Origin of the sequence: Actinophytocola xinjiangensis (genome assembly GCF_001921215.1) — a bacterium.
Classification (GTDB): Bacteria; Actinomycetota; Actinomycetes; order Mycobacteriales; family Pseudonocardiaceae; genus Actinophytocola; species Actinophytocola xinjiangensis.
In genome coordinates, this window is the sequence record NZ_MSIF01000003.1 from 115,343 (window position 1) to 172,722 (window position 57,380).

48 protein-coding genes and 1 pseudogene (2 of these 49 running past the window's edge) are annotated in these 57,380 nt (G+C 71.6%); 21 read left to right on the top strand and 28 right to left on the bottom strand.

From position 1 onward, the window contains the following. Both BLA60_RS08355 and BLA60_RS08360 read right to left on the bottom strand, forming a co-directional pair. Window positions 1-370: the 5' portion of a response regulator gene (locus BLA60_RS08355; RefSeq protein ID WP_075132218.1), read on the bottom strand. Its footprint begins 290 nt before the window's first position; 370 of the gene's 660 nt are visible here — the first part of the coding sequence; its start codon is at window positions 368-370; the stop codon falls past the left edge of the window. After that, window positions 367-1,653, bottom strand: a complete 1,287-nt coding sequence (locus BLA60_RS08360; RefSeq protein ID WP_075132219.1) for a sensor histidine kinase — start codon at window positions 1,651-1,653, stop codon at window positions 367-369. The genes BLA60_RS08355 and BLA60_RS08360 overlap by 4 nt, the downstream gene beginning before the upstream one ends. A 140-nt stretch (window positions 1,654-1,793) precedes the next feature. Between BLA60_RS08360 and BLA60_RS08365 the strand changes: the two genes are divergently transcribed. Further along, the gene (locus BLA60_RS08365; RefSeq protein WP_162292922.1) at window positions 1,794-2,192 is read left to right on the top strand and encodes an STAS domain-containing protein; all 399 of its coding nucleotides are present in this window, start codon (window positions 1,794-1,796) and stop codon (window positions 2,190-2,192) included. Here BLA60_RS08365 and BLA60_RS08370 read toward each other — a convergent pair. After that, window positions 2,189-2,458, bottom strand: a complete 270-nt coding sequence (locus BLA60_RS08370) for a hypothetical protein (protein ID WP_075132221.1) — start codon at window positions 2,456-2,458, stop codon at window positions 2,189-2,191. The two genes, BLA60_RS08365 and BLA60_RS08370, sit on opposite strands and share 4 nt — an antisense overlap. A gap of 132 nt (window positions 2,459-2,590) precedes the next feature. On the opposite strand from BLA60_RS08370, the gene BLA60_RS08375 reads away from it, so the two are divergent. Next, a complete protein-coding gene (locus BLA60_RS08375; protein ID WP_075132222.1) occupies window positions 2,591-3,265 on the top strand; it encodes a GntR family transcriptional regulator in 675 nt (224 codons plus the stop codon). A 38-nt stretch (window positions 3,266-3,303) separates the two neighbouring features. Here the strand turns inward: BLA60_RS08375 and BLA60_RS08380 are convergent, their stop codons facing one another. Continuing rightward, complete coding sequence (locus tag BLA60_RS08380; RefSeq protein WP_211288648.1) at window positions 3,304-4,311, bottom strand: hypothetical protein; 1,008 nt, start codon at window positions 4,309-4,311, stop codon at window positions 3,304-3,306. A 78-nt stretch (window positions 4,312-4,389) separates the two neighbouring features. On the opposite strand from BLA60_RS08380, the gene BLA60_RS08385 reads away from it, so the two are divergent. The 3 genes from BLA60_RS08385 to BLA60_RS08395 are packed head-to-tail and all read left to right on the top strand — an operon-like array spanning window position 4,390 to window position 7,365. Beyond that, a complete protein-coding gene (locus tag BLA60_RS08385) occupies window positions 4,390-4,860 on the top strand; it encodes a (2Fe-2S)-binding protein (RefSeq protein ID WP_075132224.1) in 471 nt (156 codons plus the stop codon). Then, the gene (locus BLA60_RS08390) at window positions 4,857-6,896 is read left to right on the top strand and encodes a xanthine dehydrogenase family protein molybdopterin-binding subunit (RefSeq protein WP_075132225.1); all 2,040 of its coding nucleotides are present in this window, start codon (window positions 4,857-4,859) and stop codon (window positions 6,894-6,896) included. Before BLA60_RS08385 ends, BLA60_RS08390 begins: the two co-directional genes overlap by 4 nt. A 25-nt stretch (window positions 6,897-6,921) precedes the next feature. After that, a complete protein-coding gene (locus BLA60_RS08395; protein WP_245811887.1) occupies window positions 6,922-7,365 on the top strand; it encodes a MarR family winged helix-turn-helix transcriptional regulator in 444 nt (147 codons plus the stop codon). Window positions 7,366-7,371: 6 nt separating this feature from the next. Here BLA60_RS08395 and BLA60_RS08400 read toward each other — a convergent pair whose 3' ends face one another. After that, a complete protein-coding gene (locus tag BLA60_RS08400; protein WP_075132227.1) occupies window positions 7,372-8,373 on the bottom strand; it encodes a hypothetical protein in 1,002 nt (333 codons plus the stop codon). Window positions 8,374-8,521: 148 nt separating this feature from the next. Here BLA60_RS08400 and BLA60_RS08405 point away from each other — a divergent pair, with 148 nt between their 5' ends. After that, window positions 8,522-12,448 carry a S8 family peptidase gene (locus tag BLA60_RS08405; RefSeq protein WP_162292923.1) on the top strand — a complete coding sequence of 1,309 codons (3,927 nt, stop codon included), beginning with the start codon at window positions 8,522-8,524 and terminating at the stop codon, window positions 12,446-12,448. Between the two features lie 198 nt (window positions 12,449-12,646). Continuing rightward, window positions 12,647-16,570: a S8 family peptidase gene (locus tag BLA60_RS08410; RefSeq protein WP_162292924.1), complete on the top strand. Its 3,924-nt coding sequence runs from the start codon at window positions 12,647-12,649 to the stop codon at window positions 16,568-16,570. A 46-nt stretch (window positions 16,571-16,616) separates the two neighbouring features. Here BLA60_RS08410 and BLA60_RS08415 read toward each other — a convergent pair whose 3' ends face one another. Further along, a complete protein-coding gene (locus BLA60_RS08415; RefSeq protein ID WP_211288649.1) occupies window positions 16,617-17,525 on the bottom strand; it encodes a DUF4349 domain-containing protein in 909 nt (302 codons plus the stop codon). A 185-nt stretch (window positions 17,526-17,710) separates the two neighbouring features. On the opposite strand from BLA60_RS08415, the gene BLA60_RS45365 reads away from it, so the two are divergent. Beyond that, on the top strand, window positions 17,711-18,946 hold the full coding sequence (locus BLA60_RS45365; RefSeq protein ID WP_075132230.1) for a pectate lyase: 1,236 nt from the start codon (window positions 17,711-17,713) through the stop codon (window positions 18,944-18,946). 161 nt (window positions 18,947-19,107) lie between these two features. Further along, entirely contained in the window at window positions 19,108-19,959 is an 852-nt protein-coding gene (locus BLA60_RS08425; RefSeq protein ID WP_075132231.1) for an SGNH/GDSL hydrolase family protein, read from the top strand. Window positions 19,960-19,965: 6 nt separating this feature from the next. On the opposite strand, the gene BLA60_RS08430 is transcribed toward BLA60_RS08425, so the two are convergent. Continuing rightward, window positions 19,966-21,555 (bottom strand): Na+/H+ antiporter, encoded by a 1,590-nt coding sequence (locus BLA60_RS08430; protein WP_075132232.1) that lies wholly within the window; start codon window positions 21,553-21,555, stop codon window positions 19,966-19,968. A 139-nt stretch (window positions 21,556-21,694) separates the two neighbouring features. On the opposite strand from BLA60_RS08430, the gene BLA60_RS08435 reads away from it, so the two are divergent. Continuing rightward, window positions 21,695-22,240, top strand: coding sequence for a DUF6069 family protein (locus BLA60_RS08435; protein WP_075132233.1), 546 nt, complete (start codon window positions 21,695-21,697; stop codon window positions 22,238-22,240). 5 nt (window positions 22,241-22,245) lie between these two features. Here the strand turns inward: BLA60_RS08435 and BLA60_RS08440 are convergent, their stop codons facing one another. Then, window positions 22,246-22,548 (bottom strand): DUF1540 domain-containing protein, encoded by a 303-nt coding sequence (locus tag BLA60_RS08440; protein ID WP_075132234.1) that lies wholly within the window; start codon window positions 22,546-22,548, stop codon window positions 22,246-22,248. 320 nt (window positions 22,549-22,868) lie between these two features. Between BLA60_RS08440 and BLA60_RS43070 the strand changes: the two genes are divergently transcribed. Next, entirely contained in the window at window positions 22,869-23,030 is a 162-nt protein-coding gene (locus BLA60_RS43070) for a hypothetical protein (RefSeq protein ID WP_154814218.1), read from the top strand. 8 nt (window positions 23,031-23,038) lie between these two features. Here the strand turns inward: BLA60_RS43070 and BLA60_RS08445 are convergent, their stop codons facing one another. The 5 genes and pseudogenes from BLA60_RS08445 to BLA60_RS08465 all read right to left on the bottom strand — a co-directional run bounded on the left by BLA60_RS08445 (window position 23,039) and on the right by BLA60_RS08465 (window position 29,515). Beyond that, window positions 23,039-24,442, bottom strand: a complete 1,404-nt coding sequence (locus BLA60_RS08445) for an NAD(P)(+) transhydrogenase (Re/Si-specific) subunit beta (RefSeq protein WP_075132235.1) — start codon at window positions 24,440-24,442, stop codon at window positions 23,039-23,041. Beyond that, window positions 24,439-24,768 (bottom strand): NAD(P) transhydrogenase subunit alpha part 2, encoded by a 330-nt coding sequence (locus tag BLA60_RS08450; protein WP_075132236.1) that lies wholly within the window; start codon window positions 24,766-24,768, stop codon window positions 24,439-24,441. Before BLA60_RS08450 ends, BLA60_RS08445 begins: the two co-directional genes overlap by 4 nt. A gap of 149 nt (window positions 24,769-24,917) precedes the next feature. Continuing rightward, the gene (locus BLA60_RS08455; protein WP_084734756.1) at window positions 24,918-25,268 is read right to left on the bottom strand and encodes a VOC family protein; all 351 of its coding nucleotides are present in this window, start codon (window positions 25,266-25,268) and stop codon (window positions 24,918-24,920) included. Window positions 25,269-27,277: 2,009 nt separating this feature from the next. After that, window positions 27,278-28,636 (bottom strand): annotated as a pseudogene (locus BLA60_RS46515) (S8 family serine peptidase); the annotation flags it as partial. 201 nt (window positions 28,637-28,837) lie between these two features. Further along, window positions 28,838-29,515: a TetR/AcrR family transcriptional regulator gene (locus tag BLA60_RS08465; protein WP_075132574.1), complete on the bottom strand. Its 678-nt coding sequence runs from the start codon at window positions 29,513-29,515 to the stop codon at window positions 28,838-28,840. 158 nt (window positions 29,516-29,673) lie between these two features. Here BLA60_RS08465 and BLA60_RS08470 point away from each other — a divergent pair, with 158 nt between their 5' ends. Genes BLA60_RS08470 through BLA60_RS08485 form a run of 4 tightly spaced genes read left to right on the top strand, consistent with a single transcriptional unit; the run spans window position 29,674 to window position 34,928 of the window. Then, window positions 29,674-30,879 carry an oxygenase MpaB family protein gene (locus tag BLA60_RS08470; RefSeq protein WP_075132238.1) on the top strand — a complete coding sequence of 402 codons (1,206 nt, stop codon included), beginning with the start codon at window positions 29,674-29,676 and terminating at the stop codon, window positions 30,877-30,879. A 34-nt stretch (window positions 30,880-30,913) separates the two neighbouring features. Beyond that, entirely contained in the window at window positions 30,914-32,131 is a 1,218-nt protein-coding gene (locus tag BLA60_RS08475) for an oxygenase MpaB family protein (RefSeq protein WP_075132239.1), read from the top strand. A 2-nt stretch (window positions 32,132-32,133) separates the two neighbouring features. Continuing rightward, window positions 32,134-34,437: a molybdopterin cofactor-binding domain-containing protein gene (locus BLA60_RS08480; protein WP_075132240.1), complete on the top strand. Its 2,304-nt coding sequence runs from the start codon at window positions 32,134-32,136 to the stop codon at window positions 34,435-34,437. Window positions 34,438-34,451: 14 nt separating this feature from the next. Beyond that, window positions 34,452-34,928, top strand: a complete 477-nt coding sequence (locus tag BLA60_RS08485; protein ID WP_075132241.1) for a (2Fe-2S)-binding protein — start codon at window positions 34,452-34,454, stop codon at window positions 34,926-34,928. A 2-nt stretch (window positions 34,929-34,930) separates the two neighbouring features. Here BLA60_RS08485 and BLA60_RS08490 read toward each other — a convergent pair whose 3' ends face one another. Beyond that, a complete protein-coding gene (locus BLA60_RS08490; RefSeq protein WP_162292925.1) occupies window positions 34,931-35,911 on the bottom strand; it encodes an AMP-binding protein in 981 nt (326 codons plus the stop codon). 118 nt (window positions 35,912-36,029) lie between these two features. Here BLA60_RS08490 and BLA60_RS08495 point away from each other — a divergent pair, with 118 nt between their 5' ends. Beyond that, a complete protein-coding gene (locus BLA60_RS08495) occupies window positions 36,030-37,190 on the top strand; it encodes a TetR/AcrR family transcriptional regulator (RefSeq protein WP_075132243.1) in 1,161 nt (386 codons plus the stop codon). On the opposite strand, the gene BLA60_RS08500 is transcribed toward BLA60_RS08495, so the two are convergent. The 3 genes from BLA60_RS08500 to BLA60_RS08510 are packed head-to-tail and all read right to left on the bottom strand — an operon-like array spanning window position 37,169 to window position 39,978. Then, a complete protein-coding gene (locus BLA60_RS08500) occupies window positions 37,169-37,870 on the bottom strand; it encodes a hypothetical protein (RefSeq protein ID WP_075132244.1) in 702 nt (233 codons plus the stop codon). The two genes, BLA60_RS08495 and BLA60_RS08500, sit on opposite strands and share 22 nt — an antisense overlap. Before the next feature lie 12 nt (window positions 37,871-37,882). Continuing rightward, entirely contained in the window at window positions 37,883-38,725 is an 843-nt protein-coding gene (locus tag BLA60_RS08505) for a hypothetical protein (protein ID WP_245811888.1), read from the bottom strand. Further along, window positions 38,722-39,978: an Nramp family divalent metal transporter gene (locus BLA60_RS08510; protein WP_075132245.1), complete on the bottom strand. Its 1,257-nt coding sequence runs from the start codon at window positions 39,976-39,978 to the stop codon at window positions 38,722-38,724. Before BLA60_RS08510 ends, BLA60_RS08505 begins: the two co-directional genes overlap by 4 nt. 71 nt (window positions 39,979-40,049) lie before the next feature. Between BLA60_RS08510 and BLA60_RS08515 the strand changes: the two genes are divergently transcribed. From BLA60_RS08515 to BLA60_RS08525, 3 genes are read left to right on the top strand one after another with little or no spacing between them, the layout of a single operon-like run. Next, the gene (locus BLA60_RS08515) at window positions 40,050-40,706 is read left to right on the top strand and encodes a response regulator transcription factor (RefSeq protein ID WP_075132246.1); all 657 of its coding nucleotides are present in this window, start codon (window positions 40,050-40,052) and stop codon (window positions 40,704-40,706) included. Between the two features lies 1 nt (window position 40,707). After that, a complete protein-coding gene (locus tag BLA60_RS08520; protein ID WP_075132247.1) occupies window positions 40,708-42,057 on the top strand; it encodes a HAMP domain-containing sensor histidine kinase in 1,350 nt (449 codons plus the stop codon). Then, window positions 42,054-43,016 carry a TAXI family TRAP transporter solute-binding subunit gene (locus tag BLA60_RS08525; RefSeq protein ID WP_075132248.1) on the top strand — a complete coding sequence of 321 codons (963 nt, stop codon included), beginning with the start codon at window positions 42,054-42,056 and terminating at the stop codon, window positions 43,014-43,016. The genes BLA60_RS08520 and BLA60_RS08525 overlap by 4 nt, the downstream gene beginning before the upstream one ends. Before the next feature lies 1 nt (window position 43,017). Here BLA60_RS08525 and BLA60_RS08530 read toward each other — a convergent pair whose 3' ends face one another. The 4 genes from BLA60_RS08530 to BLA60_RS08545 all read right to left on the bottom strand — a co-directional run bounded on the left by BLA60_RS08530 (window position 43,018) and on the right by BLA60_RS08545 (window position 47,448). Continuing rightward, complete coding sequence (locus BLA60_RS08530; protein WP_075132249.1) at window positions 43,018-43,785, bottom strand: 2-keto-4-pentenoate hydratase; 768 nt, start codon at window positions 43,783-43,785, stop codon at window positions 43,018-43,020. Between the two features lie 17 nt (window positions 43,786-43,802). Then, window positions 43,803-44,462: a LuxR C-terminal-related transcriptional regulator gene (locus BLA60_RS08535; protein WP_075132250.1), complete on the bottom strand. Its 660-nt coding sequence runs from the start codon at window positions 44,460-44,462 to the stop codon at window positions 43,803-43,805. 101 nt (window positions 44,463-44,563) lie between these two features. Next, window positions 44,564-45,205 (bottom strand): response regulator, encoded by a 642-nt coding sequence (locus BLA60_RS08540; RefSeq protein ID WP_075132251.1) that lies wholly within the window; start codon window positions 45,203-45,205, stop codon window positions 44,564-44,566. Further along, window positions 45,202-47,448 carry an ATP-binding protein gene (locus tag BLA60_RS08545; RefSeq protein WP_075132252.1) on the bottom strand — a complete coding sequence of 749 codons (2,247 nt, stop codon included), beginning with the start codon at window positions 47,446-47,448 and terminating at the stop codon, window positions 45,202-45,204. The genes BLA60_RS08540 and BLA60_RS08545 overlap by 4 nt, the downstream gene beginning before the upstream one ends. A 141-nt stretch (window positions 47,449-47,589) precedes the next feature. Between BLA60_RS08545 and BLA60_RS08550 the strand changes: the two genes are divergently transcribed. Next, window positions 47,590-48,852, top strand: coding sequence for a hypothetical protein (locus BLA60_RS08550; protein WP_154814220.1), 1,263 nt, complete (start codon window positions 47,590-47,592; stop codon window positions 48,850-48,852). 11 nt (window positions 48,853-48,863) lie between these two features. Here the strand turns inward: BLA60_RS08550 and BLA60_RS08555 are convergent, their stop codons facing one another. Together BLA60_RS08555 and BLA60_RS08560 are read right to left on the bottom strand one after the other, a co-directional pair. Next, window positions 48,864-49,859 (bottom strand): polysaccharide deacetylase family protein, encoded by a 996-nt coding sequence (locus BLA60_RS08555; protein ID WP_075132253.1) that lies wholly within the window; start codon window positions 49,857-49,859, stop codon window positions 48,864-48,866. A 135-nt stretch (window positions 49,860-49,994) separates the two neighbouring features. Further along, the gene (locus BLA60_RS08560; protein ID WP_075132254.1) at window positions 49,995-51,926 is read right to left on the bottom strand and encodes a glycosyl hydrolase family 18 protein; all 1,932 of its coding nucleotides are present in this window, start codon (window positions 51,924-51,926) and stop codon (window positions 49,995-49,997) included. A 248-nt stretch (window positions 51,927-52,174) separates the two neighbouring features. Here BLA60_RS08560 and BLA60_RS08565 point away from each other — a divergent pair, with 248 nt between their 5' ends. Beyond that, window positions 52,175-52,510 carry a helix-turn-helix domain-containing protein gene (locus BLA60_RS08565; RefSeq protein ID WP_075132255.1) on the top strand — a complete coding sequence of 112 codons (336 nt, stop codon included), beginning with the start codon at window positions 52,175-52,177 and terminating at the stop codon, window positions 52,508-52,510. Here BLA60_RS08565 and BLA60_RS08570 read toward each other — a convergent pair. The 5 genes from BLA60_RS08570 to BLA60_RS08590 form a co-directional block, all read right to left on the bottom strand. After that, the gene (locus BLA60_RS08570) at window positions 52,507-53,097 is read right to left on the bottom strand and encodes a ClpP family protease (protein ID WP_075132256.1); all 591 of its coding nucleotides are present in this window, start codon (window positions 53,095-53,097) and stop codon (window positions 52,507-52,509) included. The two genes, BLA60_RS08565 and BLA60_RS08570, sit on opposite strands and share 4 nt — an antisense overlap. Beyond that, complete coding sequence (locus BLA60_RS08575; RefSeq protein ID WP_075132257.1) at window positions 53,094-53,705, bottom strand: ClpP family protease; 612 nt, start codon at window positions 53,703-53,705, stop codon at window positions 53,094-53,096. The genes BLA60_RS08570 and BLA60_RS08575 overlap by 4 nt, the downstream gene beginning before the upstream one ends. A 72-nt stretch (window positions 53,706-53,777) precedes the next feature. Further along, complete coding sequence (locus BLA60_RS08580; protein ID WP_075132258.1) at window positions 53,778-54,875, bottom strand: zinc-dependent alcohol dehydrogenase; 1,098 nt, start codon at window positions 54,873-54,875, stop codon at window positions 53,778-53,780. Then, window positions 54,872-56,107, bottom strand: coding sequence for an alpha-hydroxy acid oxidase (locus tag BLA60_RS08585; protein WP_281257423.1), 1,236 nt, complete (start codon window positions 56,105-56,107; stop codon window positions 54,872-54,874). Before BLA60_RS08585 ends, BLA60_RS08580 begins: the two co-directional genes overlap by 4 nt. Next, window positions 56,089-57,380 carry the 3' portion of a thiamine pyrophosphate-binding protein gene (locus BLA60_RS08590; protein WP_075132260.1) on the bottom strand. It continues 379 nt past the right edge of the window, so 1,292 of the gene's 1,671 nt are visible here — the last part of the coding sequence; its start codon lies off the right edge, out of view — the gene reads right to left on this strand; it ends in the stop codon at window positions 56,089-56,091. The genes BLA60_RS08585 and BLA60_RS08590 overlap by 19 nt, the downstream gene beginning before the upstream one ends.

Here is a 57,380-nt window from a genome sequence, read left to right on the forward strand (position 1 = left end):
CGCCGCGCGCCACGATCCGCACCGACTCGACCAGGTCCTCCGGCGAGGCGTTCTTCAGCAGGAACCCGCTGGCCCCCGACCGCAGCGCCTCGAACAGGTAGTCCTCGCGGTCGAAGGTGGTCAGGATCACCACCCTGACCTCGGGGTGCTCACCGAGGATCCGCCGGGTCGCCTCCAGCCCGTCGACGCCCGGCATCTGCACGTCCATCAGCACCACGTCCGGGAGCAGCCGCACCGCCAGCTCCACCGCGGCGAGCCCGTCGCCGGCCTCGCCGACGACCTCGATGTCCCGCTCCGTCCCGAGGATGACCCGGAACCCGGCCCGAACCAGGTCCTGGTCGTCCGCCAGGACGACCCGCAGCGCGGTCACGACCCCACCTCCGCCGTCGCGGCGGCCGGGAAGCTCGCCCGCACCCGGTAACCCGAGCCCTGCCGGGGCCCGGTCTCCAGCTCGCCGCCGTGCACCGAGATCCGCTCCCGCATGCCGAGCAGCCCGAACCCGCCGGAGGACCGTCCGGTCTCGGCCGCGCCCCGCCCGTCGTCGGTGACCTCGACCTCCAGCGTGCTGTCGAGATAGCGCACCCGGACCTCGGCCCGGCGCGCGCGGGCGTGCTTCACCACGTTCGTCAACGCCTCCTGCACCACCCGGTAGGCCGAGAGCGCGACCCCGTCGGGCACCGGTCTCGGCTGTCCGTACACGCCGTGCTCCACCTCCAGCCCGGCCGAGCGGGCGGCCGTCACCAGGTCCGGCAGCTGGTCGAGTCCGGCCAGGTTCTCCCGGCCCGACTCGGTGTCCCCGGCGCGCAGCACGCCCAGCAGCCCGTGCAGCTCGCCGATGGCGGTGCGCGCGGTGTCCTCGACCGTGCGCAGCGCGCTGCTGGCCAGCTCGGGGTCCGAGGCCAGCACCCGCCGGGCCGCGCCGGCCTGCACCCCCATCACCGACACGTGGTGGGCGACGACGTCGTGCAGGTCACGGGCGATCCGCACCCGCTCGGCGACGATCGCGCCCCGGGTGTTCTCCTCCTGCGAGTGGCGCAGTTCCTCGGCGCGGCGTTCCAGCTCGGCCTGCCGCCTGGCCGACACCCAGGCCAGCTCACCGAAGAAGTAGGCGGACAGGAAGTACACGACGTTGAACGCGATGCCGTGCAGCACCGAGGCGAGGACCGGGTCCAGCGGCCCCATCGCGCCGGGCAGCGGTTCGGGGGACGGCTGGGACAGGAAGACCACCAGGCTCAGCCCCAGCCAGCCGAACATCACCGCGATCACGCCGATCCGTGACCAGCGGGCCACCGTGCGGTTGCGTTCCCACGCGCCGCTGGTGTAGATGGCGAGGAACAGCGCCACCGACGGCACCAGGTTGTCCCCGGTCTGCCGCAGCTGCACCACGATCAGCAACGCCCCGACCACCAACAGTACGACCAGTGGGTAGCTGCGCCGCACGACCAGCGGCGCGGTGATCGCCGCCGCCCACATCAGCTGTTCGGCCAGCGCCGGGCCCGTGCCCCAGACCTGCATGCCCATGCTGTTGACCAGGACGGTCATCAGCAGCCCGCCGGCCAGCACACCGAGCCCGCTGAAGACGTCCCCGCGTCGCTGGGCAGCCGTCGGCCGGGGTCGCTGCCACTGGCTCCAGCTCTCGGTCCCACTGTCCATGAGCCTGTCCCTGGGCCTGTCCATGGCCGAGAACGGTAGCCGAGGCGTTCACCGACCCGAAGCATCCTCGGCCGGTACTGCCGCGTCCTTGGCTACGACGGCGAGTAGCGTGGATGCCGAACGAGCCGAGGTGGGCTGTGATGTCCGAACGACCGGGTCACGACGACGTTCCCGGAAGGCCCCAGCAGCTCATGGTGCGGCGGATCCCCTACCGCGCCGACCTGCTCGTGGTGACCGTGGCCGGCGAGGTCGACCTGCGCACCGCCCCCGTGCTGGCCGAGGCGTTCGACTCCGACACGATCCCGGTCACCGTCGTGGACCTGACCCGGGTCACGTTCCTGTCCGCCGCCGGCCTCGGGGTACTGGTCGAACAGGCCGAACGCGCCCAGACCGAGCACCGCCACCTCGGCCTGGTGGCCCAGGACCGGGTCGCCATCCGCGTCCTGCGCTCCAGCGGCGTCGCCGCCGCCATCCCGACCTTCGACTCCCTGTCCGACGCGATGCGGGAGCTGGGCGCGCGGGCCTCCGACCAGCCCTAGGCACCGCGTGCCGTGCCGCTCCCGCCCCGGCACGGCGGCCGAACACCGACCCGGCGGTCAGCCAGGACCCAGCCGGGGTAGGTGAAGCAGAACAGTCCGACTCCCGTCTCGCCGCAGGCGCAGAGGCCCGGGATCGGCTCGCCGGTCTCGTCGACGACCTGGTGGGTGGAGTACTGCTCGCGGGCGGTTTCGCTCCGCCCGGAGACGACGGTGCGGGTTTCCAGGTCCCTTTCTCCGTGAGGTTGTTCGGCATGCCCGACGCCCACATTGCCGGTATACGTTTCTACACAGCGGGATCCGAACGCTCGTCACCCTGATGGGTGGAGTTGGTTCACCGGCTCTGGGCAGCGAGTATCCTGCTGCATACCTGTGTTCGCCCCTGGTAGACAAGGAACGACGTGGACAGAGCATCACCCGAGTTCTCCGACTCGGGGCCCGCGGCCCGGCCCCTACCGGATCCTTACGAGCAGCTCAAGGAAGCCATCTACGTCGGCGACCTGAAGCCGGGCCAGCACATGGTGGAAACCGCTCTCGCCCAGTCGTTCCAGGTCAGCCGCACGCCCATCCGCGAGGCGCTCACCCGCCTGGAGCAGGACGGGCTCGTGGTGCGCACCGGCACCGGCCTGACCGTGCGGGAACGCAGCCCCGGCGAGGTGCTCGACATCTGCGAGGTCCGCATCCTGCTGGAGGGCGCGGCCGGCCGCACCGCCGCCGAACGCCGCACCAACAACGACATCTTCGAGCTGCGCAAGGCGCACCGGCGCTACGTCGCCGCCAGCGAGAAGGACCAGCGGGCCAGGGTCGCGGCGAACCGTGCTTTCCACAAGGCGGTGTGGAACGCCGCGCACCAGCCGGCGCTCGCGGACCTGTTGCAGCGCATCGAACTCCAGCTCGGCCGGTTCCCGATCACCACGCTGTCCTACCCGGGCCGCTGGGAGCAGAGCCTCGAACAGCACGAGGCACTGGTCGCCGCCATCGAGGCCCGCGACGGCGACCAGGCGGCCACCATCGCCAGCCAGCACTTCGCCGACGCCCGCGACATCCGCCTCACCCTGTGGGAGAACGAGGTCTAGCTCCAAGGCCGGGTAGTCCATCCTGACACGCACGACCGTCAGGGTCGAGGCTCCTTCACCGGCCGGAGCCGACGGGCCACCAGCACGCCCAGGTGGATCAGCAGGGCGACCACGGCCAGCAGCAGGTACTCGATCGCCGGAATGCGCACCACCTCGTCCAGGTCACCGAAGCCGCGCCAGGAGTAGACCCCCACCACCGCCGCGACGAACCCGGCGAACAGCCACCACCGGGTCCGCGCACCCAGGCCGAGACCGTGCATCTGGGTCAGCACGAACACGCCGAGGAAGCCGAACAGGAACATCGGCCACATCCCGTCCGGGCCGGAGTTCATCACCGCCACCAGCGTGCCGTGCACCGCGACCAGCAGCTCCAGGCTCAGCGTCCACCAACGGTTCGTGTGCGCGGTGGTGAACACCAGACCGCTCTGCAGCAACAACAGGAACACGTAGAAGAAGCCGATCAGGTGGCCGCTGGTGCCCTCCATCGGGTGGTACCAGAAGGTGTAGATGACCGCCCAGCTGAACAGGTAGCCGTGGTAGCGGCGCAGGACGTCGGTGACCGTCGCCGGGATCGGCGCCCGCCGGCCGGCGAACAGGCCGCGCCGGCGGTTCTCCATCAGCAGCACCACCACGAGCAGCAGTACCACCGAGCCCTGCGAGCTGAAGATCGACACGTCCTGGGCGAGGCCGTCGTAGAACAGCTGGGTCTGCGCCAGGTGCAGCAGGACGAACCCCAGGTTCGCGGCCAGCGAGATCAGGTTGTACCGCTTGAGGCCGCCGGTATAGCGGCGGATCCGCGTCTGCGCGTAGTGGATCAGGCCCCAGGAGACGAGTTGGTGGGCGGCGTAGCCGAGCCAGGCCGACAGCCGCGTCCACACCGTGGGCTCGGGCAGCTTCCAGTAGTACCAGGACGCCCCCTGGTCCGGCAGCAGCACCACGTCACGTAAGGCCTGGCCCTGCCACCAGACCACCCCGGTCAGCACCACGACGGCGAACACACCCAGCACCAGCGCGCGGTCCGCGCGGAACGACCCATCCTTCAGCATGCTGAGCATTATGTCCGTTCTTCAGTAGGCTGAACAATCACGCGGGCCGACACGGCGCGCCTGACGGAGGGCGATACGGTGGACCGGTATCGATTGCACGTCAACGGCCGGCAGCGGGAGGTACGGGTCCCCGGGGACACCCCGCTGCTGTGGGCACTGCGCGAGGAACTCGGCCTGACCGGGCCGAAGTACGGCTGCGGGGTCGGCGCCTGCGGGGCGTGCGTCTCCCTGGTCGACGGGCAGGCCGCGCGCCCGTGCGTACGGACGGTCGAGGAGTCCGAGCACACCAGGATCACCACCATCGAGGGCCTGTCCGCGCGCGGCGACCACGCCGTGCAGCGCGCGTGGCTCGAACTGGACGTCGCCCAGTGCGGCTACTGCCAGCCAGGACAGATCATGGCGGCCGTCGCCTTGCTCGCCAGGACACCCGACCCCGACGACGAGCAGATCGCCGAGGCGTTGCGGGACAACGTGTGCCGGTGCGGCACCTACCCCAGGATCCGGGCCGCCGTGCGCCGGGCCGCCGAACTCGCGCGAGGTGACCGATGATCACCCGACGCTCCTTCCTCGGCACCGCCGGCGCGCTGGTGGTCGCCGTGTCCGCGCCGGTCCCGGCCGGCGCCACCACCGGCGGCGGCGGACCGCTCGCGCCGACCGTGTTCGTCCGGGTCGACCGCCGGGGCACGATCGTGGCCACCGTGCCCAAGCCGGACACCGGCCAGGGCGTGCGGACCCTCGCGGCGGTGCTGGTGGCCGAGGAACTCGCGGTCGGCGTCGCCGACGTGACCCTGGAGCAGGCGCCGGGCGACACCGCGACCTACGGCCCCCAGGGCATCGCCAACTCCACCTCCGCCCGCCAGCTCGCGCAACCGCTGCGCACGGCCTCGGCCACCGCCCGCTGCCTGCTGGTCGCCGCCGCGGCCGCGCACTGGGACGTGCCGGCTGAGGAGTGCGCCGCCCGGGACGGGCGGGTCACCCACCCGCGCCACCGGCCACTGCCCTACCGCGACCTGGTCGCCGACGCCGCCGCGCTCGACCCGGCCACCGTCCCGGTCACCCTGACCCCGCCGCAGGACTGGCGGCTCATCGGGCGCACCCGCGCCGGGCGGGCCGACGCGCGCGACATCGTCACCGGCCGCGCCCACTACGGCATCGACACCCGGCCCGAGGGCGGCCTGGTCGCCGTCGTCGCGCGGCCGCCGTGGATCGGCGCGCTGGTCGAGTCGGTCGAGGACACCGGGGCGCTGGCGGTGCCCGGCGTGGTCGCGGTCGTCCGCCTGGACCCGCCGGGCGCCGGCCAGGGCGGGGTCGCGGTGGTCGCCGGGTCGACCGCCGCCGCGCTGCGCGGCCGGGAGACGCTGCGGGTCACCTGGCGGGGCGGCACCCCGGACGCGGACAGCCGCGAATGGCTCGCGGACCTGGCCGCCGCGCTGCCGGCGGCACCGCCCGGCGACCTCCAGCGGGTCTACCGGCTGCCGCTGCTCGCGCACGCGCCGATGGAGCCGATGAACGCGACCGCGCACGTCACGGCCGACGGTCTTCGGGTGTGGGCGCCGCACCAGGACCCCGGCGGGCTGGCCACCCAACTGGCCCGCCAGCTCGGCCTGCCGGAGGCGTCCGTGCTGGTGAACGCCACGCTCGCCGGCGGCGCGTTCGGCCGGCGCATCGAGCCGGACCCGGTGGCCGAGGCCATCGCCTGCTCGCGCGCGACCGGTCGGCCGGTGACCGTGCGCTGGACCCGCGTCGACGACACCCGCCACGACTCCTACCGCCCGATGTCGGTACACCGGCTCAGCGCCACGCTCGACGCCGAGGGCGTCCCGGTCGGCCGCCACCACGAGGTGGTGACCTGGCCGCTGACCGTGCTGCCGGTGTTCAACAACCCGGCGATCGTGCGCGCCAGCGGCGACCACTTCCCGTACACCGTGCCCGGCGAGGTGTCGGTACTGCTGCGGGAGTCGCCGCTGCGAACCGGGTTCTGGCGTTCGGTGTACGCCGGCCAGTTCGGCTACGCCGAGGAGTGTTTCCTGTCCGAGATCGCCGGCCGGGGCGGGCACGACCAGGTGGACCTGCGGCGGCGGCTGCTGCCGGCCGACTCCCGGCTGCGCCGGGTGCTCGACGTCGCCGCCGCGCGGGCCAACTGGACCCGTGGGGTCGACGCGCCGCTGACCAGGGGCGTGGCCTGCCACCTGGACTACGGCTCGGCGATCGCGGTCGTCGTGACCGCCGACCCGACGCGGCGTCGGGTGGTCGGCGTGCACGCCGCGGTCGACGTCGGGGTGGCCGTGCACCCCTCCGGTGTGCGGGCCCAGGTCGAGGGCGGGATCATGGACGCGGTGTCCACTGTGCTCGGAGCGCAGGTCACGGTGCGCGCCGGCGCGGTCGTCGAGTCCACGTTCGGTGACTACGCGTGGGCCAGGATCACCGACTGCCCGGACATCGACGTGGCGATCGTGCCGTCCACCGCGCCGATCGGCGGGCTCGGTGAGCTGGCCTACCCGCCGGCCGCCGCCGCGATCGCCTCGGCGCTGGCCGCCGGCGGCGACCCGGTCACCGGCATGCCGTACGGGACCCCCGTCGGCTGAGCCGGGGCGGTGAGAGGATGGCCGGGTGGCTGTTGACGCCGAGGACATGCGCTCCGATGTGGACACCTGGCCGACCGGGCGGCTGCTGTCGGTGGCCGCCCGGATGGTCGAGGCGCGGTTCGACCACTACCTCGCCGGGCTCGACCTGACCCACGCCGGGCTCATCGCGCTGCACCACCTGGCCGACGGCGAGCTGTCCCAACGACAGCTCGCCAAGCTGTGCCGGGTGACCGACCAGACCATGAGCCGCACGATCGAACGGCTCGGGCGCACCGGCCACGTCGTGCGCGAACTGGATCCCGACGACCGCCGGCGCACGATCGTCGGGATCACCGGACTGGGCGCGACGGCGCTGGCCGCCGCGCGCACGGCCGAACGCGAGTCCGAGCGGCTGCTCGGTTCGGTCGAGGACTACGACCATTTCCGCCACCAGCTGATCAGCCTGATCGCCATCGCCGACGGCCGGTGAGCGCGCTCAGTCCGGCAGGTCCGGCGGCTGTACCCAGCCGTGGAACGCGGCCCGCAACCCGGCCTGGAACCGGGTCCGCGCGCCGAGCCGGTCCATCATCTGCCGCACCCGCCGCTGCAACGTCCGGTACGACAGACCGGTCTGCCGGCTGATCGCCTCGTCACCGAGCCCGGCGGTGAGCAGGGCGACGAGCGTCGCCTCGAACGCGGTCGGCACCAGGTGGCCGGCCACCGTCGGCGGTGTGCCGTTGTCCGAGGAAATCGGCACGGCCTGGCGCCACAACGCCTCGAACAGCGAGCACAGCGCGTCGAGCAACTCCGAGGGGTGCACGATGACGCAGGCCTCGATGGTGTCCCCGTCGGCCTGCATCGCCACCAGCGCCAGCCTGCGGTCGGCGACGAACATCTTCACCGGCACGCCCGACATCACCCTGGCCTGTTCCCCGGCGGCCGCGACCGACTCGTAGTGGCCCGTCCACCAGCCGGGGATCTCGACCGTGGCCTGGTCGTAGATCACCCGGTAGGTCACCCCCCTGGCGAGAGTGACGAGTTCGGTCTGGTTGGTCCGGATCGGGTCGCCGACGTGCGGTGGCCGGTCGGTGCCGCACAACTCCGTCTGGACGCCGTGCATCAGCTGGACGGCCCGCTGCTCCACCGCCTCCCGCCCAGTGATGATCTCGACCAGTTCGGCTGGGTGGCGGGTTGACGCCGCACGGCGGTAGGTCTCGGAGATCTGCGCGGCGGCCACCCGCGCCCGCCGCAGTTCCGACTCCTTCTGCTCGATCAGGGTTTCCAGGGCGACCTCCGGCGGCGCCGGGGTGAACCGCGCCAGCAGTCCCGGCATCCGGCTGGCGAGACCCAGGGTTTCCAACGAATCGAGCGAATCCTGGATCTGTTGCGGACTGAGCCTGGTCATGGTCGCCAGCGACTCGACGGACGTGCCCGGCTGGCGGATGAGCGACTGGTAGACCAGCTGACCGGTGGGGTCGAGCCCGAGTACGTCCAACATGTACCGATCTTGCACCGGCGCACGCCGCCAGTCACGGCGTGTTCACGTCGGTGACGACAACGCGCCACAGCGAGATCTTCCGCTCCCTGACGTCATTGGACATCTTCGTCCGGTCATCTCCAGACGTCATGCCAGCGAAGGAGCACCCATGAGACGTCGACAATGGCGGTTACGCGGCGCGGTCGTGACAACGACCATCGCCGCGCTCGGCCTGTCGGGCGCGGTCGCGGGTTCAGCCGATCCACCCACCGATCCCCCGACGGTTCCAGCCCCCGCCGCACCCGCCTCCGGGGCGAGCACGACGGTCACCCTGCTCACCGGGGACGTCGTCGAGTACACAGTGGATCGAAACGGCCAGCGCCGGGTCGCGCTGTCACCGGTCTCGAACCCCGACCGCCTCGGCGTCGGCTTCATGTCGGTGCCCGAGGGCGACGCGTACTACGTCTACCCCACCGACGCCCTGCCCCTGATCAACTCGGGCCGGCTCGACCCGACCCTGTTCGACGTGGCCTACCTCGCGGAGAACGGCTTCGGTGACGACGCGACCGACGCCCTGCCGGTCATCGCCCAGTACGGCGCGTCCGTCCGCTCCGCCGGCGCCCTGTCGGCCAGGGCCGACGCCCTGCCGGCCAGCGACGACGTCATCCCGCTGGCCAGCGTGCGCGGCGCCGGCATCGACATCGCCAAGGACGAGGCCGGCGAGTTCTGGTCGGCGATCACCGGCTCCGCCAAGAACAGCCGGGCCGGCGCGACCACGCTCGACGCCGGGCTGAGCAAGGTGTGGATGGACCGCCGGGTCACCCCCACGCTCGACCGCAGCACCGCCCAGATCGGCGCACCGCAAGCCTGGAAGAGCGGCTACGACGGCACCGGCGTCAAGGTCGCCGTCCTGGACACCGGGCTCGACTTCGACCACCCCGACTTCGAGGGCCGGGTCATCGCCTCGGAGAACTTCACGGTCGACGCGTCGATCCACGACGGTTTCGGCCACGGCACCCACGTCGCGTCCATCGTCGCCGGCAGCGGCAAGGCCTCCGACGGCCGCTACCGTGGCGTCGCCCCCGGCGCCTCGCTGATGATCGGCAAGGTCCTCGGCGACCTCGGCACCGGCTCCAGCAGCGCCGTGATCGCGGGCATGGAGTGGGCGGCCGCCAACGGCGCCGACGTCGTCAACATGAGCCTGGGCGGCGGCCGAACCGACGGCACCGATCCGCAGAGCCAGGCGGTCAACAACCTCACCGCCCAGTACGGCTCACTGTTCGTCGTCGCCGCCGGCAACAGCGGCCCCGGGCCGCAGACGCTCGGTGCGCCGGGCGTCGCCGACGCGGCACTGAGTGTCGCCGCCGTCGACCGGAACGACTCGATGGCCTCGTTCTCCAGCAGGGGCCCGCGGATCGGCGACTTCGGCCTCAAGCCCGACATCGCGGCCCCCGGTGTGGGGATCACCGCGGCCCGGTCCGAACCCAGCATCATGGGCGGCGACCCGGGCGCCCGCTATATGAGCGCGAACGGCACGTCGATGGCCTCCCCGCACGTCGCCGGCGCGGCCGCGATCCTCGCCCAGAAGAACCCGGAGTGGACCGCCGGCAAGCTGAAGCCCGTGCTGGTCAGCACCGCCAAGGACGCCGGCCACCGCAGCTACGAGCAGGGCGCCGGGCGAGTCGACATCCCCCGCGCCCTCAGCCAGCAGGTGTACGCCACCGGCAACCTCGACTTCGGTCAGCTCGCCCACCCGCAGACCGAGAAGGTCGACCAGACCGTCGGCTTCGTCAACGACTCCGACGAGCCGGTGACCCTGGACCTGTCGGCGTCGCTGTCCACCGAGGCCGGCCCGGCGCCGGACGGCATGCTGGCGATTGATCAGGACCAGGTCACGGTCCCCGCCAACGGCTCCGCGAAGGTCACCGTCACCGTCGATCCCACCATCGGTGAGCCGACCTGGTACGAGGGTGCGCTGCGCGCCAGTGCCCAGGGCATCGAGGTCGGCGCGGCCATCGGCTTCTACAAGGAGCCGGAGTCCTTCGAGGTCACCGGAAAGGTGATCCTGCCGGACGGCGTGCCGGTGGACTCGGTCCAGGCCTTCTTCTTCACCCGCGACGACGGTCGGCTCGACCGGACCATGTCCGTGCGCGCCGCGCCGGCGGTCGAGACGACGGCCCGACTGCACGGCGGCAGGCACACCGCCTCCGTCCTGATCGGCTGGGTCGACGAGAACGGCTACAACAACGCCGTCGGCATGAAGCCGGAGTTCGACGTCACGGGCGACACCACGGTGACCATCGACCTGCGCCGGATACAGCGGATCGAGGTCGACACACCCAAGGACGCCGTGGACTACACGTCGATCTTCGGGATCCTGCGACTGGGTGCCGGCAATGTCGGTGGCGTGCAGGCCACCGCGAGTGCCGCCCCCGCCGAAGGCATGGAGGGCTGGATGCTGCCGACCGACACGGTCGACATCGGCATTCTGCAGTCGTTCAGCCAGCACGTGCTCGGCGCGCAGCCGATCGAGATGACGGTGGCCGGCAAGCGCGGGCCCCGGCTGCACGGGCGGTACACCAGCCCCGACTCGCCCAGCACACCGCGGCTGGACGGACGGCGCACCCTGCCGCTGGTCGACGGCGGCACCGGCACGGCGGCCGACCTGGCCGGGGTGAACGCACGCGGCGCGCTCGTACTGGTCGACCTGTCCGAGTTCTGCCAGCAGACACTCTGCGCACGCGAGACGGCCGACCGGGTCGCCGAGGTCGCGAAGACCGGGGCCGCGGCGGTGCTCGCCTACGGTCCTCGTGGTCATGTCATGCTCGGGACCGGAGGGTATCCGATCTTCAGCCTCCCGGCGATGAGCATCCCGACCGACGAGGCCCGGATGCTGCTCGACCGGCTGGCACAGGGTCAGGTGCGGATCGACACCCGTGGCACGGCGACCTCGCCGTACCGGTACCACCTCGCGTTCTCCGACCCCACCCGAGTTCCCGCAGACCTGCGGCACGAGGTGGCCGAACGTGACCTGTACCGGATCGACCACCGGTTCCACTCCGACGCTCCGTCGACGTACTCCCAGACCTACTCCGGGATGAACGTCCGGATGAGCGTGGCCGGGAACATCGGGACCGCACCGCGCAGGGCACAGAGCACCCTCACCGACTACGTCGGCCCGGTGTCGAAGGACCTGCTCTGGGCGCGGTCGGTGAGCTACACCTACGACGAGCTGGTCGGCGGTCTGAACTACGGCCCCGGCTACGGCAGCCTGGACGTGTTCGCCACGAAGGGCAGCAGGACCGAGACGTGGAACTCCCGTCCGCTGACCACCGCGCCGCCCTCCACGCCCCGGGAGCTGCTCGGCAACCCGTGGGTGACGAGCACCTGCTACACCTGCCGGGCGGGCGACATGTTCGTCTTCGGCCCCAACACGCTCGACCCCGCCGGCCACAGCGGTGGCAACACTCGCAAGGAGGAGTACCGGCTGACCATGGACGGTGAGGAGATCGAGCTGAAGGAGCGGGGCTTCCTGGTCAACGCCCTGTTCTTCCTCCTCCGTGTCAAGGTCGTCACGTTCGACGTTCCGGCGGAGCGCAACACCTACCAGCTCCATCACCGGACGATCGACAAGCCCTTCCCCCAGATGCGCTACAGCGGGACCGAGAACTCGACCTACACCTTCTCGTCCGAGCGGGCCAGCGAGTCGCGGTTCGCGTCCTGCATCGGGCAGACCGTGCTCGGCCGGGCGGAACCCTGTGTCGCGGACACGATGCTGCGACTGGGCTACGACACCCAGCTCGCCCTGGACAACACCGCCAGGGCCGGCTCGTCGCAGCGGATCACCGTTCGCGGCCTCTACGGAAACGGTCTGGCCGCGCCGAAGCTGCGTTCGCTCGAACTGTGGGCGAGCGCGGACGACGGCAGGACCTGGCAGAAGATCCGTACGCACCAACGCGACGGCGAGTTCACCGGCACCATCGAACACCCGTCGCTGCGCGATTCCACCGGCGCGATCACCTTGCGCGCCAAGGCGGTCGACGTCAACGGCAACACCGTTGACCAGACCATCGACCGGGCCTACGGCCTGAGGTAAGGGGTCCACCGGGAGGTGGGGCCGGGTCTCCCGGCCCCACCTCTCGCGGCTGATGCCGGTCGCACCGACCGCGGCCCTGGTGACGGCGTATTCACGTCGGTGACGACAACGCGCCACTGCGAGAGCTTCCGATCACTGACGTTCATTGGCCATGTTCGAACAGTCATGTCCAGACGTCCTGCCAGCAAAGGAGCTCTCATGAGACGTCGACAATGGCGGTTACGCGGCGCGGTCGTCACCACGACCATCGCCGCGCTCAGCCTGTCGGGAGCGGTCGCGGGTGCAGCCGATCCATCAGCCACGGTCCCGACAGTTCCGGTTCCCGCCGCACCCGCCGGTGGTGCGACGACGACGGTCACCCTGCTCACCGGCGACGTTGTCGAGTACACAGTGGACCGGGACGGGAAGACCCGGGTGGCGATGTCGCCGGCCGCCGGTCCCGACCGTCACGGCGTCGGGTTCCTGTCGGTGCCCGACGGCGACGCGTACTACGTCTACCCCTCCGACGCCCTGCCCCTGATCAATTCCGGCAAGCTCGACCGCACCCTGTTCGACGTGGCCTACCTGGCGGAGAACGGCTTCGGTGACGATGCCACCGACGCCCTGCCGGTCATCGCCCAGTACGGCGCGTCCGTCCGCTCCGCCGGCGCCCTGTCGGCCAGGGCCGACGCCCTGCCGGCCAGCAGCGACGTCACCCCGCTCGCGAGCGTGCGCGGCGCGGGCCTGGACATCGACAAGGACAGGGCCGGCGAGTTCTGGTCGGCGATCACCGGTCCGGCCACGGCCAACCGGGGCGCCACCACCCTGGACGCCGGGTTGGCCAAGGTCTGGATGGACCGGCGGGTCACCCCGACACTGGACCGCAGCACCGCCCAGATCGGCGCACCGGAGGCCTGGCGCGGCGGCTACGACGGCAAGGGCGTCAAGGTCGCTGTCCTGGACACCGGGCTCGACTTCGACCACCCCGACTTCGAGGGCCGGGTCATCGCCTCGGAGAACTTCACGGTCGACGCGTCGATCCACGACGGTTTCGGCCACGGCACCCACGTGGCGTCCATCGTCGCCGGCAGCGGCAAGGCCTCCGACGGCAGGTACCGTGGTGTCGCCCCCGGCGCCTCGCTGATGATCGGCAAGGTCCTGCGTGACGGCGGCACCGGCACCAGCCGCGACGTGCTCGCCGGCATGGAGTGGGCCGCCGCCAACGGCGCCGACGTGATCAACATGAGCCTGGGCAGCGGCCCCACCGACGGCACCGACCCGCAGAGCCAGGCGGTCAACAACCTCACCGCCCAGTACGGCTCACTGTTCGTCGTCGCCGCCGGCAACAGCGGCCCCGGCCCGCAGACGGTCGGCGCGCCCAGCGTCGCCGACGCGGCACTGAGCGTCGCCGCCGTCAACCGGGACGACTCGATGGCCTCGTTCTCCAGCAGGGGTCCGCGTCGCGGCGACTTCGGCCTCAAGCCGGACATCGCCGCGCCGGGCGTGGCGATCACGGCCGCTCGGTCCGAGCCCAGCATCCTGGGCGGCGACCCCGGCGCCCGCTACATGAGCGCCAGCGGAACGTCGATGGCCTCCCCGCACGTCGCCGGCGCGGCCGCGATCCTCGCCCAGAAGAACCCGGAGTGGACCGCCGCCGAGCTCAAGCCGGTGCTGGTCAGCACAGCCAAGGACGCCGGCCACCGCAGCTACGAGCAGGGCGCCGGGCGGGTGGACGTCCCCCGGGCGCTCACCCAGCAGGTGTACGCCACCGGCAACCTCGACTTCGGTCAGCTCGCCCACCCGCAGACCGGGCCGATCTCCAGGACCGTCGGCCTGGTCAACACCTCCGACGAGCCGGTGACGCTTTCCCTGTCGGCGTCGCTGTCCGCCGAGTCCGGCCCCGCGCCGGAAGGCATGGTCCGGCTCGGTCAGGACGAGATCACCATCCCGGCCAACGACTCGGCGAAGGTCGAGGTCACCGTCGACCCCACACTGGGCGACCCCACCTGGTACGAGGGCGCGCTGCGCGCCAGCGGCGACGGGGTCGAGGTCGGTGCGGCGATCGGCTTCTACACGGAGCCGGAGTCGTTCACGGTCACCGGCAAGATCCTGCTGCCCGAGGGCGCCCCGGCGAACGCGGTCCAGTTCGTCGCCTACACCCGTGACGACGGCCGGCGCGACCGCACCATGACGGTCCAGGCGGACGGCGCCATCGAGACGACGGCGCGACTGCACGCCGGCAAGCACACCATGTCGACCCTGATCGGCTGGTACGACGAGAACGGCTACAACACCGCCGCCGGTCTGCGGCCCGAGTTCGACGTCACAGGCGACACCACGGTGACCCTCGACCTGCGCGGGATCCAGCGGATCGAGGTCACGACCCCGAAGGCCAGCGAGGACTACGCGTCGATCTTCGGGATGCTCCGCCTTGGCGCCGGCAACGTCGGTGGTGTCCAGGTCACCGGCAACGCCAACCCGTCCGAGGGCAGCTACGGCTGGATGCTGCCGACCGACCGGGTCCGCCTCGGCTCGTTGCAGTCGTTCAGCCAGCACCTGCTCGGCGCGCCACCGATCCGTATGTCGGTGGCCGGCAAACGCGGGCCGGTCGTGCACGCCCGGTACCAGAGCGGCAACGCCACCAACGTGACCCGGCTCGACGGGCGGCGCACCCTGCCGCTGGTCGACGGCGGCACCGGCACGGCGGCCGACCTGGCCGGGGTGAACGCACACGGCGCGCTGGTCCTGGTCGACCTGTCGGAGTTCTGCCAGGAGACGCTGTGCGCGCCGGAGGCGGTCGACCGGGTCGCCGAGGTCGCGAAGACCGGGGCGGCCGGTGTGCTCGCCTACGGTCCGCGCGGGCACGTGATGGTCGGGTACGCCTACGCCAACACCCCCTTCGCCGTCCCGACGATGGGTATCCCGACCGTCGAGGCGCGGATGCTGCTCGACCGGTTGGGGCGCGGCGAGGTGCGGCTGGACACCGACGGTGTGGCGACATCGCCGTACCAGTACCAGCTCGCCTTCTCCGACACCGCCAGGGTTCCCCGGGACCTGCGCCACGAGGTCGGCGCGCGGGAGGTTTACCAGCGTGAGCACCGCTTCCACGCCGACGCGCCGGGAACCGTCTCCCAGCGCACCTCCGGCAAGAACGTCGACATGCTGGTCGCGGGGATCATCACCACCCCGGCCCAGCGGTCGCAGAGCACGCTCACCGAGTACGTCGGCCCGGTGTCGGAGGACCTGATCTGGGATCAGACGGTCACCTACACCTTCGACGAGTTGGCGCCCTACAACTACGGTCCGACCTACACACAACTGGAGGTGTTCGACAAGGCGGGCAGCCGCACCGAGACGTGGAACTCGCGGCCACTGTCCACCGGGCCGATCTCGCTGAAGCCGAACGTGTCCGACAACCCGTGGGTGTCCACGTCGTGCTACACGTGCCGCGCGGGCGACACGCTGGTCGTCGGCACCAACACGCCCGACCCCGCCGGCCACAACAGTGGGCAGCTCCGCACGGAGGAGTACCGGCTGACCAGCGGCGACCAGGAGTTCGTTCGCAAAACCCGAGGCTACCTGATCTCGGTGATCTTCTTCCTGCTGCGGATCCCGGTCGACACGTTCGACGTCCCGGCCGAGGTCGGTACCTACCGGCTGGAGCACCGGGCCGCCACCAAGCCGTTCCCGCAGGCGCGCTACAGCGCGACCACGAACTCGACCTACACGTTCCGCTCACAGCGGCCGAGTGAGTCGCAGTTCGCGTCCTGCACCGGACAGCTGGCGCTGGGCAGGGCCGAACCGTGTGGCGCCGACAAGATCCTGCGACTGCGCTACGACCTCGACCTCGACCTGGCCAACACGGTCAAGGCCGGTTCGTCGGAGCGGATCACGGTCGACGGGTTCTACGGAAACGGCCTGGCAGCGCCGAAACTGCGTTCGCTGGAGCTGTGGACCAGCGCGGACGACGGCAGGACCTGGCAGAAGATCCAGATGCGGCACCGGGGCGGCGCGTTCAGTGGCGTCATCGAGCACCCGGGGCTGAGTGACTCCACCGGCGCGATCACCCTGCGCGCCAAGGCGGTCGACGTCAACGGCAACACCGTTGACCAGACCATCGACCGGGCCTACGGCCTGAGCTAGGCACGACCGGGGGAGGTGGGGCCGGGCAACCCCCGGCCCCACCATCTCACGGCTGCGGCACCGCCGGCGCCACCGCCGCGTTCGCCACCGCCGCGCGGCGACGGCGCCACCAGCGCACCAGCGGCACCCCGGGAATCGCCAGCACCAGCACGAACGGCAGCACCGCGCCCAGCACCCGCAGCAACACGCCGCCGGCGCCGAGGAAGGCGTCCCAGCCGTCGGACAGGCCGGCGACGAACCCGCTCGACTCCTCCTCCGTCTCCACCGGCGGCGGTGCGGTGTCGTCCCGGCTCACCGCGATGGTGACGGTGGACATCGCGACCTGCCCACCCAGTGCCTGCCGGCGCTGGGTCAGCGACTCCAGTTCCGCCTCCCGCGCGGTCACCTCCTGCTCGATCCGCACGATCTCCTCGACCGTGCCCGCCCTGGCCAGCAGCGCCCGCACCCGGTCGACGCTGGCCCGCTGGGTGGCGACCCGGCTGTCCAGGTCGACGACCTGCTCGGTGACGTCCTCGGCCGTCTGGTCGCGGGACACCACCTCACCCAGCTCCGACAACTCCCCCAACGCCGCGTCGAAGCGGTCGGACGGGATGTGCAGGGTGAGCGTGGCGGACTCCTCCCTGACCTCCTCGCGACCGGCGTAGCCGCCCTCGGTGGCGGCGATGCCCCGCGCGCCGTCGACGACCTCGGCGACCGACGGCGCCGACAACGCGAGGTTGGCCGTGCGCACCAGTTTCCGGTCCACACCGGGCTGTTCGACCTTCTTCACCGGTGCCACCTCCCCCGACTGGTCAGCCTCCGCCCCCGGCTTCGCGGCCTCCGCCGGCGCCATCTGGGCCTCGCCCCCGCTGGCGGAGTCGCTGCTCATCGCCGGGCCGCCGCTGCTGCCGGTACAGGCCGCCAGCCCGGCGGCGACCCCCAGCACCAGCGCGACGCCCACCAGTCCGCGCTTCATGTGTCCTCCCAGTGTCATGCGGGATAGACGCAAGACCGTACGGATCGCGTTGCCAGCGACCGGTCACGAGTCGGAGTCGATCGGGCCACGCCACCGGCCGGCAAAGTCCACGCGCGGCGCGCGATTGTCCACCTCCTCGTCCTTAGCCTGATCACACGTGTGTCCACCCAGCCGAGGAGGCCTCAATGAGCCTGCGCAACCGTGGTCCATCCGTGCGGGCGGCGGTCATCGCCGGTGTGACCGCACTCGGGGCCGGCCTGCTCGGGGTGACCGGCGCGGCGCCGGCCGCGGCCGCCAGCGTCGACACCGGGGCCACCTACGTGTTCGTCTCCCGCCACAGCGGCAAGGCGATGGACGTGTACAACTGGGCGACCAACGACGGCGCGCCGATCGTCCAGTTCGCCCGCAACGACCTCGCCGTGCAGCAGTGGCGGTTCGTGGATGCGGGATCCGGGTACTACAAGATCAGATCCGTGCACAGCGGGAAACTGCTGGAGATGCCCAACGCCACCGACGGCACCGGTCTGGTCCAGGCCAGCGACAACGGCAGTACCCGCCAGCACTTCCGGCTCGCCGACTCCGACAGCGGGTACGTGCGGTTCATCAACCGGCACAGCAACAAGGCGCTGGACGTGTGGGAGTGGTCGACCGCCGACGGTGGCCCGATCGCCCAGTTCGCCGACCTGGACGGCTGGAACCAGCAGTGGCAGCTGGCGACGGTCGGCGGCGGGAACCCCCCACCGGGCACCTGGCCGACGCCGACCGGGCAGGTCGCGGTGAACGGCACGATCCAGGTGTCCGGCACGCTCGACGGCGGGCTGCGGCGCTACTGCTGCATCGGCGACGGCGGCCAGGAGGAGGACCAGGACCCGATGTTCCAGCTGGCCTCGGGGGCCACGCTGCAGAACGTCATCATCGGCGCGCCGGCCGGCGACGGCGTGCACTGCTCGGGTCCCTGCACGCTGCGCAACGTCTGGTGGGAGGACGTCGGCGAGGACGCGGCGACCTTCCGGGGCAGCGGCTCGCCGAACTTCCTGGTCGACGGCGGCGGCGCGCGGGCGGCGTCGGACAAGGTGTTCCAGCACAACGGTCCCGGCACGGTGACGATCCAGAACTTCCAGGCCAGCAACTTCGGCTCGTTCTACCGGTCGTGCGGCAACTGTTCGTCGCAGAGCCAGCGCAACGTGGTGCTGCGCAACGTCACCCTGACCCGGCCGGGTAACACCGTGGCCGGCATCAACACCAACTACGGTGACACGGCGCGGTTCTCGGGCATCACGGTGGTCAACGACCCCAACCGGTCGATGGTGATCTGCCGCAAGTACGTCGGCAACGACGACGGCGACGAGCCGGACCAGATCGGCACCGGTCCGGACGGGACCAACTGTCTCTACAGCGCCTCGGACATCACCTACCGCTGAGGTCCGTGTCGTGTGGATCCGGCCGCGCGTCCTCCTCCCCGCGCGCGGCCGGGTCCCGCCTCCGAGAAACGGGGCGTTGACGCACGGCGACGAATCGTTGACTATGGGCAGGCAGTTGTCTACTCATGAGTAGCTTTCAACTTCCCCCGGGAGAGGGTGCCATGTCCCGTCGCCTGCTCGTGGTCGCCAGCGCACTGCTCACCGCGCTCGCCACCGTCACCGTCCCCGCGTCGGCCGCCGAGCCGTTGGACTACGTCGCGCTCGGCGACTCCTACAGTGCCGCGTCCGGCGTACTGCCGACCGCACCGGGCTCACCGCTGCTGTGCCTGCGCTCGGCGCGCAACTACCCGAGCGTGATCGCCGCGACGACCGGGGCCAACCTCGTCGACGTGACCTGCGGCGCCGCCGAGACCAGGCACTTCACCAGCTCCCAGTACCCCGGCGTGCCGGCCCAGGTCGACGCCCTGAGCGAGGACACCGACCTGGTCACGCTGACCATCGGCGGCAACGACAGCGCGGTGTTCATCGGCGCCATCCTGGCCTGCGGCTCGGCCGGCATCGTCACCATCGGCCTGGGCAACCCCTGCCAGACGATCTACGGCTCGCTGTTCGAGGACACCATCCGCGACACCACCTACCCGTCGCTGGTCCAGGCGCTGCGCGCGGTCCGGGCCAACGCGCCCAACGCCGAGGTGGCCATCCTCGGCTACCCGTGGATCGTCCCGGAGTCCGGCGGCTGCTTCACCAGGATGCCGATCGCCCGGGGTGACGTGCCGTACGTGCGGTCGCTGCAGTCCACCCTGAACGACGCTGTGCGCCGCGCGGCCGAGGCCACCGGGGCGACCTATGTGGACCTGAACCAGGTCTCCCACGGCCGCGACGCCTGCCAACCCGTTGGTACGCGGTGGATCGAGCCGGTCCTGCACACCACCAACCCGGTCGTCGTGCACCCGAACGCGCTCGGCGAGGCCGGCATGGCCGCCCAGGCCATGCGGGTGCTCGGACTGGACTGACGGGACTCAGCGCCGGCCGCGCATGCTCTGCAGGTCCAGCCTCTGGAGCATCCGGTCGGCCACCGTCGGGTCGATACCCGGTTCGGCCCGGGCGTCGATGATCTCCTGCCGGGCGGCCGAGAGCAGCTGCGCGTCGAGCGCGAGCAGCTGCCCGGCCCGGTGCCTCCACTGCTCGGCGTTCTCCCGCTGCTCCTCGTCCCACATGTCCGGGTTCAGCATCGCCAGCAGGTTGACGTACTTCTCCCGCAGGCGTTCCACGGCGGCCTGCGGGAGGTCCTCGTCCTCGACCACCTCGTCGAGCCGGCGGATCGCGGCCTTGGCGGCGCGTCGGGCCAGCCGGCGCTCGGCCTTCTCCTCGGCCGCCCTGGTGCCGCCGACGCCCAGCATCCGCACCAGGAACGGCAGCGTCAGTCCCTGGAGCACCAGCGTCACCATCACCACGGCGAAGGCGATCAGCAGGATCTGCGCGCGCCCGGGGAAGTCCCCGCCGTCGCCGGCGGTCAGCGGGATCGCCAGCGCGAGCACGATCGTGGTCACCCCGCGCATCCCCGACCACCACATCACCAGCGTCTCGCGCACCCCGATCGGGCCCTCGACATCCACCCGCCGCTTCCCCCGGCTGATCACCGCGACCGGCAGCAGCCACAGCAGCCGCACGACCACGACGGTCCCGACCACCAGCAGCGTCGGCCCGACCAACGTGCGCCAGCCCTGGTCGAGAGTGCCGAGCACCGACCGCAACTCCAGGCCGATCACGCCGAAGGTGATGCCGGTGATGGCCACCTCGGCCACACCCCAGAACGTGGTGAACGTCAGCCGCCCCACCACGTCGTCGGGGTCGTGCCGGCCGGACAGGTACAGGCTGTAGACCAGCACGGCCAGCACCCCGGAACCCTGGAGGTGGTCGGCCAGCACGTAGACCCCGGCCGGCACCACCAGCGACAGGATGATCGCCGGGATCGGGTCGCCGCCGCCGATCACCGACACCAGCCGTGCCGACAGCCAGCCGGCCACGTACCCGATCACCACGGCGATCACCGCGGCCAGGGCGAACTCACCGACGGCCCGGGCAGGGTGGAAACTCCCGGTGACCACCGCCGCGATCGCCACGTGGTACATGACGATGGCCGTGACGTCGTTGAAAAGCCCTTCACCCTCCAACAGGGACAGCATCCGGCGCGGCAGGTGCAGCGGCGCGCCGACCGCGCTCGTGGCCACCGGGTCCGGCGGCGCGACCAGTGCGCCGAGTACCACCGCCGAGGCCAGCGGCAGTCCCGGCACGACCGCGCTGGCGACCGCGGCGACCGCCCCCGCGGTGACGAACACCAGCGCCACGGCCAGCAGCAGGATCGGCCGGGCGTTGACCGCGAACTGGTGCCAGGTGGTCCGCCGGGCGGCGATGTAGAGCAGCGGTGGCAGCAACAGCGGCAGGATCAGCTCGGGGTCCACGTCGATGCCGGGCAGGGTGGGCACCAACGCCAGCACCAGACCGAACACGGTCACCAGGACCGGGTAGGGCAGGCGGGTGCGGTCGGCGACCGGGATCAGCACGGCCGTCCCGCACAGCACGAGGGCCAGCAGGCCGAACTGGGTCATCGCCGCCCTCTCGCCGAGTCCACCTGGGACTGTCCAGTGTGGTCACTCGAACCGGAGGTTCGCGACCGGAGCACAGGAGATGCGCCATCGCCCGCGCCGCAATACGTTTGGCCGAGGTGAACAGGGCGGAGGAAGAACCGTGACGGACAACCAGTACCAGCCTTGGGTGGAACCGGCCGACGAGTCGGTGTCGGTCGAAGCGGGTCGTATGTGGACCGGCGGCCTGGCGACCGCCGTCGTCGCCGCGCTGGTCGCGGTGGTGGGCGTGCTGGTCATCCGCGGCGTGTTCGGCATCCCGGTGATCGCGCCGGGCAACACCCCCGGCGCGATCGACTACGTCGGCGCGGTGTGGGTGGCCGGGTTCTCGGTGCTCGGCGCACTGCTGGCCACGGCACTGGCCCACGTGCTGCTGCTGGTCGCACCCCGGCCGATGATCTTCTTCGGCTGGATCATCGCGCTGGCCACCGTGGCGATGACGGTGTGGCCGTTCAGCGTCGAGGTGGCCCCGGACGTGCGGGTGGCCAACGCGGCGCTCTACCTGCTGATCGGGATCTCGATCGGTTCACTGGTGGTCAACGCGGCCGGCGCCGCCGTCCGGTACAACCGCTCCCCCTATCACGACTGGCCGGGGCAGGGCCGCCCGGTGGGCTGGCGGGAGGACCCGCCAACCCACCGGATGAACTAGTCACATCACCTGGCCACGTAGGTCATGCAGTTCGCGTCGTGGCCGCCCGGACCGGGGGCGACCTTCACCGCCGAGGCACCGCACTCGAGGTTCTTGTTGTAGACGCAGTCGGCGCGCGAGCAGGCGCCGACCTGGGACATGACCCTCGGCAGGCCGCCCTTGGCGTCCAGCGGCACGAACGTGGCGCAGTCGGCCGCGCCGTTCACGCCACTGACCGTGATCGCGAAGGCGTGGCAGTCGTGGTCGGCGTTGTAGGAACAGGTGGTGACCGTGCATTCACTGATGGCCGGCATCTCGGTGGTGGTCATCAGCCGACCCCCTTCCGTCGGTGGCAGTTCGGAACGTCTCTCCACCATGACAGCGCTCCCCCGGTCCCGCAATTCGTCCATCGTGGACGGCCGGGAGCAGTCGGCTGGCGCATCCGGGCGTCACCCGTTCGGGCGATTCGGGTGCTCCGTGAATCATTTGAATCTCATGCAGCAAACGGAGCATGAGAAGCGGTGGATGGCCGCATGAGGAACGCATGGGTCGACCGTGACCCGGGCACTGGTTGGTGCTCTTCCAGAGGTCAAGACTTCCTGTCAAGACCACAGGGTCGTAAATCACTCAAGAACCGAGGGAGCCCACCATGTCCGCCGCCACCGCCACCACCGCCGCCTTCCGCACCGATGTCACCCCCGTGCTCGTGATCGAGGAGTTCGACCACTGGCACAACCAGCCCGACGCGATGCTCTCGCCGACGTCGATCACCTGGAACGACCCGGTGACGACGACCCGGCGCGCGGCGTGACCCGGTTGTTACAGGGCCTTCAGTTCCCTGGTGAGTTCGTTGACCGATGACTTGGCGTCGCCGAAGAGCATGCTGGTCTTCGGATGGTAGTAGAGCTCGTTGTCCACGCCGGCGAAGCCGGGGTTCATCGATCGTTTGAGGACGATCACCGACCGACTGTGGTCGACATCGAGGATCGGCATACCGTAGATCGGTGAGCCGGGATCCGTGCGGGCCGCCGGGTTGGTGACGTCGTTCGCGCCGATGACCAGGGTGACGTCGGTGTGGGTGAACTCGCCGTTGATGTCCGCCATCTCCTTGAGCTGGTCGTAGGGCACGTCCGCCTCCGCCAGCAACACGTTCATGTGGCCGGGCATGCGCCCGGCCACCGGATGGATCGCGTAGTAGACCGAGACGCCCTTCGACTCCAGTGCGGTGGCCATGTCCCGCACGGTGTGTTGGGCCTGGGCCACCGCCATCCCGTACCCGGGCACGATGATCACCTGGTGGGCGTAGGCCAGTTGGATGGCCGCGTCCGCCGCACTGGTCCGGCGAGCCGACCGCTGCCCCGCCGCGACGGCCGGCCCGCCGGAGGACCCGTTCCCGCCGAACCCGCCGGCCACGATCGACGGGATCGACCGGTTCATCGCCTTGGCCATCAGGTTGGTCAGGATCGAACCGGACGCGCCGACGATCATGCCGGCCACGATCAGCGCCGTGTTGTCCAGCGCCAGCCCCATCGCCGCCGCGCTGAGCCCGGTCGCCGCGTTCAGCAGCGAGATCACCACCGGCATGTCCGCGCCGCCGATCGGCAGGACCACCAGCACCCCGAGCGCCGCCGAGGTCACCAGCAGGCCGATCATCAGCAGTTCTGCCTGGCCGCCGACGGCGATCGACACCCCGCAGGCCAGCGACCCGAGCAGCAGCACGAGGTTGATCGGCTGCTGGAGTCGTCCGGCGGTCACCGGCCGGCCAGGGAGCACCTCCTGCAGCTTGCCGAACGCGATCGTCGAGCCCCAGAACGAGACCGAGCCGATCAGCGCGGCGAACAGCGAGGCGATCGACACGTAGGCCGCCGCGTGCTCGAACCCGTTGCTGTGCCGGAACTCCACCCACGCGATCAGCGCGATCGCGCCCCCGCCGACGCCGTTGAACAGCGCCACCATCTGCGGCATGGCGGTCATCCGGACCTTGCGGGCCGCCGGTACGCCCGCGGCCGTACCGATCGCCACGCCGAGCAGGATCAGCCACCAGTTGCCCAGTCCAGGGGTCAGCAGCGTCGCGCCGACCGCGACCGCCATGCCGGCGGCGGCGAGCAGGTTGCCGCGCACGGCGGTTCGCGGACCGGTCAGGCCCATCAACCCGAAGATGAACAGCGCGAAGGCGACGATGTACAGGCTCTGGATGACCGTCTCGTCCTGGAGCCAGCTCATGACCGCGCACCGTCCCTGTCCCCGGCCGGGCCGCCCGGCGTGTCCTCGGTGCGTTTGGTCTTGAACATCGCCAGCATCCGGTCGGTCACCAGGAAGCCGCCGACCACGTTCATCGTGCCGAAGGCGATCGCCACCACCAGCAGGATCTTGTTCAGCGTCCCGTCGGCGCCCGATCCCAGGACGATGAACCCGCCGAGCACGACGATCCCGTGGATGGCGTTGGTGCCCGACATCAACGGGGTGTGCAGCGTGTTCGGGACCTTCGAGATGACCGCGAAGCCGACGAAACCGGCCAACACGAGGATCGCGAGGTTCTGCATCAGCATCCGACGGCTCCTTTGGCGTCGACCGCTAGATCACCTTTCAGGTTTAGCACGCCGATCACCGTTGGCACAGGGTGCGTCCGCCGTTGTCCCCGTTGGTCCGTTCGGCGGCGGTCGGGCGGGTCCGGTGGCCACCCGACCGTCGGCCCGGCTCAGCCGTCCTGCAGAATCCCCAGGACGTTGCCGTCGGGGTCGGTGAACGTGGCGACCCGCCGGCCTCCGCCGACCTCGCGGGCCGGCTCGGTGACCGTGCCGCCGGCGGCGGTCACCTCGGCCAGCTTGGCGTCGAGGTCGGCGACCTCCCAGTAGGCGACCGGTGAGGTCATGCCCTGCGGGCCCCCTCCGGGGACCAGGCCGACGTGCTGGCCCTCCACGTCGTAGCCGACGTAGTAGGGCCCTTCGGTCTGCGGGTCGATGCCCAGCAGCGCGGTGTACAGCGCCTTGGCCGCCGCGAGGTCGGTCACGGGATGCAGAACGGTCTTGATTCCCTTGGTGGTACTCACTGTCTCTCCAGGTCGTCGGTCCAATCGGGACTGTCTGGCGACGACCGTAATCCGGTCTTCCGGCCCGGCGCTTCTCGAATCCTGATCGGTTCGGCGCACGAACGGGTGACCGTCGGCCCGCTGGGCCGGCTCCCGGCCGGTGGTCGGGGGTGACCACCGGCCGGGAGTGCGTTACCTCACTTCAGTGTGTAGGCCCGGATCACGGTCTGGGTGACCGTGTTCCCGTCCTGGTCGGTCGCCGAGGCACGCAGGGACACCGAACTCGCCCCCGCCGGGTGTTCGAGCACCGCCACCTGGCGCACGAGCACCGCGGCCTTGCGCCAGGTCTTCCCCTCGTCGTAGGAGACGTCGACGGTCAGTGCCTTCGGGTACTCCAGGGCACCCAGCTCGTTCTGCATGCGCACCGGAACCAACGCCGCCCTGCCGGCCGGGGCCGAACCGTCCGCATCGAGCTTGGGCTGGAATCGAACAACGTTGAGCGGCAACGGTTCCTCGCCGTCCACATGCGACGAACGGAACGTCCACTCGGCACCGACCGAGGTGCTCAGGCCGTAGTCGGCCGACCTGGTCGCCTCGGTGGTGAGCCGGTAGTCACCGGCCTGCGCCGGCACGGAGAAGAACCCGCGCCCGGCCAGCGGCGTCTCGCCGACCAGTTCGTCGCCGAGGTAGAGCTTCGTCGAGCCGGACTCGGTCGGGGTGAAGCCCGCGTTGCCGGCGCCGTCGGTGAACAGCGGGAGGTCGACGCTGATCTCGTCCGCCCCCCGGTAGGCCCACTGGTAGTCCCCCGCCGGCAGGCCGGGGCCGAACACCGGGTGGTTGATCCGCTGGTCGTAGGTGCGACCGCTGTCGTAGGGCAGCGGCGACCCGTCGTAGCTCGCCACGAGGTCGGTCTCCCCGAAGATCCACAGGCTGGTGGCCCATCGGATGTCCTCGGTGGTGACGTGGAGGGTGCTGACCCCGGGAAGGGACACGTCCTGACCGAGTGCCGCGGTCCACAGCGAGCCCGAGGCCGGCTGAGGCGAGCGGAACAGTGATCCGCTGGGCGCCTGCGCCGACGGACCGATGTCGACCCGCAGCGTCGCCACGTCGTCCGGTCCGACGACCTTGGTGAAGTCCGTCGGGTAGCGGTCGAGGAACCAGGCAAGGGAGTACAGCTCGTTCTGGGCGTCCTGCCAGCCGGTGTGCACCCAGGCGTCGAACGCCAGTTCCGGCAACGGGTCACCGAGCTGCCCGAAGCGCACCCCGTCCAGTTCGTCACCGAAGATCAGGAACCCGCTGCCGAACGCCTGGCCGTCGTTGTCGACCTGGTAGGCGATCTCGGCGATCCCCAGCTCGGCCCCGCCGGGCGGGGTGACGTCCACCGGGCTGGCCGAGGCCAGGTCGACCTCGAAGGCCTGGTTCCGGTCGAGCAGCAGACCCGGTTGGATCAGCTGTGTGCTGTTGGAGTTGTCGTTGGTGAACGACAGGTACTCCATCAGGTAGCGACCCTTCGGCAGGCGCATCGTCACCGTGCCGTCCTCGCTGAAGCCGTCGATGATGCTGAACTCGTCCAGCCCCATCGCGCTGACGACGTAGGCGTCGGCCGCCACGGCCGGATCGTCGCGGAAGGTCACCGTGAGGTCGTAGCTCTCCTCCTCGCGGGAGATGCCCACCGGGGTGCGGGTGACCGAGTCGCCGGCGGTGGCCACGATCGTGCCGGAGTAGGCGCCGTCGGCCGGACCGGTGCGCGGGTCTCCGGTGACCTCGACCGAGGCCGTGCCGCCGGCGGGAACGGTGAGCTGGTCGACGCTGAGCGAGAACGCGTCGGTCGGGTCGCCGTTGGGGTCGGTGGCCTCCAGCGTGAGGGCGAGCGTCACGTCGGCGTCACCGAGGTTGCGGTAGGTGACCGGCCTGGTCACCGGCTGGTCGTCCTCGCGGGGCCAGGTCTGGACGCCCAGGCTGACGCTGGAGGGCTCGGCGACCACCGACGCGGTCATCGCGCGCGGCACGTCGACCCGGCCGCTGCCCTGCTGGAAGGCGGTCAGGCCGTCGGTCGGCGTGGCCGAGCCGGCCAGGGCGGCCTTGAGCTGCTGGGCGGTCCAGTCCGGGTGCTGCTGGGCGATCATCGCGGCGACCCCGGCGACGTGCGGGGTGGCCATCGAGGTGCCCGACAGCGCGGTGTAGCCGTCCTCGACCGGCGGGGCGATGGTGCCGGCGGAGTGCAGTGCGGCCACGATCTCCACGCCCGGCGCGGTCAGGTCGGGCTTGACGGCGCCGTCGCCGACGGTCGGGCCGGTCAGCGAGAACGGGGCGAGCGAGTCGTCCCGGTCGACCGCGCCGACGGTGAGCGCCGAGGGGGCGCTGCCGGGCGAGGCGACGGGCTCGTCGTTCGAGAAACCGTTGCCGGCGGCGATCACGAACAGCACGTCGTGCTCGGCGGTGAGCGTCTCGACCGCCTGCTCCATCGGGTCGAGCCCGGGGGTGTCCGCGCCGCCGAGGCTCATGCTGATGATGTCGGCGTCCTGGGCGGCCGCCCACTCCATGCCGGCGATGATCTCCGAGTCCGAGCCGAACCCGTAGTCGTCGAGCACCTTGCCGTCGAGGATGTCCGCGCCGCTGGCGATCCCCCGGTACTTGCCGCCGGCCTTGGCGCCGGTGCCGGCCAGGATCGACGCGACGTGCGTGCCGTGGCCGTAGTTGTCGACCGCGTCCGGGGACGCGGAGAAGTTCTGCTCGGCGACCTCCTGGCCGGCGAGGTCGGGGTGGGTCTGGTCGACGCCGGTGTCGAGCACCGCGACCCGCACACCCTCACCGGTCAGGCCGGCCTCCCAGGCCGCCGGCGCGCCGATCTGCGCGGCGCTGCGGTCAAGGACCGCCTCGCGCTTGCCGTCGAGCCAGATCCGGTTCACCCCGCGCGTGGCCGTGCGTACCCCCACGCCGTCGGTCAACGCCTCCCAGGTGGCACCGTTCTTGGCCGCCGCGAGCGCGACGCCGTCGATGCTGGGTAACGGCCGCGAGTTACCGGCGAGCCGGGGTGCGCCGGCCCCGTCGGCACCGGTGACGATCAGCGGCACGCTGTCGGTGTGCGCGTCGTCGTAGCCGAACTCGACCAGCGTGGTGACGTCGAACAGCCGCCGGTCGAGGTGTCCGGTCGCGACGAGCTGGCGTGCGTCGCCGGGGATGACGTAGACGTGATCGCCGACCTTCGAACGGGAGAACGTCATGTCGTCGCGGTCGCTGCCCGGTGTGACCGAGATGCGCTGGTCGGCGTGCAGGGTGACCTGGTCACCGGTGACCAGGGTGACCGTGGTGCCGTTGGGTCTGGCCGCGTCATGGGAGTCGCTCTGCCGGGGTGCCGCGCTCGCCACGCCGACGGTGCCGAGCACCATCCCGACGATGGCGACGCCGGTCCCGAGCGTTCTGCCTATTCGCACCTGAACCTCCGCTTCTTCGATTGGCGGAGGAAAGATAACGGTCGTTGATATCGACTGACAATGAATCAGCGGGATTTCAGGCGAAAACTCGTGAAATCGATCTCGTTTTCATAACGAACACCATCGTGAGGCAACCTTTTCAGGCCGCGGGGCGTGTTAACCGGACGACCTCGGCGTCAGCATGGGGACGAGGAACTGGTGGGCCACCTCGGCCAGCCGCTCCTCGTCGTCGAGATCGATGACGAGGCTGGGAATCGCCAGAAACGAGGCGGAAACCCGCACCATCATCTCGGCTACGAGATCGGCGTCCAGCTCGCCGGACACCGTGCCGGCGCGCTGCTCGCGGCGCAGCTGGCCGGCGACGAACTGCCGGACGGTGGCCAGGGTCCGGCCACCATCGGTGATCATCGAGGGCACCAGCAGGTCCGGTTCGGCGGCGATGAGCCCACCGATCAACGGATTGTTCCGAATGGCACGCAACGAGCTGACAAAACCGAGAACCACTCGGTCCGCCGCCGTCGTGGCCCGTTCGATATCAATGAGGAACTGGTCGAAATAACGCCGGAACTCGCGGCGGACGACATGTTCGACCAGAGTGTCCTTCGTGGCGAACCGGCGGTAGACGGTGATCCGCGAAACCCCTGCCCGGCGGGCCACGTCTTCCATTGTGGACCGCTGGATACCCATCCGGCAGAACTGTTCGTAGGCCGCGTCGAGAATGCGGGAGCGCGCCTCGTCCACGTCGTCGACCTGTTCGACGGCGTCGGTGTAGGCACGCTCCAGCAACGACTCGGAGCCCCTCGGCGCCATGAATACGGACAGTGCGGGTTCCACGCTCACCTCCGGTGGCCGATTCTGCCTCATCGCCCTCCGCGGCGACTACAGGGCCTTGTGATGACCGATACGGTGTGTTATTGATGATACACAGAAGCATCTCTCGTTTCATCGTATCAGTACAGTGCTCGGGCCTCGACGAGGAGGAAGAGCTAGCCATGGACGGACTCAGCAGGCGCAACATGTTGAAGGCGGGCGGCGTGATGGGCGCGGCCGGCGCACTCGGCGTGGCGGTGCCGTGGACCTGGTCGGCCAGCGGTTCGGTGGCTGGCGCGGGTGCCGGCGCCGACCCCCGATGGGTGTGGGACCCGGAGGCCGACCCGCTGGTCGCCTCCCTGCTCGACCGGGGCGACGTGCCCCGGGTCAACCAGCTTCTCCGGACCTGGACCAAGAACGGCCAGCCGCTGCCCTCCGGACTCCCGGCCGACCTGCGCGACTTCATGGACAGCGCCCGGCAGCTGCCGTCCTGGACCGACCAGGGCAAGCTCGCCACCGCCTTCGACTTCAACGAGAAGCGCGGGCTCTACCTCGGCGTCCTGTACGGACTGGCCAGCGGCATGATGAGCACGGTCATCCCCAAGGAGGCTCGCGCGGTCTACTACTCGCAGGGCGGCGCGGACATGAAGGACCGCATCTCCAAGACCGCCAAACTCGGCTACGACATCGGCACCCGCAACGCCTACGCCGCCGACGGCGAGATGATCGTGACCTGCGTGAAGACCAGACTCGTGCACGCCGCCGTGCGCCACCTGCTGCCGCAGTCGCCGCACTGGCCGCCGGTCGCCGAGGAGGACATCCCGATCAGCCAGCGGGACATGATGGTCACCTGGCACAGCCTGCCGACGACCGTCATGCGGAAACTCGTCGACTGGAGGGTGCCGATCCCCGCCCACGAGTCCGAGGCGTTCCTGCACTCCTGGCAGGTGTGCGCGCACATGCTCGGCATCCACGACGAGTACATCCCGGCCACCTGGGACGAGGCCAACTCCCAGGCCGATCAGGTGCTCAACCCGGTCCTCGCGCCGACCAACGAGGGCATCGCGCTGGCCGACATCCTGCTCAACCTGGGCTCGATCATCGACGGCGGCATCCTGAGCAAGCCCATCCTCGGCGCGTTCACCCGGTTCATGCTCGGCGACCAGATCGCCAGCTGGCTGCGGATCTCGCGCTACCCGCTGTGGGACGGGCTGCTGCGCACCGCGTGGGGCCCGTTCATCGCCGTGCGCGAGGGCCTGCTGCCCTTCCCGGGAGCGCCGGACGCCTACTGGCTGTTCGACGAGTTCCTGCGCAAGGCAGCGCTGCTGTTCCTCTCCGAAGGACGGACGATCAGCATCGAGATCCCCGAGTCCAACCGTCCTTCCTGACCGATGTGCACGCGATGACGAGGAGTTCGTGGGAATGGCGGAGCTGAGCAGGCGCAGGATGTTGGTCTCGGGTGGTGCCGTCGGTGCGCTGGGTGCGCTCGGCGTGGCCACCCCGGCCCAGGCACGCACGACCGACTGGTCGTGGGCCCCCAGCGGATCGGTGGCCGGTGCCGGCGCCGGCACCGATCCGCGGTGGGTGTGGGACGAGGAGGCCGACCCGCTGGTCGCCTCGCTGCTGGACCGGGGCGCGGTGCCCGAGGTCAACCGGCTGCTGTGGAACTGGAATCGCAACGACCAGCCGCTGCCCGCCGGGCTGCCGGCCGACCTGGCGGACTTCATCGAGGGCGCCCGGCAGCTGCCGTCGTGGGCCGACCGGGGCAAACTGGAGACCGCGGCCGAGTTCAACAAGTCGCGGGGCCTGTACCTCAACCTGCTCAACGGTGTCGGCGGTGGCATGCTCAGCACCGCCATTCCCAAGGAGGCGCGCGCGGTCTACTACTCGGCGGGTGGCGCCGACATGGAGGACCGCGTCGCCAAGACCAGCATCCTCGGCTTCGCCGTCGGCGCGCTCAACGCCTACCGGCCCGACGGCAACTGCGTGGTCAACGCGGTGAAGACCAGGCTGGTGCACGCCGCCGTGCGCCACCTGCTCCAGCAGTCCCCGCACTGGGGCGGCGACATCCCGATCAGCCAGGAGGACATGCTGGTCACCTGGCACACGCTGCCGACCTTCGCGATGCGCGAGATGCTCAGGTGGAAGGTCCCGATGCCCACCGCCGACCGCGAGGCCTACCTGCACTCCTGGCAGGTGACCGCGCACCTGCTCGGCATCCGCGACGAGTACATCCCGGCCACGTGGGACGCGGCCAACGCCCAGTCCGACCAGGTCCTGCCGCGCAACATGGGGCCGACCGGCGAGGGCGTGGTGCTGACCGACATCCTGCTCGGCCAGCTCGCCGAGCAGACCAGCCCGGGCAGCATCAGCCGGCCGCTGTGCAACGCGCTGGCCCGGTTCCTGGTCGGTGAGCAGGTCGCCGACTGGGACGAGATCCCCCGGGAACCGTTCTGGGAGCGCACGATCGCCACCGTGTGGCCGATCCTGGTGCGTTTCCGCGAGGGCCTGGTGCCGCTGCCGCTGGTGCCGGAGATCGCCTGGACCATCGACGAGGCGCTGCGTCAGTACATACTGTTCTTCCTCACCAAGGGCCAGGAAACGAAGATCGAGATCCCGACGGCCAACCGGCCGGAGTGACGATGACCGAACCGGGTGGTGGTGGCGACGTGGCTGGGTCCATCGGGCGGCGGCGGTTCCTCGGCTACGTGCTGGCGGCGCCGACGCTGGTGACCGCGGCCGAGCTGGGAGTGGCGAGCGCGGCGGGGGCGCAGCCGGCGGCGGCCCCCCGCGTCGCCGACCTGCTCGACCTGACCGACCTGATGACGGTCGCGACGCTGCCCACCGCCGGGCTGATCGCGGTCGAGGTCCACGCGGACGGCACGGCGTCCTTCGCGCTGCCCCGGGCCGAGGTCGGCCAGGGCATCACCACCTCGACGGCCATGCTGATCGCCGAGGAGCTGTCCCTTCCGCTGGACCGGATCCGGGTCACCCTCGCCGACGCCCGGCCCGAGCTGGTGTTCAACCAGCTCACCGGCGGGTCGAACACCACCCACGCCACCTACCGCCCGATCCGGGTGGCCGCCGCGATCGCCCGACAGCGGCTGCTGGCGGCGGCGTCGGCCGAGCTGGGCTCGCCGGCCGGCGAGCTGACGTTGTCGGCCGGCGTGGTCACCGACCGCGCCGGCCGGGGCGTGGAGCTCGGGGTGCTGGCGGTCAGGGCGGCCAGCGACCGGTCCGAGCCGGTGACCGTCGAGCTGGCGGCCAGGGAGAGCTTCACGGTCATCGGGCGCCCGCACAACCGGGTGGACGCGCTCGACGCGGTGACCGGGCGCAAGAAGTTCGCCATGGACCTCGCCGTGCCGAACGCGTTGCCGACGATGGTCTGCCGGCCGCCGACCATCAACGGCACGGTCAACTCGGTGGCCAACCTGGCGGAGGTCGCCGCCATGCCGGGCGTGACCGACGTCGTGGTGATCGGCACCGGGGTGGCGGTCCGCGCGCGGACCTTCGGGCAGTGCGTCGACGGCGTGCGGGCGCTGCGGGTCAGCTGGAAGGCGGGCACCGCGGCCGGGAAGTCCGACGAGACGGTGCTGCGTGAGCTGGCCGCCGCCGAGCTGCCGCTGGGTCTGCTGCCGCCGCTGACGCCGACCGTGGAGGGCCGGTTCACCTTCCACTTCCGGGGCAACAGCGCGCTGGAGCCCAACTGCGCCATCGCCGACGTCCGGGCCGACCGGGCCGAGATCTGGTCGGCGCTCAAGTCGCCGATCGTGGCCAGGCAGTCGATCGCCGCGCGGATCGGGCTGCCGCTGAACCGGGTCACCGTGCACGTCACCGAGGGCGGCGGTTCCTTCGGCCGCAAGCTGTTCTTCGACGCCGCGCTGGAGGCGGCGGAGGTGTCCAAGAAGATCGGCAAGCCGGTGAAGCTGATGTGGCACCGCGCCGACGACACCCGGCAGGGACGCACCCACCCGATGGCGACCTCGCGGGTGCGGATGTCCTATCTCGGGGACGCGGTGCTGGGCTACCAGCAGCGGCACACCAGTGTGTCCACCGACCTCGGCCACGGGCTCGGCGAGATCATCACCGCGTTCGCCGCACAGCTGCCGGTCGGGGACATCGGGTTCGCCGAGACGTTCTTCCTGCTCAGCCAGGAGCAGTCCTACCGGTTCGGGGTCAGCAGCCAGTTGCTCAGTGAGACCGACAAGGGCTTCAACACCGGCAGCACGCGCAACGTCTACTCCCCCGACGTCACCACCGCCCGCGAGCTGATCGTCGACCAGCTCGCCGCCAGGATGGGCTCCGACCCCCACGACTTCCGCCGCCGGTTCCTGCGCGCCGACCGCGCGAAGGCCGTACTGGCCAAGGTCGCCGAGGTCGGACAGTGGGGCAGGGCGATGCCGGCCGGGACCGCGCAGGGCATCGCGTTCCACGCCGAGTACAAGTCGGTCAGCGCCGCGCTGGTGGAGATCGACTGCCGGCCGGAGACGGTGAACCGGCCCATCCGCGACGGCGTCGGCGGCCCCCGGGTCACCAAGGTCGTGTTCGCCGTGGACGTCGGGCTCGCGGTCAACCCGCGCGGGCTGGAGGCGCAGATGATGGGCGGTGTCATGGACGGCATCGCGCTGGCGCTGACCTCCAGCCTGCACCTGCGCGACGGGTACTTCCTGGAAGCCAGCTGGGACAACTACTTCTACACCCGCCAGTGGAACACCCCGCTCGACCTGCGGATCATCATCATGCCGGACACCTCGGAGGACCCCGGCGGGGCCGGTGAGCTGAGTGTGGCGGCGTCGATGGCGGCGGTGGCGTGCGCCTACGGGCGGGCGACCGGGACCATGCCGACCACCTTCCCGATCAACCACGGCACGCTGTCCTTCGAGCCCAAGCCGACCGTGCCGCCGGTGCCGGCCTCGCCGACCGACGGCCGCGACCACGCCAGCTGAACAAGGAGATCCGCGTGCCAGAGCACACCTTTCGCGTCAACGGCGAGCAGGTGACGGTCACCGTCGAGGACGACGTGCGGCTGCTGTGGGTGTTGCGCGACATCCTCGGCATCACCGGCCCGAAGTACGGCTGCGGCATCAACGTGTGCCGCGCGTGCACCAGCCACCTCAACGGGCGGGCCGTCAGCCCGTGCTCGATCCCGGTCGGCGACCTCGAACCGACCGACGAGGTGACCACCATCGAGGGCCTCGCGGCGACGGTCGACGAGGACCTGCACCCGATGCAGCGGGCCTGGCTCGACCACGACGTCGCCCAGTGCGGCTACTGCCAGCCCGGCCAGATCATGGCGGCCGTGGCGCTGGTCCGCCGGGTCACCGAGGAGGGCCGGTCGATCACCGACGCCGACCTCGACGGCCTGCGCAACATCTGCCGCTGCGGCACCTACCCGCGTATCCGCGACGCCATCCGGGACGGCGCGGCGAGGATGTGACCTCAGGCCCCGCCGACCGGCAGGCCGAGGCCGGCGAGCAGGTCCAGGACCTCCGGCGGGGCGCCGCCGCCGAACCGGACGGTCCCGTCGAGCCCGAGCCGGGCGCGCAGCGGGGCGAGGACGGTCTCGTCGGCCGGCACCGAACAGTCCACAGTGGACAGGACGTGTCGGATGAGGGTGGCGAGCCGCTCCCACGCCGGGGGCGCGCCGAGAAAAGCCTGTGGTGCCACCGTGGTCAGCGTTTCGGCGAGCCGGTCGGGGTCCTGGCAGACGGTGACGTGCCCGGCCGAGTAGACCGGCAGGTACAGGCCGAGCACGCGGTCCTCGACGTGGGTCAGCGGCAGGTGGGCGACGGTCCTGGGGTGCGGCGCGGTCGGCCGGGCCAGCTCCTGGGTGACGCACCGGTGCAGGACGTCGCGGTGGGAGACCACCACGCCCGCCGGGTCGGCGACGGTGTGCACCACCGCCACCGGGTCGTCCTGGCTGTCCTCGGTGAGCGGCGCGTCGTGCCCGGCGGTGAGCAGGTCGGCGTAGCGGGTGTGCCCGTCGCCGTCCAGCACGACCACCCCGCGCAGGGCCGGCATCGCGGCCAGCGCCGGCGCCCACCGGGTGAGTTCGGCCGGGCCCGTCAGGACGACGACGGTCGCCCCGCTGTCCCGGGCGATCCGGTGGAGCTGGTCGGGGCCCAGGGCCGCGTCGACCGTGCAGGGAATCGCGCCGAGCTGGACCGAGGCCAGGTCGACCACCCAGTGCTCGGGGCGGGTGGCCGGGCCAAGGAGCATCCGCTCACCCCGGCGCAGGCCCAGCGCGGACAGGCCACCGGCGACGGCGAGCACCTCCTCGCCGAGCTGGGACCAGGTGCGGGTGACGCCGTCGGCCCCGGTGAGGGCGGGCAGGTGCCCGTGGACGGTGACGTCGCGGCGGAGCAGGCGGGAGATCGTCCAGGCACCGACCGAGGACCGGACCTGCTCAGCGGTGACCATCGCCATGTCACCATCTTCCCGAATCACGACTTACTTGTCGACACACATCCCCAGGTGAAACGCGAAATCTTTGATAACAGCGCCCGATTTCCGATTCAGTGCGAGGTACTCTCCGGCCATGCCGGTCACCCAGCGACGTCGGCCTCGGGACCGGGGAGCGTGTATCGCCCTCGCCGCGGCGGAGTTGTTCTGCGTGCGCGGGTTTCACAACGTCGCGCTGGAGGACATCGCCGGGGTCGTGGGCATCACCGGCCCGGCGATCTACCGGCACTTCCCGACCAAACAGGCGATCCTGGCCGCCGCCGTCGAGGAGCTGGCGGGCGCGTTCGCGACCACCGTGGCGTCCGCCGCGCCGGGCGGGCTGCCCGACGTGGTCGGCGCCCTGGTGCGGTTCGCCCTCGACCGGCGACCGGTGGTCCGGCTCTACCAGTGGGAGAGCCGCCACCTGCCGGCCGGCGAGCGCGTCAGGCTGGCCGGGCGGTTCGCCGACACCGTGGCGGTACTGCGGGAACTGGTGGCCGGCAACCGACCCTCACTGTCCACGCGGGACGTCTCGGTGCTGGTGGCGGCCGCGCTGAGCGTCGTGGTCAGCCCGTCGACCCACCGCGCCACCCTGGCCAGGAGCACCGCCGAACGGACCGTCACCGACGGCGCGCTGGCCGTGCTCGCCACCGACCTGCCGCCCCCAGGACGCCGCCCGGCCGGCCCGGACCGGCGGCTCACCCTGCTCCCCCGCCGCGAACGCCTGCTGGCCGAGGCGGTGCGGCTGTTCCACGAACGCGGCTACCACGCGGTCAGCATCGCCGAGATCGGGGCGGCGGCCGGGATCACCGCCTCCAGCGTCTACGCCCACGTCACCGGTAAGGCCGACCTGCTCGCCGCCGCCTACCACCGGGCCACCAGCCGCCTCGAACTCGCCACGGCCGAGGCGCTCACCGGCACCACCAGCCCGGCCACCGCACTGCGCCGGCTGGCCGAGACCTACGTGCGGATCACCTTCGACCAGGCCGACCTGACCGCCGTCTACGTCTCCGAGAGCGAGAACCTGCGGCCGGCCGACCGCCACCGGCTGCGGGTCGCGCAGCGCCGCCACGTCGACACCTGGGTCGGGCTGCTCGGCGACCTGGAGCCGCAACGCCCGGCGGTACTGCGCTTCCGGGTGCACGCCGCGCTGAACGTGGTCACCGACCTCGCCCGCACCGGCGGCCGGTCGGTCACCGAACAACGCGCGGTCGCGCTGGTACTGGCGCTGCTCGATCAGCGGCGGAACTGGTCGTAGAACCCTGCCTTCACGTCCACCACGGCCTCCTCGGTGCGGCGGAACACCTTCTGCTCCTCCGGCGAGTCCAGCCGCTGCCACAACCGAAGACCCAGCTGGTCGGAGTGGGTGGAGGCCAGCGGGGACGCCTCGGCCAGCGGCCGGATCTTCGCGTCGTGCACCTTGTGCGGCAGGTAGAACGTCGACCGGTCGCCCAGCAGCGGGCCGATCCGCCGCCACAACTGTTCGTACTCCACCGACACCAGTACCTCGCCCCAGAACCGCAGGATCGTGATCAGCCCGGTGTCCGGGTACTCCCCCGCACCGGCCACCGCGATCAGCTCCAGCGTGCGGGTGATGGTCTCGACGGTGCACGGCGAGGGCCGCGAGCGCACCAGGTCCTCCCGACGCACCCCCAGCCGCAGGATGTCCTCGGTCATCTCCTCGCGGTGCGACGGCGTGCGGCCGTCCTCGTCGGGGTACTCCTCACGCAGGATCGCCCGCGCGACACGCAAGGTCTGCTGGTCGCTCAGCAGGTCGATCGCCAGGTCGTAGGCCGGGGTGAACGCCAGCGACAGGAACCGCCGCTGCAACACCACCTCGTGGAACTCGACGTCGGTCAGCCGGTCCACCCGGCGCAGCACCGGGTGGTCGCGGAACCGCGCGATCTGCTCGTCCTCGAACTCGTCCAGCTCGTGCACGGTGTCCCTCCTCTAGGGTCGAATGCGGTCCAGGTCCTGTTCCCAGGTCAGCGGGTTCACCGGGAAACCGATGCCCCACAGGGTGTCCAGCTCCCGCTGGAACTGCTTGGCCAGCACGCTGTCCGCGCCGTCGATCTCGAACTGCGGCGAGTCGATCGCCAACTGACCGTGCAGGAACACGCTGACCAGGTAGTGCTCGTCGGCCCGGTAGACCGCCACCGACGGAAGCGAGTTGTAGACCTTCACCTTCAGGTGCGTCGCCCGCCGCCTGCGCTCGGACACCAGCTCCTCGAGGATCCCCAGGCACTGCCGTACCCCGGCCCGCACACTGGTGTGCAGGTGGTTCACCCCGCGCGCCTTCAACGCGTCGTCGCGCAGCGGGGCGACCAGGGAGTTGGGGTAGAGCAACAGGATCCGCACCTCCGCGCGCCGGTCCAGCGCCTCGCCCAGCGGTTCGCGCAGCCGGTCGAGGTTGGGGATCCAGGTGTTGAGCACGGTGATCTCCCCGGCCTCCCGGACGTAGCGGTTGAACGCCTCGTCGGTCAGCCGGGGGTGCACGGCGACCAGCCCGGCGTGCCGGTCGTGCCGGAAACCCCGGTCGACCGCCGCGCTGAGGCTGGCCAGCCGGCTGTCCAGGCCGTCGAGCTTGCGGAACCCGTCGAGCTCCAGCAGCAGCACGACCGTCACGCTGCTGAGCACCAGCAGGGTGATCTTCGGGATGGCGCCGCCCGGGGCGATCGTGTCCAGCCAGCCGAGCAGGTCGGCCAGCACGACGAGCACCCCGAGACCCGCCATCCCGAACAGCCCGACCCGCTCGGAGCGGCGCCGCAGGCCGGCCGTGTGCTGGGCCATCATGTGACCAGACCCAGCACCTGGTCGTAGGCCAGGTAGACGAACAGCGCCAGGCACGCCCCGAGCATCGCGTTGGACACCCAGCCCGACCGGCCCAGCGCCGGCATCCGCCGGGAGTTCAGCATCACCAGCAGGGTCCCGGCCAGGAACGGCATGAACAGGGCGCCGAGCGCGCCGTAGGTGACGGTCAGCTGGAAGGGCTGGTCGAGGAACAGCAGCGCCATCGGCGGGAAGGTCAGCCACAGCACGTAGGCGCGGTAGGCGGGGGCGCGTTGCGGGGTGGTGTTCTCCGGCGCGGCGCGCACGGTGCGCCACCAGTCGGCGAACAGCAGGCTCACGCCGTTCCACACGCCGATCACCGAGGTGAACGACACCGAGAAGAACCCGATGAGGAAAGGGATCCGCGCCCACTGGCCGTAGTCGGCGGCGAGCGTGTCGCCCAGCGTCAGCAGACCCTTGTCGCCGGAGACGACCTCCTGGCCGGCGAGCAGCTCGGCGCCCACGACCAGCATGGCCACGACGAACACGCCGGTGGTGACGTAGCCCAGGGCGTTGTCGGTGCGCATCATCGGCAACCAGGACGGGCCGCGCCAGCCCTTGGCCGTGGTCCAGTACCCGTAGGCGGCCATCGTGATGGTGCCGCCGACCCCTCCGATCAGGCCAAGAGCGTAGACCAGGGAGCCGTCGGGCAGCCGGGGCAGCAGCCCCTCCCCCAGATCGGCCAGCCGCGGGGTGACCAGCACGGCGGTACCGACCACGGTCACGAACATGACCCCGATGAACGCGGTCATGACCTTCTCCAGCACGGCGTAGCGCCCGTACCAGACCAGCAGGAAGCCGGCCAGGCCGCAGAGCATCGCCCACCAGCGCACCGACAGCACGGGGAACAGGGCGTTGAGCGGCAGCCCGGAGGCCGACATGGCGGTCGCGCCGTAGACGAAACCCCACACCAGGGCGTAGGCACCGAAGTACCACAGCGCCCAGCGACCCAGCGTGCGCCAACCGGCGAGGATCGTCTGCCCGGAGGTCAGGTGCCAGCGGCCGACGGCCTCACCGAGGGCCAGTTTGAACGCGGTTCCGAGGATGACCGCCCACAGGAGCGTGTACCCGTACTTGGAGCCGGCGACCATCGTCGCCACCAGGTCACCCGCGCCGACACCGGTCGCGGCGGCCATGATCCCGGGGCCGACCTGGCGCAGCCGCAACCGCCACCCCAGGGGAACGGCCACATCGTTGTGGTCCACTTCACTCGACATGATGGGAAGGTAAGCCCGTGGCTCGGGGGGCCCGGTCAGACTTAACAGTCCCTTAGGAAAGAGGTCCTGGCATGCGCGTGCTGGTCGTCGAGGACGACGACGGGGTGGCCGCGTCGCTCGTCGGCGCGCTGAAGTCGAAGGGCCACCTGCCCGACCGGGTCGCCCGGGGCGCGGACGCGCTGCTGCGCCACCGCGACGCCGACATCATGCTGCTCGACCTGGAGCTGCCCGACATCCACGGCCTGGACGTGGTCCGCAAGCTGCGCAAGGTGTCGCCGCTGCCGCTGATCGTGATCACCGCCCACGGCGAGGAGCACCTCAAGGTGTCCGCGCTCAACCTCGGCGCCGACGACTACCTGGTCAAGCCGATCGGGCTGGGTGAGCTGGTGGCCAGGATCCGCGCGGTCACCCGGCGGGCGGCCACCGAGGCCGAGCCGGGCGCGGTGACCACCCGGGACCTGACGATCGACCTGCCGGCGCGCCGGGTGCTGGCCGGCGACGGCCGGGAGATCGAGCTGACGCCCAAGGAGTTCGACGTGCTGGCGGTGCTCGCCCGCCACTGCGGGGTGGCGGTCAGCCGCCAGCAGCTGCTGGACACGGTGTGGGGCGACGCCTACGTCACGGTGAACCGTTCGCTGGACGTGCACATGACCGCGCTGCGGACCAAGCTCGCGCGGCCGGGGATCATCACCACCATCCGCGGCTACGGCTACCGGCTGGAGGGCTGAGGTGCGGCGGCGGCTGATGCTGGTGCTGCTGGTGTTCGCGGTGGCCGCGGTGACCGCGTTCGCGGTGCCGCTGCTGCTGGCCACCGCCGCCAACCGGACCCAGCGCTTCGCGCAGTCCCGCACGGCCGACGTCGCCCGGTTCGCCACGCTCGCCGGGGAGGACCGGGCCCACCTGGTCTCCGAGGTCGACGCCCACGTCGGCCTGTACGGCGACGGGGTCGTGGTGGTGGACGCCCGGGGGCGCCCGCTGGTGGAGGCCGGGCTGCGCGCCGGTGACGAGCGGGTGGCGGCCGCGGTGGACGCCGCCCTGCGCAACCAGCCGCAACCAGCGCCGGAGGAGCTGCGGCCGTGGTCGGCGGGCACGGCGCTGTTCAGCCAACCGGTCGGGTCGGGGCCGAGCGTGTCCGGGGCGGTGGTGCTGCGTTCGGCGGTCGAGCCGGCGGTGGCCGACATCCGTGTCCAGTGGACGGTGATCGCGCTGGGGGCGTTGGCCGCGACCGGGGCGTGCGTGCTGCTGGTGCTGCGGCTGACCAGGTGGCTCGTGCGACCGGTGGAACAGCTGGGTGCGGGAGTGCACGCGGTCGCCGAGGGACGTGAGCGTACGCATGTCGACGTGGTGGCCGGCCCGCCGGAGCTGCGAGGGCTGGCCGAGGAGTTCAACCAGATGTCCGACGCGCTGGCCGAGTCGGCGAGCCGCCAGCGGCGGCTGGTGGCCGACGCGTCCCACCAACTGCGCAACCCGTTGGCGGCCCTGCGGTTGCGCATCGACACGCTGGCCGCTGGCGACCCGACGCACGACCCGATGGTCGCCGAGCTGGAACGGTTGGAGGCGCTGCTGGACGGCATGCTGGCGCTGGCGTCGGCCGACAGCACCGCCACCGACCTGGCCACGGCCTCCACCGGGGCCAGCTGCGACGCGGTGGCGGTCCTGGTGGAGCGGGCGGAGGCCTGGCACGAGGCGGCCGAGCGGGCCGGGGTGACCCTGGTGTGTGCCGGCGCCCCGCCGGACATGCCGGTGCGCCAGGCGGAGTCCGAACTGGCCCAGGTCGTCGACGTGGTGCTGGACAACGCGATCAAGTACGCCGGCCGGGGCGCGACCGTCCACTGGCGAGCCACCCGCGACGGCGACCTGGCCGAGCTGACCGTCGACGACGACGGCCCCGGCGTGCCCACCGAGGAGCTTCCCCTGCTGACCGAACGCTTCTGGCGCGGCCGGACCAACGACGCCCCCGGCTCCGGACTCGGCCTGGCGATCGCCGACCGCCTGACCACCGCCCACGGCGGCCGGTTCGCCGTGGGCCCCGGCGAGCGGGGCGGCCTGGCCGTCCGCATCACCCTGGCGGCGTCATGACCGGTTTTCCGTTGCGCCGCCGGAGTTTCCTGCTGCTCGCGGCCGCCGCCACCACCTCGTGCGCCACCGCGTGCGCCACCGCGTCCTACGGTGGTCCACAACGAACACTGACCATCGCCGCCGGCGAGAAGGGCGGCTTCTACAAGGAGTTCGCCGCGCTGCTGGCCCAGCGGCTGACCACCGCCCCCGGTGACCTGAACGCCACCGTCCGGGAGTCCACCGGTTCGGTGGCCAACCTGGAACTGCTCAGTGCCGGCGAGGTCGACCTGGCCCTGACCCTGGCCGACACCGCCGACTCGGCCGTCGCCGGCGCGGCCCCGTTCACCGCACCGGTCCCGCTGCGCGCCATCGGCCGGGTCTACGAGAACTACCTGCAGCTCGTCGTGCCCACCACCAGCCCGGTCAGGTCGGTCGCCGACCTGGCCGGTCGCCGCATCTCGCTGGGCGCCGAGGGCTCCGGCGCCGCCCTGTCCGGCGAGCGCCTGCTCGCCGTCAGCAAGGTACGGGCCGACGTGGACCACCTGCCGCTCACCGAGGCCGCCGACCTGCTCGCCGCCGGCGACATCGACGCCCTGCTGTGGTCCGGCGGCGTCCCCACCCCCGGGCTGGCCGAACTGGACGCCCGCCGGCCCATCCGGCTGGTCGACATCACCGCGCACGTCACGGCGCTGCGCGCCACCTACGACTTCGCCTACCAGCAGGTCGGCGTGCCCGACAGCGGCTACGGCCACCCCGGCGCGGTCACCACCATCGGCGTCCCGAACCTGCTGGTGGCCGCCCCGTCGCTGCCCGAGGACGTGGCCGAGGAGGTCGCCCGGCTCCTGGTCGAGGACGCGCCGGACCTGGTGCCGGAACAGGCCCTGGGTACCCAGTACCTGGACCGCCGCTCGCTGATCGCCACCGACCCGGTCCCGCTGCACCCCGGCGCGGCCAGGGCCTACCGGCAGCTGCGCGGCTAGCTCACCCCTGGACCTCGACCGTGCCGAGTCGGTCGAACTCGGCCAGGAACCGGTCGCCGGCCGACATCGGTACCGCCGCGTGCAACGCCCCGGTCATGATCAGCTGGCCCGGTTCGAGCGCGACCCCGTGTCCCCCCAGGGTGTTGGCCAGCCACGCGACGACCGCGACCGGGTCGCCCAGCGCCGCCGCCCCGGCCCCGGTCGCCACGACCTCCCCGTTGCGGCTGAACACCATGCCCACCAGCCGGGGATCGACCTCGGCCAGCGGCACCGCCCGGGTGCCCAGCACCACGGCACCGTTGGACGCGAGATCGGCGATCGTGTCCGCCAGCCGGATCCGCCAGTCCACGATCCGCGAGTCGACGATCTCCAGCCCGGCCATCACCTCGGCGACCGCCGCGCGGGCCTGGTCCAGCCCCACCCCCGGCCCGCGCAGTCCGCTGCCGAGCCGGAACACGATCTCCGCCTCGACCCGGGGCGCGATGAACCCCCCACGCGGCACCCGGTCCCCGTCGCCGTGCACGGTCGACGCGAGCACCGGCCCGTAGTCCGGGGTGTCGACGCCGAACTGGCGCTGCATCGGTACCGACGTCAGCCCGGCCTTGTAGCCGACCACCCGGTCGCCGTCGGCGAGCAGCAGCGACACCAGCTCACGCTGGACGGCGTACCCCTCGGCCATGCCCATCGACGGATCGTCATCGGTCAGCGGGGCGATCGGCACCCGGGTCGCCCGTGCCTCGTACAGCGCCCTGGCGCGGTGGCTGTCCACGCCCCGATCGTAGGGCGCTAGGCCGACCTGCGGTGCCCGGCGTGCTCACGTTCGCCGGCCACACCGTGCTCGATGGCGTAACGGATCAGCTCGGGGCGGCGACGCAGGCCGGTCTTGTCCCGCACCCGCTCCAGGTAGCTGCGCACCGTCCGGATGCTGATCGCCAGGGTCTGCGCGATGTCCTGGTCACGGTCCCCGGCGACCAGCCGCACCAGCACGTCCTTCTCCCGCGCGGTCAACTCGGCCGCCGACGCCGCCAGCCACGACGGCGACCGGGTCGACGCGACCGGGTCCGACGGACGCGCACGGTGCCCCGCGGCGATGCGGCGGATCGCCGCCAGGATCGCCGCGCCCTCGGCCCGCTTGCTCAGGCAACCGTGCGCCCCCGCCGCCAGCGTCGCGTGCACCCAGTCCACGTCGGTACGGTCCGAGAGCACGAGGACGCGGTGCCCCATCCTGGTCAGCGCGCGCACCGCGTCGGCGTTGCGCATCACCGGCAGGTTGGGGTCCATCACGACGATCGAGTTGGACCACCGTCGCCGCGCCGCGAAGCGGGCCACCGAATCGCCGACGGCGTCCACGACCACGTCCGGCGCGGCCTCCAGCAGCCGGAGGAGCGTCGCGCTGAACACCGCGTCGCCTTCCACCACTCCGACCGGAATCCCCTGCGCCGCCACCCCGGACCTCCCTGCTCGCCGTGTTCGCCCTACGGCGAACGCTAACGAGCATCCGAGCGCGGTGATGGTGGCTGTTCGTCCACCATTTCGGAGTCAACAGGTCACAGTTCGTCAGCGAGCACGAGTCCGTCCTGGATCGCGCGGGCCACCAGCGCCGCCTTCGTCGGGGCCTCACGGCCCACGTTGGCGTACTTCACCCGCACCCGCTCCAGGCACGCGTTCACCCGCCGGACGGTCAGGTTCAACCGCCGCGCGACCATGTCCTTGGACTCGCAGTGGAACCACTCCAGCAGCACCTCGCTCTCCCTCGGCGAGAGCCGGGGGCGGTGCGGCCGGTCGTCGGTGCCGAACGCGCCGGAGAGCACCGGCGGCGTGTACGGGGTGTTGGTCGCCGCGGCCTCGACGGCGGCGACGAGGTGGTCCTGGCCCTCGGACTTGGTCAGGTAGGTGAACGCGCCGATGTCCAGACAGGTCAGCACGGTCTCCCGGTCGGCGCGCATGCTGTACACGACGACCTGCCGGCCGGCGTCCACCAGCCGTTTGAGGTCGCCGTAGGCCGGGCCGGTGACGTCCAGTTGCAGGTCCAGGATCACCACCTGCGCCTGGTCGCCGGGAGTCAGCCAGGCGACGCCGACGTTCGCCCCCGAGTCGAGCACCTCGATCGGCGGGTCGGCGAGCATGCACCACGCCCGCACCCCGGCGACCACCGCGGGGTGATCGTCCACCACCACGACCGTGGTCATCCGCGCCCTCCCTGCCATGTCGCCTGTATCCACAACCGGTCACCGTCCAGCATGGTCGACGTCGCGATCTGGTCGGTGTTGGGCACCGGGACCGCCTGCGGCGGGCAGTCCGCGATGACGCTGACCGTCACCGTCCCGTCCGCGCCGGCCACGGTCAGCCGCACCCGGCCGCGCGCGGTGGCCAGCGCGGCGATCGCCGGCTCGGTCAGCACCCGCCGGACCTCGCGCGGGATCACCGGCCGCACCCCGGCCTCGGCGAAGGACACCGACACACCGTTGCGTTCGGCCAGCTCGATGCACGCGCGCAGCTCGTGCAGCAGCGGGTCGGGGGCGGTGGCGTCCTCGGCGAGCAGCCGGCGCATCTTGGCGGCCTCGACCGCGCACCGGCGGCGGGTGTCCTCCGCGCCGGGGTCGAGTGTGCCCGACGCCAGCCCGCGCAGCAGCGGAACGGTCGTGTCGGCCAGGCCGGCGTAGCGCTCGACGCGGTCGCGGTGCAGCTGTTCGGCGACCGCCTCCTCGGTGCGCACCTGTTCCTCGGCGCGCGCGGCCCTGGCCGAGGAGCTCGCGAGCCGGCGCAGCACCGCGGCGATCAGGCCGACGGCGAACTGGTAGCCGAGCACGATGACGGTGGCGCTGACCAGGCTGGTGACCGGCAGCGCGGAGTCCCCGCCGAGCGCGGCGTGGGCGAAGGTCATCACGTACTGGGCGACCAGCACGCCGACGAACACCGGCACCCGCACGTCGAGCAGCAGCAGCACCAGCGTCCAGCCGGCGTCGCCCTCCGACCAGTGCACGGTCCCGAGCCGGTGTTCGGGTGGGATGGCGGCGGTCGCCACGGCCGAGAGGGCGAACACCAGCGCGATCAGCGCCCAGCGCCACCGGCCGAGGTCGCCGCCCCGGTGGATCCGCAGCGCCACCCCGATGGTGACCGCGACGAATCCGCCCCAGGCCAGGAACTGCGGCCACACCTGCGGGTAGATGTCCAGGTTGGCGATCAGCTTGGGCAGGTCCAGGCAGGTCAGGATGACCAGGTTCATCACCACGACGGCCCAGCGCAGCCCGGTGAGGAACACCGAGCCGAAGACCTCGGTGTCGTCGCCGGCCAGTTCGGTCGGCCGGCGCGGGCAGCTCAGCCGCACGCGGGTGCCGTGGCCGGGGCGGCTGTGCACCTCGGCCTGGCCGCCGGCACGGTCCATCCGCTCCACCAGCGAGCGGGTCAGGCCGTAGCGGTGGCGCGGCAGGCGTTGCGGGTCGAACCCGACGCCGTGGTCGACCACCTCGACGGAGACCAGGTCGCCGTCGGGCCGCGCGGTCACGGTGGCCTCGCCGACCCCGGCGTGGCGCACGACGTTGGTCAGCGCCTCGCGGGTGCCGTGGCAGAGCAGTACGGCGGTGGTCGCCGGCATGCGCAGCGTCTCCGGCAGGTCCAGGTGCACGCGCAGCGGGGTCAACCGGCCGACGTCGCGCAGCATCGGGATCAGGTCCGCCTCCCGACTGGACACAATGGACGGTCCGCCGATCACCTCGAGGTCGCGGGCGGCCTGGTCGGCCAGCCACTGCTGGCGGCCACCGGCGATGCCGGCGCCGACCATCAGCAGGGTGGCCGAGGCGGTGTCGTGCAGGGCGGCGAGGTACTCACGTTCGTCGACCCGCCGGGACGCCGCGACCGCCGCCTGCCGGCGCACCAGCTCACCACGCTCGACCTGGCGGTCGGCCGCCCGCGCCGCGCGGCGCACGAACCGGTAGATGGCGAAGGAGAGCACGACCTCCATCACCAGCCACAGCTGCAGCGGCACCGAGGACAGCCAGTCGCCGGGCCTGGCGAGCGCGGAACCGGCGAGCAGCGCGGGCACCACGACCACGGTCGCCGCCGCCAGCCCGGCCGGGCCGATCTGCCACGAGTAGCTGACGATCGTGATGCCGACGGCCGCGAGGACCCAGTTCGTCCCGGCGGCACCGCCCTCCGCCGACGCGGTCCACAGCTGGGTGACGGCCAGGGCGCAGGTCACCGCGACGTCCACGGGAACCAGCCAGTAGCGGGCCCGGTCCGGCCCGCGCACCATCGTCGTGGCGTACAGGACGTTCCACACGTTGAGCAGCACGACGACGGAGATCGCGACCACCGGACGGGGTGCCGACTCGACGAACGACCCGAGGCTCGCGACGCCGACGACCGCCAGCCGCAGGGCCAGCGCGTACTTCAGGCCCTGCCGCCGTAGTCCTCGTTCAGCGGATCCGATCAACTCGACCCCGTGATCCGCGCGCCGACCGGCAGGTGCGGCCGTCCGGTGTCCCCCAACCCGAACCTGACCACGACCGGTGAGACTAGCAGTTCGTCGCGCGCGAACCCCCGCACACCGGACGAAGTGACTAGGCTGTTACAGATGGTTATCAGACAACCGTGGCCGCTCGACGAACTACCGTTGGTCGGCGGGCCGGACCTGCCACTGGGCATCTTCTGGCCGCCGCATCCCTACGAGATCACCCTGGAGCGCTACCAGGAGATCGCCGCCGCCGGCATGACGTTCCTGATCACCGGCAACTACATGTTCGACCAGTACATCAACCGGCGGGCGCTCGACCTGGCCGCGCAGGCCGGCCTCAAGGTACTGGTCAACGCGCCGGAACCCCGGCTCTCGGCGACCACCCACACCCTGTCGGTCACCGACGACCCGGCCGCGCCGCTGCGGATCAGCCCGGCCGACACCACGCGGCTGGTCCAGCAGATGGTCGACGACTACCGCCGCTACCCGGCCTTCGCCGGCTTCGACGTCTACGACGAGCCGCCGCAGGCCAAGTTCCCGACGGCCGCCGCGGTGACCGCGGCGGTGCGCTCGGTGGCGCCGGACCTGTTGGCCTACAGCAACCTGGTGCCCGGCAACGGAGCCACCTACGCGGCGATGGTGGCGCGCTACATCGACACCGTGGCGCCGCCGGTGCTCTCCTTCGACCGCTACCCGATCCTCACCGGCGGCGTCATCGACCTCAACTACTTCGACAACTGGGCGATCATCCGCCGCGCGGGGCTCGCGGCCGGGATCCCGACCTGGGTGTACCTGCAGTCGGTCAAGTACGCCCGCCACGAGCTGCCGACCGAGGCGCAGCTGCGCTGGCAGGCCAACATCAGCCTCGCCTACGGCGCCAAGGGCATCCTCTACTTCACCTACTGGACACCGGATCCGGCCAGGGGCGAGGCGTTCGAGTCGGCCATCATCACCCGCACGGGTGAGCGCACGCACCTCTACGAGGCGGCGGCGACGCTCAACACCCAGTGGCTGACGCCGGTCGGGCGCGAGCTCAAACCGCTGGTGTCGGTGTCGGTCACGCACGCCAACGAGAACCCGCTGCCGCCGGGCACCGAGCCGTTCGTCCCGGACGAGTACGTGCGGGCCGTGGAGGGCGGAGCGGTGGTGGTCGGCCAGTTCCGCTCGGCGACCGACGACGGCTCCCGGTGGGTACTGGTGGTCAACCGCTCCGACCGGGCGGAGACGACCGTACGGCTGACCTTCGGCTCGTCGACGCGCTCCGCCGGCCGGTTCCACGCCGGGCCGATGGGCTACAAACCGGCGCGCGGGTCGGCGTTCGTCCAGCTGGCCGCCGGCGGGGCCGCCCTGTTCCAACTCGACGGGGCGGCCCGGACCGGCTAGGTAGGGCCACGTCAGGGTGTCCGGCAGGCCACCGCCGGGGTCGCCCACTGGCCGTTGGTCATCACGGTGAAGCCGAAGGTGGTGCTGGCGCCCGGGGCGAGCGAGCCGTTTCCGTTGGGGCGCATGGTCATCACGTTGCCGTTCCAGCTCGGGGTGCCGTTCCAGGTGGTGGACACCCGCTGCGGCGCGGTGAGGGTGACCGTGGAGGTCCAGCTGGTGATGGCGCTCGCGCCGGCCCGGATGGTCACCTCGCCGTTGAACCGGTCGCCCCACTGCTGGGTGGTCCGGTAGGTGGCCGTGCAGGACGCGGAGCCGGGCGGCGGGGTGTCGCCCGGCGCGACCGCCCGGCCGGTCGTCGGCGAGATCATGCCGGCGCACAGGTTGCGGCTGGCCAGGTTCGCGGCGATCTGCGGGATGGCGTTGATGGTGGTCTGGTAGCCGTCGTGCATCAGGATCACGCCGCCGTCGCGCAGGTTCGCGGCGGCCGCGACGATCTGGCTGGTGCTCGCGCCGTTCCAGTCCTGGGAGTCGACGCTCCACAGCACCTCGGTCAGCCCGAGCTGGGCCTCGACGGCGCGCACGGTCGCGTTGGTCTCGCCGTAGGGCGGGCGGAACAGTCTCGGGGTCTGGCCGACGGCCTGCTGGAGCGCCTGCTGGGTCTGGGACAGCTCCGAGGTGATCTGGGCGGAGCCGAGCTGGGTGAGGTGCGGGTGGGACCAGCTGTGGTTGCCCACCCACATCCCGGCGTCGACCTGGCTCCTGGCCAGACCGGGGTTCTGCGCGACCTTGGAGCCGATGTTGAAGAACGTGGCGCGCAGCCCGGAGGAGCGCAGGGCGTTGAGCAGTGCGGTGGTGGTGGCGCCGTTGGGGCCGTCGTCGTAGGTGAGGCCGACGTAGCCGGCCGAGCAGTCGGCGAGGGCGTCGGCCTCGGCGTTCGCGGTGGTGGGCAGGGTCATGGCGGCGGCGCCGAGAAAGGCGGCGGCCAGCACGAGGGCGGAGCGAAACATCAGTCCTCCGAAAATTACGGAACCGATTGTTACCCGCCGTCGTTGAGCGTAAGTCGTTGTTGTTGACCGGTCAAGGCTGGGCCGCCACACGGAGTTCCGAAAGTTTCGGAACCCGTGGGCGGCCCAGCCCGGTGCTCAGCCGATGCCCTGGTGGACGGCGGTCATCAGCTCACCGTTGGCGGTGTCGCCGTCCATGGACCAGATCATCGCGCCGCCGAGGCCGTTGTCCTTGATCCAGGCGGCCTTGCGGGCGATCTCGGTCGGGTCGTCGAACGTCCAGAACGTCGAGCCGTTGAACAGCCACGCGTGGCCGGACTGGGTGTCGCGGTGCAGCGTGTAGCCACTGCCCAGCAACGGTTTGATCTCCTTGTAGTCGTTGATGCCGGCCTCGAACCGGCCGGGCGCGGGACCGGTGGCCGGCTGGTGCAGGCCGTTGTTGGCGTTGGTCACGCCCGTCCAGCCCCGGCTGTAGAACGGAAGCCCGAGGACCAGCTTGGCGGGCGGGGCACCGGCCCCGGTCCAGGCGTTGGCCGCGATCTCGATGCTGTAGGGCTTGGGGCCAGGGTCATTGGCCGGCAGGTGGATCGCCGACTGGTTGTTGGTGACCGGGTCCCAGCCGCCGTGCAGGTCGTAGCCCTGCAGGGTGCCGAAGTCGAGGTAGTCGAAGATCCGGTTGACCTCGAAGCCGGCGGTCACCTTGTCCGGGTCGGCCGGCAGGAACGCGCTCATCTCGTAGTCCCGGCCGGAGACCGCGCTGTACGCGTCGAGCTGGCGGCGCCACTCGGCCAGCAGCAGCGTGAAGTTCTGCTTGTCCTCGGGCCGCACGACGTTGCCGGTGTTGCCCTCGCTGCCCGGCCACTCCCAGTCGAGGTCGACGCCGTCGAACACGCCGGCCGCCGAACCGGGACCGCCCTGCGGCTCGCCGCCGAGCGGGGGCAGGTTGCCCTTGATCCACATGTCGAGGCAGGAGGAGACGTGCGCCTGCCGGGACGCGGCGGTCAACGCGGCGTTGGAGAAGTACTTCGACCAGGTCCAGCCGCCGAAGGAGATGTGCACCTTCAGGTGCGGGTACTTGGCCTTGAGCTGCTTGAGCTGGTTGAGGTTGCCGGCCAGCGGCTGGTTGTAGACGTCGGCCTGGCCGTTGACGGTCTGGTCGGCGGTGAAGCGGCGCTGGTAGTCGGCCCAGGCGTCACCCTGGCCGAGCTGGTTGGCCTGGAAGCAGCGCCCGGAGGAGTCGATGTTGCCGAAGGCGTAGTTGATGTGGGTCAGCTTCGCGGCGGACCCGGACGTGTCCAGGTTCTTGACGAGGTAGCCGCGGTCGTAGATGCCCCACTGGGTGAAGTAGCCGACCTTGCGGTTGCCGCCCGGGCCGGGGTCGCCCTGCTGCTTGGTGGTGGCCGAGACCGAGGTGCTGTGGCCGGAGGTGTTGCCGGCCTCGTCGCGCGCGCGGACACGGAAGCTGTAGGTGGTGGCCGGTTGCAGGCCGGTCACGGTGAACGAGGTCGACGCGGTGGTGCCGACCGGCGTGGTCGAGTTGCCCTGGAAGACCTCGTAGCCGGTGACGCCGACGTTGTCGGTGGCGGCCTGCCAGCTCAGCGGGACCGAGCGGCTGGTGGTCTCGCCGGCGCTCAGGCCGGACGGGGTGGACGGCGCCTCGGTGTCGGGCTCGCCGGAGGAACCGTCGCAGGGGAAGCCGTTGACCGTGCAGTTCAGCGGTGCACCGGGGCCGGTGCCGTTGAATCCGAAGGCGGTCGAGCCGTTGGCCGGCACGGAGCCGTTGTAACTCCGGTTGACGAAGCGGTAGTGGTCGCCGGTGCGGGTCATGCCCGCTTCCCAGGTCGATCCGATGGTGGTGCCGCTGGGCAGGTCGAGCTCGACCGTCCAGTTGGTGAGCGCACTGGAACCGGCCTGGACGACGATCTGGCCGGTGAAGCCGGTTCCCCAGTCCGAGACCTTGGCGAAGGTGGCGGTGGGGTTGGTCGCGGCCTGAGCGGTCGCGGGAAGGCCGGTGACGGCCAGGGCGAGGAGTAAGGCGGGTAGGAGGCGTCTTGGCGACGGTCTGGACATCGGGCTCCTCCGGTCTGTGGCAGGGGTTCGGGGGAATCTCCACCACTTTGTGGTCTAGACCATAGTGAATCAAGGTCTAGACCAGTGTTGTGTCCGGAATGGGGCTGACCGGCGCAGTGTTTTGTCGGCCGCTTGGGCGGTTGGTCGCGGGTTGTGGGGTCGTGCTGTGCCTCGGTGGTGTCCCACTCGGGTTTCGCCGGGAGCGGAAACGGGGTGGGTGGGGGTGGCGGGGGTGCGAGGATGGCGCCATGGCCGATGTGGTTCAGCTTCGTCCCGATCGGGAGCCGGAGCCTGAGCGGGAACCGGAACCCCTGTGGCGGGAGGCGCTCGGGGGGTACCTGCGGCGCGCCCGCGAGGAGCGCGGCGGACGCCTGGTCGACGTCGCCGAGCGGGCGGGGATCTCGCCCCAGTACCTCTCGGAGATCGAGCGTGGGCGCAAGGAGCCGTCGAGCGAGATGATCGCCGCCGTGGGTGGGGCCCTGGGTGTCCGGCTGGACGATCTGCTGATCGGGGTGGCTTCCGCCGTGCGGCGAGGTGCCCCGTCGGTCCGACGGCCCACGGGGCCGGTGTTGATGGCGGCCTAGTCACGGCGGTCGAGGACCCGGTCGGCCAGGCCGTACGCGACGGCGCCCGCCGCGTCGAACACCCTGTCCCGGTCGGTGTCGTGGCGCAGGTCCGCCACCGCTCGGCCGGTGTGGGTGGACAGGATCTCCTCCAGTTGGGTGCGGACGCGCACCACCTCGTCGGCGGCGAGGATCAGGTCGGGGATCGTTCCCCGGCCCTGGGCGGCGGGCTGGTGGAGGACCACCCTGGTGTGCGGGAGCACGGCCCGCCGGCCTTGCGCGCCCGCCGCCAGCAGCACGGCGCCGGCCGCCACGGCCTGGCCGACGCACGTGGTGGCCACCGGCGCCTTGATGTAGCGCATCGTGTCGTAGAGGGCGAGCATCGCCGACGGGTCGCCGCCCTCGGAGTTGATGTAGAGGTTGATCTCCTGGTCGGGGTTCTCGGCTTCCAGGTGGAGGAGTTGGGCGATCAGCGCGTTCGCCACGCCGGGGTCGATCGCCGTGCCCAGGTAGACGATCCTGGACGACAGCAGGTGCGAGTACACGTCCATGATGCGTTCCCCGCCCATGGTGCGGGTGACGACGTTGGGAATGGTGTAGGTGCTCATGCCGGAACCCCCAGTCCGAGTTCGTGGGTACGCACCGGCACGACCTGGCCGAGACTGTCTACGATGTGGTCGATGAAGCCGTAGTCCTTCGCCTGCCCCGCGGTGAACCAGCGGTCGTGCAGCGAATCGGTGAAGATCCGTTCCCGGTCCTGACCGGTGTCCTCGGCGATCAGGCCCAGGACCGTGTCCCGGGTGTGCCGCAGGTCGTCCGCCTGGACCTCGACCTCCACGGCGGAGCCGCCGATGCCGGCCGAACCCTGGTGCATCAGGACGCGAGCGTGCGGCAGCGCGTAGCGGCGGCCGGGGGTGCCGGCCGACAGCAGGAACTGGCCGGCACTGCACGCCAGGCCCAGCGCCAGCGTGACCACGTCGCACGGGACCAGGCGCATCACGTCACGGATGGCCAGCATCGCCGGGACCGAGCCGCCCGGTGAGTGGATCCACAGGGCGATGTCGCGGCGCGGATCGTCACCGGCCAGTGACAGCATCTGGGTGGCCAGGGCGGTGCCGTTGTCGTCGTCGAGGACGCCGTCGAGCACCAGGACTCGTTGGCTGAGGAAACGTTCCCGCTGCCGGTGGTCGAACAGCGGTGGCCTGTCGTTGGTCATGCCACGACCATGCCGGCAGCGGGACGCCCCGCGCTCGCCGTGCTGCTGTGGGCGGATCCGCCCACAGCGGAGTCACGGGACGATCGTCAGGTGCAGCGGACGCTCGCCGGGGACCTCACCGCCGAGAACGCGCAGCGCCTCGTCGAGATCCTCCAGGGCGAAGCGGTGGCTGTGCAGTTCGGCGAACGGGTAGCGGGCCTCGGTGAGCATCTGCACCGCGCGGCGCACACCGAACGTCGACGAGCCGAACACGCCGCGCACCACCAGCTCGCGCAGGGTGATCGCGTTGATGTCCAGGCCGTCCATCGCCCCCGACTTGATACCGGCGACCACCATCCGGCCGCCGCGCCTGAGACAGGCCAGGCCGTCACGGGTGGACGTCGCCGTGCCGGGAACCGTGTCCACGACCACGTCCACACCCGCACCGCCGGTCAGGTCCATGACCTGGGCGACCGTGTCGGCGGACTCGGCGTCGAGCAGGGTGTCGGCGCCGAACCTGGCCAGCAGCGGGGCCTTGACCTGGTCACGTTCCAGGCCGGTGACGATCACCCGCGCCGCTCCGGCGTTGTGGGCCACCGCCGAGCAGGCGAAGCCGCGTTGGCCGGCGCCCAGGATCAACACGCTGTCGCCCGGTCGCACGGCGGCCACGGTCACCAGCCAGTGGATCGCGTTGCCCAGCGGGTTGTACAGCGCGGCGTCCTCGTCGGACAGGGCGTCCGGCACCGGGACGACCAGGGTGCCGGGCAGCAACTCCATGTACTCGGCGTTGCCGCCCCACAGGCCCGAGCCCCGCGACAGCGGCATCGTCGAGTAGCGCAGCAGGTCGCGACAACGGTTGTCGGTCGTGCTCCGGCAGTCCAGGCACTGTCCACAGCGGACGGCAGGGTCGACCACCACCCGGTCCCCCGGCGACACCGCCCACTTCTCGGCCGCCTCGGGGTCGACCCGTTCCAGGACGCCGACCATCTCGTGGCCCGACACCAGCGGCAGCGGCACCAGCCCGGGTGAGGCTTCCCGCAGATGACCGGAGTAGAGGTCGTAGTCGCTGCCGCACAGGCCGTTCGCGGTCACCCGCAGCAGCGCGCCGCCGCGGGGCGGGCGGTCGGGCACCGCCACCGTGCGCAGTTCGATCTCGCGGTCGCCGACGGTGACCGCAGCGCGTGATTTCATCGTTGTCCCTTCCGGAAGCGGACCAGGTCGGGGTTCAGCTCGGCCACCGAGGTGACGCCGAGCAGTGTCATCGTGCGGACCACGTCCTCGCGCAGGATCCGGCCGGCGTGCTCGACCCCGGCCCGCCCGCCGGCCATCAGCCCGTACAGGTAGGCGCGGCCGACCAGCACGGCCCGCGCGCCCAACGCCACCGCCGCGACGACGTCCGCGCCGCCCAGGACACCGCCGTCGACGTAGATCTCGGTGCGGTCGCCGACCTCGGCCACCGCCTCGGGCAGCCACTCCAGCGGGGTCGGCGCGCGGTCGAGCTGACGACCGCCGTGGTTGGACAGCACGATCGCGTCCGCGCCGAGGTCGACCACCGCGCGGGCGTCCTCGACGGTCTGCACGCCCTTCACGACCAGCGGCCCGGTCCAGCTCCGCCGCAACGCCGCCAGGTCCTCGAAGGTCAGCGCCGGGTCGAGCAGGTCGCCGACCACGTCACCGAACGCGGCGCCGGTCGGGTCGACCGAGGCGAACCCGAGCGGCTCGGTGGTCAGCACGTTGAACCACCAGCCGGGGTGGGTGGCCATGTCCAGCAGGGTGCGCGGCGTCAGCGACGGCGGCACGGTCATCCCGTTGCGCACGTCGCGCAGCCGGGCGCCGGAGGTCGCGGTGTCCACGGTCAGCACCAGCGTCGAGAACCCGGACGCGGCCGCCCGGTCGACCAGCTTCGCCGCCGCCGGGCGGTCGCGGCCCAGGTAGAGCTGGAACCAGCGCTCGCCGCCGGGGACCGCCTCGGCGAGGGCCTCGGGGGTGGTGGTGCCCATGGTCGAGAGCGCGTACGGGATGCCGAGCCCGGCGGCCGCGCCGGCCACCGCCGGCTCCCCGGCGACGTGCATCATCCGGGTGAAGCCCGTGGGGGCGAACACGATCGGCAGCGCCGAGGGCCGGCCGAGCAGCGTCGTCGACGGGTCGACCGCCGACACGTCACGCAGCACCCGTGGCCGGAACTCGACGTCGGCGAACGCGGCCCGCGCGCGGGTCAGGCTGGTCTCGGTCTCCGCCGCGCCGTCGACGTAGTCGAACACCGCGCGCGGCACCCGGCGGCGGGCCAGCTCACGCAGGTCGGCGATGGAGGCGGCGCGGGCCAGCCGGCGGGGCCGGACAGTGGTGGCCGGTGGACGCAGGTAGGACCACAGCTCGGCGGGCCGGGGCAGGCGGCGGGCGACGCTCACTCGCCGCCGTCCCAACTCGCGACCTTGCCCACGGCCGAGTAGTCCCGGAAGAACCGGCTGGCCGACTCGGGGTGGATCGGCACGTGCACCAGCGCCGGGCCACCCGACCCGGAGGTCACCGTGCCGACCACCGCGAGGTCGTCGAGGGTGGCGACCGGGTGGTAGTCCAGGCCGAACGCGCGGGCCAGGTCACCGAGGTCGGGGTGGGGCACCCGCGCCAGGCGGGTCGGGATGCCCCGCCCGCCGGTGTACTGGACCTCGGCGCCGTAGCCCTCGTCGTCGAGCACCACGATCAGCAGTCTCGGGCGCTGCTCGGCGACGGTCGCCAGTTCCTGCAGGGCCATCATCAGCGACCCGTCGCCGGTGAAGTGCACGGTCCACTGGTCGGGGCTGGCCAGCGACGCGCCGATCGCGGTGCCCAGCCCGAGGCCGATGGAGCCGGCGTGGATGGGGTAGATGAACCGGTCCGGGCCGGCGATCTCCAGGTAGGTCACCATGTCGGCGGTGGCCTGGCCGGTGTCCGAGGCGAACACGGCGTCGGCCGGGAAGTGCTCGCGCAGCGCCAGCGCCACGTCGCTCACCTCGAACGGCGCGCCCCGGCCGCGCGCGGAGCTCCGGGACTCGGCGGCCGGATCGAACGGTGGCAGCGGCGCACGGGTCGCGGCGGCCACGCCGCGCTCGCGCAGGCCGGCCAGCAGCGCCTCGGCGGTGAGCTGGGCGTCGCCGACGACCGCGAGGTCGGGCCGGCGCCAGCGGCCGATCGCGCCGGGGTCGGCGTCGACGTGCACGATCGTCGAGCCGTCGAGCAGTTCGGTGGCCGTCCACGGGTTGAGCGAGGCGCCGACGGCCAGCACCAGGTCGGCCGCGCCGATCACGTCGGCCCCCCGGGCGGTGGCGAACCCGCCGCAGATGCCGACGTGGTTGTCGGCCTTGGCGAACAGGCCCTTGCCGAGCAGGGTGGTCGCCAGCGGCGCGTCCAGGTGGGCGGCCAGCGACTGGAGGGCCTCGGCCGCGCCGGGGCCGGCCGCGCCCCGCCCGGCCAGCACGACCGGGGTGCGGGCGGCGGCGAGCAGGTCGACGGCGGCGCGTACGGCGTCGTCGCCGGGCAGCACCGGGCGGGCGGCCAGGGTGTGTCGCGGGAGGGACTCGGGCAGTGTGCCGTCGAGCAGCAGGGCGTCGACGACGTCGTAGAGCAGGGCGGCGTCCAGGCCGAGGACGTAGGGCCGCGCTTCGGTGACCGCGCCGGCGAACGCCGCCCCGATGTCCTCGGCCAGCCACGGCAGGCCGC

What these genes read in the sequence shown, in the direction of transcription:
- BLA60_RS08430 (WP_075132232.1), bottom strand. Translation starts at nt 21,555, where the DNA reads ATGACCCAGTTCGGCCTGCTGGCCCTCGTGCTGTGCGGGACGGCCGTG.
- BLA60_RS08505 (WP_245811888.1), bottom strand. Translation starts at nt 38,725, where the DNA reads ATGATGGCCCAGCACACGGCCGGCCTGCGGCGCCGCTCCGAGCGGGTC.
- BLA60_RS08360 (WP_075132219.1), bottom strand. Translation starts at nt 1,653, where the DNA reads ATGGACAGTGGGACCGAGAGCTGGAGCCAGTGGCAGCGACCCCGGCCG.
- BLA60_RS08580 (WP_075132258.1), bottom strand. Translation starts at nt 54,875, where the DNA reads ATGAAATCACGCGCTGCGGTCACCGTCGGCGACCGCGAGATCGAACTG.
- BLA60_RS08475 (WP_075132239.1), top strand. Translation starts at nt 30,914, where the DNA reads ATGGCGGAGCTGAGCAGGCGCAGGATGTTGGTCTCGGGTGGTGCCGTC.
- BLA60_RS08570 (WP_075132256.1), bottom strand. Translation starts at nt 53,097, where the DNA reads ATGAGCACCTACACCATTCCCAACGTCGTCACCCGCACCATGGGCGGG.
- BLA60_RS08550 (WP_154814220.1), top strand. Translation starts at nt 47,590, where the DNA reads ATGGTTATCAGACAACCGTGGCCGCTCGACGAACTACCGTTGGTCGGC.
- BLA60_RS45365 (WP_075132230.1), top strand. Translation starts at nt 17,711, where the DNA reads ATGAGCCTGCGCAACCGTGGTCCATCCGTGCGGGCGGCGGTCATCGCC.
- BLA60_RS08525 (WP_075132248.1), top strand. Translation starts at nt 42,054, where the DNA reads ATGACCGGTTTTCCGTTGCGCCGCCGGAGTTTCCTGCTGCTCGCGGCC.
- BLA60_RS08400 (WP_075132227.1), bottom strand. Translation starts at nt 8,373, where the DNA reads ATGTTGGACGTACTCGGGCTCGACCCCACCGGTCAGCTGGTCTACCAG.
- BLA60_RS08515 (WP_075132246.1), top strand. Translation starts at nt 40,050, where the DNA reads ATGCGCGTGCTGGTCGTCGAGGACGACGACGGGGTGGCCGCGTCGCTC.
- BLA60_RS08425 (WP_075132231.1), top strand. Translation starts at nt 19,108, where the DNA reads ATGTCCCGTCGCCTGCTCGTGGTCGCCAGCGCACTGCTCACCGCGCTC.
- BLA60_RS08405 (WP_162292923.1), top strand. Translation starts at nt 8,522, where the DNA reads ATGAGACGTCGACAATGGCGGTTACGCGGCGCGGTCGTGACAACGACC.
- BLA60_RS08510 (WP_075132245.1), bottom strand. Translation starts at nt 39,978, where the DNA reads ATGTCGAGTGAAGTGGACCACAACGATGTGGCCGTTCCCCTGGGGTGG.
- BLA60_RS08380 (WP_211288648.1), bottom strand. Translation starts at nt 4,311, where the DNA reads ATGCTGAAGGATGGGTCGTTCCGCGCGGACCGCGCGCTGGTGCTGGGT.
- BLA60_RS08555 (WP_075132253.1), bottom strand. Translation starts at nt 49,859, where the DNA reads ATGTTTCGCTCCGCCCTCGTGCTGGCCGCCGCCTTTCTCGGCGCCGCC.
- BLA60_RS08415 (WP_211288649.1), bottom strand. Translation starts at nt 17,525, where the DNA reads ATGAAGCGCGGACTGGTGGGCGTCGCGCTGGTGCTGGGGGTCGCCGCC.
- BLA60_RS08450 (WP_075132236.1), bottom strand. Translation starts at nt 24,768, where the DNA reads ATGCTGATGCAGAACCTCGCGATCCTCGTGTTGGCCGGTTTCGTCGGC.
- BLA60_RS08470 (WP_075132238.1), top strand. Translation starts at nt 29,674, where the DNA reads ATGGACGGACTCAGCAGGCGCAACATGTTGAAGGCGGGCGGCGTGATG.
- BLA60_RS08575 (WP_075132257.1), bottom strand. Translation starts at nt 53,705, where the DNA reads ATGACCAACGACAGGCCACCGCTGTTCGACCACCGGCAGCGGGAACGT.
- BLA60_RS08410 (WP_162292924.1), top strand. Translation starts at nt 12,647, where the DNA reads ATGAGACGTCGACAATGGCGGTTACGCGGCGCGGTCGTCACCACGACC.
- BLA60_RS08565 (WP_075132255.1), top strand. Translation starts at nt 52,175, where the DNA reads ATGGCCGATGTGGTTCAGCTTCGTCCCGATCGGGAGCCGGAGCCTGAG.
- BLA60_RS08440 (WP_075132234.1), bottom strand. Translation starts at nt 22,548, where the DNA reads ATGACCACCACCGAGATGCCGGCCATCAGTGAATGCACGGTCACCACC.
- BLA60_RS08495 (WP_075132243.1), top strand. Translation starts at nt 36,030, where the DNA reads ATGCCGGTCACCCAGCGACGTCGGCCTCGGGACCGGGGAGCGTGTATC.
- BLA60_RS08390 (WP_075132225.1), top strand. Translation starts at nt 4,857, where the DNA reads ATGATCACCCGACGCTCCTTCCTCGGCACCGCCGGCGCGCTGGTGGTC.
- BLA60_RS08480 (WP_075132240.1), top strand. Translation starts at nt 32,134, where the DNA reads ATGACCGAACCGGGTGGTGGTGGCGACGTGGCTGGGTCCATCGGGCGG.
- BLA60_RS43070 (WP_154814218.1), top strand. Translation starts at nt 22,869, where the DNA reads ATGTCCGCCGCCACCGCCACCACCGCCGCCTTCCGCACCGATGTCACC.
- BLA60_RS08540 (WP_075132251.1), bottom strand. Translation starts at nt 45,205, where the DNA reads ATGACCACGGTCGTGGTGGTGGACGATCACCCCGCGGTGGTCGCCGGG.
- BLA60_RS08365 (WP_162292922.1), top strand. Translation starts at nt 1,794, where the DNA reads ATGTCCGAACGACCGGGTCACGACGACGTTCCCGGAAGGCCCCAGCAG.
- BLA60_RS08445 (WP_075132235.1), bottom strand. Translation starts at nt 24,442, where the DNA reads ATGAGCTGGCTCCAGGACGAGACGGTCATCCAGAGCCTGTACATCGTC.
- BLA60_RS08560 (WP_075132254.1), bottom strand. Translation starts at nt 51,926, where the DNA reads ATGTCCAGACCGTCGCCAAGACGCCTCCTACCCGCCTTACTCCTCGCC.
- BLA60_RS08490 (WP_162292925.1), bottom strand. Translation starts at nt 35,911, where the DNA reads ATGGTCACCGCTGAGCAGGTCCGGTCCTCGGTCGGTGCCTGGACGATC.